Origin of the sequence: Algibacter sp. 2305UL17-15, assembly GCF_040720935.1 — a bacterium.
GTDB lineage: Bacteria > Bacteroidota > Bacteroidia > Flavobacteriales > Flavobacteriaceae > Jejuia.
In genome coordinates this window covers 241788-299458 of sequence record NZ_JBFDAE010000003.1, presented here as the reverse complement: position 1 = coordinate 299458, position 57671 = coordinate 241788, and the positions used below count along the sequence as shown (strand labels likewise).

Here is a 57671-nt window from a genome sequence, read left to right as displayed (position 1 = left end):
TCTATAAAATGGTTCTATATAGTTTAGAGACTTTTAATTATAATGATATTACACTGTTAAATTCGACATTGAAGAATTTATTAGGAGATATTCAGTCTACTAGTGTTGCATCTAAATTCAATTTTCCTGTTTTGAAATATTGGGATATATTAAATGTGTATTCAGATTTATGTAGTAAAATAACATTGAACAATGATAGTAATGATTTATCTAAAGTTGAATTATTGTTTATTACAATAGGTGGATTTAATAAGAATTTTAAGGAATATGAAAACAGCCCAAATACAGACAAAAAACTAACCAAGCTTTTAGGTTTTTGTGATATAGACCGTAAAATATTAGATATGAGTTACCAAGATATGGATGCTTATTTGCGAGAAAAGTTTGGTAATGGTATAAATTAGTGGACGTACAACTATTTAAGTTTAAAGTATTGTAAGTAATGAGGCTGTCTAAAAAGGCAGTCTTTTTTTTGTAATTTTTCTAGTAAATTCTTAACTTTAAGAATGAGCAGAAAAGTAGTTTTTAAGACCTATGACCAAGACCAGTTAAGTCCCAGCTAGTCCTCGTATCGGCTAGCGCTTCGTCTTTGACGAGTGCCGTACAGAGTAAGCAAGTGCCAAATATATGTAGAGCGTCTCCAAGCGGGACGTTTCTTCGTTTCAAGACACACTTTCCAAAACCAAAATAAAGCCCTATTTTTATATCATATTTTTACTGTTTTAGTGCTTATAATACATACCAAAAACGCAAAAAATGGTAAGTTTTTAATATATTAAAAAACACAAACGTTCTTATGCATAAAGCCTTTTGAGGTGTTTTGATTAGACTACCTTTGGTATGACCCTGCCCGACCGCAACGGTGCGGTGGAGCCTAGCCTTTATCGATATGGATTTAATGGAATGGAGAAAGATGATGCAATTAAAGGTGAAGGAAATAGCTATACAACATATTTTAGACAGTACGACCCTAGGATAGGAAGATGGCTTACTATTGACCCGGCTTCAGTTACTTGGGAAAGTCCATATGTTGCTCAAAGAAATAATCCAATATTGTTCAACGACCCATTTGGTGATTGTCCAGATGGGAATTGTGATGATGTTAAAAATCCGGGAGGAGGGAATACATCTATACCGGGAAATTCGACAAACCTTGGGTATAAAGATATAGTAGTAGGTTTTATGCATAATGGAGACCAATATTTTTGGTCTCATATTGAAAATGATTATGTTAGTACAGGGCATTTAAGAAATACTTGGAATAATGGTGATTTAGGTATGAGTGGTAGTACACCTAGGTATGTAAAAATTGCTGGAGAAGCGGTCCTTGATTACAGAGAAAGGTTTTCAAACCCTAGTCTTTATTTAGTTAAAACGTATAGCGAAGAAAAAGGTAATGGTGTTGAAGTAGCATTGCCATCAGGTACAGATAAAAATGGTGATTTGTATGCTGGTGTATTTGTTTTAAAAGGAGGCAAAACGGAATGGTTTGAATCTGAATTTCCTGAAGTGGGAGCTGGAGAATCTATGATTCCTGTTTATGGTAGTAGTATGATGGCTATGCAAAATTTTGAAGATGGTGAAATAGGTTGGGGTATTTTTAATTCAGCTATGGCTGTTTCTGATATATTTTTAGTTAAATCATTATTTACTGGTATTGCTAAAGGAGGTGTAGTTGGATTTGGTAAAAATTATAAAAACTGGAGTAGTTGGAGAAAGTTTTATGGAGAAAAAGGATTTGCCAAGAAAGGTCAAGATGTTCATCATTGGCTATTTGAAAAAGGAGCAAGTTCAGGTTCAGGCTCTTGGTGGAAAGCTAAAAATCAAATGTGGAATTTGAAACCAATGGCACCCAGCTAGTCCTCGTATCGGCTAGCGCTTCGTCTTTGACGAGTGCCGTACAGAGTAAGCAAGTGCCAAATATATGTAGAGCGTCTCCAAGCGGGACTTTTCTTCGTTTCAAGACACACTTTTCAAAATCAAAATAAAGCCCTATTTTTACTCTATGTTTTTGCCATTTTGGTTCTTATAAAACGTACCGAAAAAGCAAAAAATGGTAAGTTTTTAATATATTAAAAAACACGAACGTTCTTATACATAAAGCCTTTGCAGGTGTTTTGATTAGACTACCTTCGGAATGACCCTGCCAAACCGCCACGGGGCAACGGATTCCTACCGTTACGGCTTCCAGGGACAGGAGAAAGATGATGAGATTAAGGGAGAAGGGAATAGCTTGAATTACAAGTATAGGATGCATGACCCTAGGGTGGGTAGGTTTTTTGCTGTTGACCCGTTAGAAAAAAAATACCCTTGGAACTCTTCTTATGCTTTTAGTGAAAATAGAGTTATTGATGCTGTAGAATTAGAAGGATTAGAAGCATATATTAAAAATAGTACTACTGAACAATATACTTATGACTCTACTGCAACAGAAAGTAATGTTCCAGAAGGAAATAGTTATATTGGAAATTATAGAGATAATGTATATGACGATTTCGAAGCAAATAATCCTTTTAAATCCTTTTTTGGTTATAAGCCTGTATGGAAAGATGTTGTAGATAATGGACCTAGAGAATTTAATAATCCTAAAAGTGTAAATTGGGGAGTCTTTGCTAATTGGACTTATATGTCAAATAGTGAGTATCCATTAGAGCAGGCTGTTTATGGAATATTAAATGGTATAAATATTGTTGCAGAATGGGCATCAGGAGCATCAGTTGGTTGGAGTAGAGACCCTATAACCAATTTAGATGGTACATTAACCACTACTGATGAAGGTGTTTTAGGTTTTGTTAGTACTGGCTCTTTATTTTTACCTACTAGTGTAGCATCAAGTACAGTACCTAAACCTAACGCTAACATGTTTGTGTATAGGTCAATGACATCTTTGGATGCAGCATCTGTTAAAGCAGGAAATGGTTTATTTGCAAAAGCGCCTTATGGGGCATGGACCTTAGAAGAACATTTAATAATGGGGTCAAGTAAAAAAGCCCTTTTTAATAATCCGTGGATTGCCACTTCTGCTGATATAAATATAGCTAGGTCTTTTTCAAGTGGTAATGGATTGGTTAGAATAGATTTGTCAAAAGTTTCTATAGGAAGTGTTGAGAGAGGATGGATGCAATTACAGCGTAGCTCTCCGGGTTATCATTATTCAATATGGCAGCAAGAAGTTTCTATATCTCAAAAAATTGAACAAAGTGCAATTAAAATAATTGAATGAAAAAAATAAAATTTTATAGAACAGGAGATGAATATGGAGAGTTTTCAAATTTTTCAAAGCATCCTATAATGCTTAAAGGGTATATTTGGAAAACTGTAGAACATTATTTTCAATCTGAAAAATTTGACGATTATTTAGTAAAAGACAAAATTAGAGATTTGAAATCTCCCATGGAGGCAGCTATTGAAGGAAGAAACAAAAATAATTCTTTAAAAACAAATTGGGAGTCTTTAAAAGAAGATGTAATGTTTGAAGCATTAAAAGCCAAATTTACTCAGCATAATAGTCTTAAGAAACTCTTATTATCTACAGAAGATAGTATCATAGTTGAACATACTGTTAATGATAGTTATTGGGGAAATGGAGGAGATGGAAGTGGTCTTAACAGACTTGGGGAGTTATTAATGAAGACCAGAGAATATATTCATAAAATACATTCAGATAAGGATTTGATTTTTCCTCCTTGGATAGCTTTTCCTAATGTGGAAGAAAATGATTTATTTTGGAGAATGGGTCTAGGTGAAGATTACTTATTAGTTTGGGCTAATTATTATAATCAAATTAATAAAGAAGAATATCATAAGATATTTCCTGTTCCGGAGACTTGGAAAGATATTTTTGAGTAATGCTACTCCCCCTACTGGTGCTAGTTTATCAAAGTAACGGCTACCGCTAGTATTTACTAGTGGCTACAAAGGATTGGCAGTAAATATTAATAAATAAAAACATAAAACTTTTATAGCAATGTAAAGGCTTTTTTTAGTTTAAAATCTCAAAATAAAACCCTATTTTTAACTATATTTTTACTGTTTTAGTGCTTATAATACATGCCAAAAAAGCAAAAAATGGTAAGTTTTTAATGTATTTAAAAACACAAACGTTCTTATACATAAAGCCTTTACAGGTGTTTTGATTAGGCTAACTTCGGAATGACTTTGCCAAACCGCCACGGGGCAACGGATAGCTACCGTTATGGCTTCCAGGGACAGGAGAAAGATGATGAAGTTAAAGGCACTTCTGGTAGTTCTGTAAATTACACGTTTAGGATGCATGACCCTAGGGTGGGGAGATTTTTTGCTGTTGACCCGTTGGCTCATAGTTACCCTTGGAATTCTACATATGCATTTAGTGAAAACAGGGTTATAGATGGGATTGAATTAGAAGGTTTAGAAACTTCTCCATATGGTTTGCACCGTGCTCATGAGAAAATTAATAGTTGGAGACAAGAAGCCAAAGGCGACCCAGTAAAATTAGCTGAATTGAGGAATAATGAAATGATAGGTGCAGCTTTTGTGTTTACAGCTCTCTTTGCACCAGCAATTGCTGTTTATGGTCCAACTGCTCTTGCTGCTATTTCATCAACCACTACCACCACCTTGGGTAGTGGTATAAGCTGGCTTTCTAATCCTGCGAATTATGAAATGGCATATCAAGGAACAGCATTAGTGTCAGGGATTGTGATGGGAGATGCACTACCTGAAGGTGTCTTTTTGAATTCAGGAAATGATGAAGGAGGTCAAATGATTAATAGGCTATTTAGAGGCACCTATAAAGGAAACCTAGGAAGTATTAATTCCCAAGCAGCTAAAGCGACTCATGCTTCAACAAACCCATTAGTTTCTCTTCTATATGCAATAGAGGGGAAAACTAGAACAGCAATGGAGGGGGTTCTTGAAATATTATCACCTGAAAAAGTGAAAACATTAGAAACATATGTTGATTATTCGTCATTACCTCATGATTTTGAGGTTTTTGTGAAATTATCTGCTGAAGAATTTTCAAATCAAGCTAGTTTTAAAATTTCAATAGATAAAGCGAAGAATATTTTCAAAGAGCTTGGTATTGAAAATATACCTTCAAGTATTAATGGAACGACCAGTTTAAATAATTATATTAAAGAATTAGGACCTCAAATATCTGATGACCTAATTCAACAATTTTATGAAAAGGCAACTAAATAATAACTATGAAAAAAGTGAAGCTTTATGGTCGTATTAGGTTAAATGAAGGAAAGTTATTTTTCATTACAGCTCTTTTGGACAACACAATTTTTATAAATGATAAGGTGATTAAAATTATCATTAATGAGGAGATTATGGAAGTAAATTGTAGTATTAATCAAATATTAATTTCATTTGGAATAAAAAGATTAGATTCATTAGAAATTCAAAAAGGGTACAAAGGTTTAATATCTTTGGATTGTGAGTTTAAAGAACTAAATATATTGCCAGAAGCTATAAAAGGTTGGCAGATTGATGATGATAATGAGATTTATTTAATTATCGACTAGTGGGAAATGAGTAGTCAAAGTAAACCCTTTGCCGGTGCTAGTTTACCGTAACGGCTACAACTGCTGGTGCTAGTTTGTCCAAGTAACGGCTACCGTTAGTATCTACTAGTGGCGATAATGAGTATCCCGTCTTAAAAAAAGTTTATACTTTAATTTCCCTATTAACTTGCAATGTTAGGCTTTTCCATATATTTATTCTAAAACCTTATTTTTAATAAGGCAAAACCTTATAGAGGGTAGATCCAATACATGTAACTTCAGCCATATTAATCTATTTCCTGTCATAACAGGTAATTTTATTTATTAGGCTAAATGAATTTGAGGAAATCTATCATTTTTATATTTACCATTGGAGTGTGTTTTGCCTTTACAATCGATGTGCAAAAAAGAATGGTACGTGAAAACGGTTTTGATATTGAATGTTATATATCATTAAAAAAATCAAAAAATTTTGATAATAATAAAATCTATTATTGGTTTAAATCTGGTAGAATACATAGCTCTTTAGCTAATGCTGGAGGTTATGTTTTACATAATTCTTGTTCTAAATATTATCGCTCTAACCAGATAGCTGAACAGGGAGCTTTTAATTATGGGCTTAAAGATGGGGTTTGGAAAAGTTGGTATGAAAACGGCCAATTACAATTGCAAGAATTCTGGAAAGCTGGTTATAAGGATGGAAAATCTACAGTATATGATTCAGAAGGTAAAATTATTTCTGTTGGAGATTATAGAAACAATTTAAAAACTGGAAGATGGATTAATTATAAAACTAAAGATACTACATACCATAAAAATAATTCGACTTATACTGAAAGACCTTTAGGGTTAATAGAACGGGTTTTAAGAAAGCGGGATTCTTTAGAAAAAGTTCAAATAAAGCTTGATAAAATATTTAAAAGAAAAACAGATTCTCTTAAAAGATTAAAAATTAAATTTGATCGAAAAATTAAAAAACAAAACGATTCCATAAAAAAGCAAAAGAAAAAATTAAATAAAATCGCTCAAAAAAAATTGGACTCCATAAATAAGCATAAAAACACCGAAGACGGGTTTTTTAAGAAGTTGTTTCAAAAAAACAGCAAAGGCAAGAAGGATTAACTAAACTCAATATTTTGATTAATTATATTAAACCATTTAAGTTTTTATTATTGATACTAACCCTATTCTTTTTCTTCTCTTGTGGGGTTATTGTTAAATCTAAAGCGAATAGTTATATAACTGAAGAGAAGGGAGCGATTCCACCAGAATTTGGTAAACAAAATTCTACTGTATTATTTGTAACGCATCACAGAAGCTATAACAAATATTTAAAAAAGAATGTCGTAAAAATTTATAAAGGAAATTATGAATTTGTCTCGATAGATGAACTTAATAGCAACGATACATATAAAGACTTAAGTAAATATCGATATGTTTTTGATTACAATTATCAATCTGCTGGGGATCAAATTATTAGAAATAATGTTACTAATGGAGATTTTAGCACTACTTCTTTAAGCTTCCGGCCTGCTTTATATAATGTGAAAAAGTTTATGATTATAGATAGACAAGAGCAACAATTATATTATTGCAAACTAACTTCAAGCTATTGGAGTAAATTACAAAAGGTGTATCTAAAGAAAATGAATGAAAAATTAGTTGAATAGATACAATATAATTGCGATTCTCCCCAGCTAGTCCTCGTATCGGCTAGCGCTTCGTCTTTGACGAGTGCCGTACCGAGTAAGCGTACCAAATATGTTTTAAGTGTCTCCTAACGGGACGTTTCTTCGTTTCAAGACACACTTTCCAAAACCAAAATAAAGCCCTATTTTTATATCATATTTTTACTGTTTTAGTGCTTATAATACATACCAAAAACGCAAAAAATGGTAAGTTTTTAATATATTAAAAAACACAAACGTTCTTATACATAAAGCCTTTACAGGTGTTTTGATTAGGCTTCCCCCGGAATGACCTTGACTAATCGTAGTGGTGGTAGCCCTGGCTCATACCGATATGGGTTTCAGGGACAGGAGATGGATGATGAGATTAAGGGGGAAGGGAATTCTGTAAATTATAAGTATAGGATGCATGACCCTAGGGTGGGGAGATTTTTTGCGGTTGACCCGTTGGCATCAAGTTACCCATGGAACAGTACCTATGCGTATAGTGAAAACTCAGTAATTAACTCTATAGAATTAGAAGGGCTTGAATCTTTCAGAGTAATAACTCAACAAAAGACAGGTTGGGAAAACAGAACTAAATACCTAACGATAATTGAGTATGATGAAAAGATTAAATTTGGTGTAATAGAGTCAGTATTAAAAAAGTTAGGTTTTAAGAGAACCGGTAATGGTTCATTAAGACCTGCTAAATTCACTTCTGTTAAAGTTGGAAATGGTGGGCTTTTTATGGGAGTCATACTTGAATCTAACTCTAGTCCGAATGTCTTTGATTGAAATATTCATTCTAAGCTCGTTAATAACGAATCTTATATTAGTTTCAATAAGGAAGCCAACAATTTAATAGGAACTACAATTGAATCGGGTAGTCCGTTTACTGGAAGAAAGAAAATCGATGGAGTGACATTTTATGTAACTAAAGAGAAAATTTATAGTAAAACAGTTCAATCATATTCATTAGATGTTACAATAACCCTTTCAGCTGAAAATATAAGTACAGACTTTTTAAATGACACAAAAAAATTGTTAGAATCAAGAGGCTACAAGGTTGAATTAAAAAAAGCTACTGAATTAAATTCTGAAGCAAATTTAACTCAGATAAATGACCCACAAAATCCTAATGGAGTTTCAGTAGGAATAACATATACTGCAAATTTTGAAGGAACAGAATCATTAATAAGAGATGCTATTCAGATATCTAATGATGAATTAGATATCGAAATAGAAAAGAATAACATCGATGGCACGATAAGTGATAATATAACAAAAGACACAAAAAAAAGAGTGATAATTGATAATGATTAATAAAATAACTTTTATTTTCTGCTTTGTAAGTTTAAATCTTGTTTGTCAAAATACTGATAATTCTTTGTCAAATTTTAAATTAAGATTTAATCCAATATGCAAAGTATTCTCTTTTTATTCGTTAAATAATATAGAGGTTAATAGCAAAAAGGAAATACCCTATAATTTAATTAATGATGTTTTGCGAACTACCTATGATAAACCTTTTATTGTGGTTGGAGAAACGGGTATCAATAAATTTTATGCAATAGGCACCATAAAAATATCGAAATCATTTGATGGCTATTTTATATATCATAATTTTAATGATGGGAATTCAGCAAATAGTGATAGACAACTTTATCTTGCTGTTTTTTCAAAAGATAATTTATTAATTGATTTTATCGTTATGGGACAATTAATAGAAGGATTAGAAAAATATAATAGCAATACAATTATTCATCCCAATAATACAATAGTTAAAATTTCTAATATAGATAATAAACTATTATATGAAAAGTATTTTTTTAAGGAATTAAACACCGAAGAACTAGAATATTATACTATAGAGTTGAGCACAAAAGAATTAAAAGGTTTAGGTTTATGATGACTATGGATTAATAAAGTAAGAAGAAAATAATTTAGAAAAAGCCCCCCCTGATGGTGCTAGTTTGTCCAACTAACGGCTACAGCTAGTATTTACTAGTGGCGATAAAGATAGGCAGTAAAGTAAATAATAACATTAATGTTACGAAACGTGTATATCTTTTATGCTCGTTTTTTTTTGATTAAGAAGTTGGCGAAAAAAGGACTTTTTTAATAAATACTAAAGATTTTGAATACTTAAGTCCCAGAAGCCTTTAAAAAAACCATACTATTTTTAGTAATTGATAATGTTAGTCTTACAAAATCCCTTTATACATTTCCTAAATTAGCTATATCCATAGCATATTAAAAAAATCCACTAGATTTATCGTTCGTAATTATCCGATTCAAAACGAAAATCTATGAAAAAACCAACTCCACTAATCCCATTGTTTCAACAATTTATCCGCGAAAGCGAAACAGGAAAACGTCTTAAAAAAAACGGTGAACGCATAACAAAAGGCTCTATTGAAAACTATAAATCTTCATTAAAATTATTAATAAAATTTAATGTACAAACTGGTTTTGAACTGCGTATTTGCGATGCTTCAAAACTTAATAAAAGAGAACTACTTTCGGAAAAAAACTATTGGAAAAAATTTTACAAAAAATTTACTGAACATTGTTATAAGAACGGGTTATATGATAATTATGTTGGCCATAACATTAAGATAATTAGAACTTTTTTTAATTATTTAAAGAATGATAAAGATTTCCCGACAGGCGATTTTCAGAGATTATTCTATGTTCGTAAAGAAGATGTTGAAATTTTGGTGCTATCCCCTGAACAACTTAAATTTTTAATACATGACAAAGGTTTTGAAAACAGCCTCACTCCTGCCCTGAAACGGGCAAAAGATGTATTTGTTTTTGGTTGCACAACGGGTTTACGCTTTTCAGATATTTTTAAATTAACCAATAAAAATTTTGAAAAAGAAAATGATGATTGGTATCTAAAAATTAAATCTCAAAAAACTAAAACTTATAGTTTTATTAAGCTTCCACAATATGCTGTAAGTATCTACAAAAATTATCGCCACAAATCTGCTAAAACATATCTTTTTAGAACTATAACCCTATTTATTTTTAATAGAACTTTAAAGCAAATAGGAGAAAAAGCTGGTTTTACAAACCCAATTGAAATGACTCGGGAAAGACAAGGAAAAACTAAAGTTATAAATAAGACTTCTAATAAAAAACAACTTCTGTTTTGCGACAAAATGAGCTCTCACATGATGCGTAGAACAGCCATTACTACCCTACTCATTTTAGGTATGCCAGAACATTTAGTGCGCAAAATTAGTGGACATAGTTATGCTAGTAATTCTTTTAACAGATACGTACATTATGCTCAAGCTTACATTGATAAAGAAATTGATAAAGTGCATGAAAAGTTGGAAGTATATTGAGCACTTAACAATAAATGGTTTACTGAGAATATAAGCTTGACTTAATTGCTAAACAAAGAAATATTGTACCCTGAATAAAAAAAGCTATACAAGAAATCTTGTATAGGCTTAGTACTGAATACCGAGCTTGAAGCTAAACACGCGATGGACATTGAAATATTTCGTCCCATCTGTAACTAGTTCTAGAGCTTTCTACCTTTTCTTTTCTTTTTCCTTTTAAACCGATTTTTATCCCCAAATTCCAATTTAAAAGGAGTCCAATCAATCTCTTCATTATAATCCTGTATCAATCCATCTGTTTGAGCTTTTCCCAAATAACAATCTGGTTTTTGATCAGTTTCTCCTGCCCCTTTCTTAATGCTTCCTGTCGCTCCAACACTTCCAATTGCTGCGCCATTACTTTCAGCACCAATTCCTTCAGTTCCTCGTTTTGGCATATCATTTTGGAGAATAATTGCACGGTCTCTGTCTTGTTCATAATCTATTTGTTTAATAATATTGTTCCATGAATATTGCCTTCCCAAAGTACTGCCCTTGTATATCACATCTTGGTATTTAAAGGATATACCAGTAACTCTTCCAGTTGTCTTACTGGCATTGAATTTGGGTGAGATGTTTTTTTGCTTTATTGCAATGATAAACTCTGAAACATCATACGATTTTGATAGGGCATCATCTATTTTTATTTGTAATAGTAATTTGATTGGAGGTTTACCTGTACGAATGGCTTTTTCCAATTCTTTTTTATTAGGCGATGCCTTCTTGCCCAACTCAACATTCGTCAATTCGGTCAAGCCATATTTTCTTTCCAAGGTTCTTATCAGATGCTCACTACGTTTATAATCTTTACTGTCGCTGACCAAATCTCCAGAAAATTTTACCCTGTTCGCAATGATATGGATGTGCTGGTGTTCCTGATCGATATGCCTGTACATGATGTATTGATTGTCATCAAATCCCATGCCCTGTAGATAGTCCCATCCCATCGAGATGAATTCTTTATCCGTCATATTATCTTCATGTGGTAGGTTCAATGAAACATGATAGACAGCTTTACTTAGCCTAGGTCGCAATTGTCTTATAACGTTGAATTCCTTTGTCATGCTTACTGGTTTTCCATGCACGATATTGGCATCCAGAAAATACCCCTTTCCTTTCTTTGCTTTCTTTTCGTGGTAAGCGAGCAATCCATAAAAGTCCTTGCCCTTAATCTGATCGGCTATCATGGTTTACAATATTTGACTTTAGGAGATTTATGGTTTCTTTCAACTCTAGCAATTCCCTTTGCAATATTTTGGGAGTATGCATTCCTAAATGTGCCTTTTTGGTCAATTGGTTAATGTTATTACCTATGCGGCTCAACTCAATGAACAGTTTTCTGTTTTCAGGCATCACTCTTGTTCTTGGAAGCGGCCTGCCCGTTACTTTTCTTCTGATATAATCAGGGATTCCGATGCCCAAACAATTTGCACTATCCGATACAACCAAGAATTCATTGACCGTCATTCTAACGTTTACCCGAATTGCTTTTAATGATTGTATGTCTTTTTTAGGTCTTGCCATTTTTAGGAATTTTGAGATGATACTTTATACTTCATGCGAACGAAGTGAGCAGTTTTTGCTTGCAAAAACATGGCTTGCTTCGCGACTTCCGACTAGCTTTGGTTTTTTATCCGACTAACTTTCATGTTATCAATAAGCGTTCTTATGTCGCTAGGGTCAAAAAGAACCCTGCCTCCAATTGGGGTTCTTTTCAGTAGCCCTTTTTTGATCCAGAAATAAATGGCTGGTTTGGAAACCGAGAATTTTTTAGTAAGGTCTGAAATGGTCAACAATGAATCTCCCGATTTTGAATCTGTGGATGGTTCCGGACCGATTTTGGAAATTTGTTTTTCTTGACCGGTAATGGGAACGTACTCTTGAATTCGGTCACCGTCCATTACATATATTCTTTTCATTTTGTAGAATTGTAGTGTACATAAAGCAACCCTACCACCATTTGACATTATGCAATGGCTTTGGTGTACATGGTGTACTGTACGATAAAACAGTCAGTAGAGTTTTACATCCTCTAGCGTTATTTTAAGCGAAATTTCCGCTTCTGGCACTTGGAAGAATTTATAGGATTCATCTGCCAAAAATTGGAGCGCGGTTTTGTAACGTGCCTTTCCATGTGCGTTTTCCCCATGTATTACCCAATTCTGAACCAGTTAACTTTAAATAAAAGCCCTTAAACCATTTTGATAAAAGGTGTGTAAATAAATGGAGAGGGAGAAAAAGATAAGGCAAGTGGAATGCGACTGTTAGCATACCTTTTTTAAAGATGCAAAAAAACATCCATGATTACTTGTTATTCATTTATATATACATTTATATAAATGTATATATAGATCACCAAACAGAAGATAACAAAAACTAAACCAAAGGAATATCCACCTTTTCTTCTTTCTCCCTAGCCACAAAAAAAAGCACCCGTCAGGGTCTTTGAGAAGCGGACTAGCATTAATCTGAAACAAGAATGAATAACGGGATAATAATGGAAAAATCAAAATCCTTGCGTCATCACAAAGAATATGACATTGAATATATTGGAATACTCATGGAATTTAAAAATTAGGTTATCACAAAAGAAATGAAGATGCCCAAATTTCATAAAGAACCCTACACACGCTCTCAATAATATATGAATTCTCACCCGATAAATTGCTCATTACAAATTACATTCAATTTCAATAAACCAACCCATGTGTTGATTGGGGTTGGCGGCGGGAAAAATAAAGTCTAAGGGAACTTTTTTTCTAAGTTTCCTTAGTCTTTATGTGCAGTCTTGGGTGGGTCTGTGGAATGGAGGTGAAAAGTTCGGGATGGTTGAGCGGAGCGAGGTCATCCCGGGGCCTGAAACCGCAATGGAGCAGACTTACCAAAAGACTTGGCGAACCTCATGAGGAGACTAAAGTTTTCTCCAAAAAACCAAGCAACCCCATTGATTCTCGATAGGATCCACAAAAGGGATTACATACGATTGAATAAATGAACAGAAGAAAGGAGGGGATTTGCCCTCCATACAAGTTCGCCCTAAAAACCATGTCAATAATATGATGACAACGGATATGGAAAAGCACTCTACAAAACTTCACTCCAACTTCTGATAGATGAACCTTATAAATACTCCTAGACCCCAGAATAAACTTCATTTAGGATTGCGCTAGATGATTTGAAACTCTGTTAACTATTTTACCGTACAATACACCATGTACGGCAAAGCCATTGCTTGATATTAAATCTTATTAGGTTTGCTATATATCAAACAAACCACAATCCAACAATATGAATCGTATAATGACGGAATTTCAAGAACATTACCTTCAATAATCAAGAAAAACAAATTTTTTAAAATGGATACGGAACAATCTAAAAACTCAAAAATCTAGGGATTCATTATTGACGTTTTCAGATTTCACCAAAAAAAATCTCGGTTTCCACACCGACCATTTATTCATAAATTAAAAAAAAGACTGTTATTAAAGACAGAGTTCTTTTTGACCCTAACGACATAAGGTCGCCTATTGACAATAAGAAGTCGGTCGGATTAAAAGCCAAAGTTAGTCGGAAGCCACGAAGCAAGCCATTTTTAAACAAATAGATTATGAAAAAGACCGATAAGCTACAATCTTCAGGATTATCTTCCTCTGAAATCCAAGTATTGGAGATGATACGTAACAAAAGGTTTCTATCCATCAAATTAATAATCAAAAATGGGGAGGTTGATGTAATTGAAGGTTTGGAAAGAATAAATACGGGAGAGCGTATCATTGACGTTTTGAAACAGCACGATTTTCAAAATTTGGAAATCAAGCAAAGCAATGGTAAGGTCGTCTGTGTAAACAGGATATTCAAGAAAAAAATCAACCTAGCTACCAGTGCTTAAAGTTGTTAACAAGCAACTCATAAGTATGAAAAAAAATAGTAATCCCATGAGGGATTTAATCAAAAAAAAGGTAAATTAAAGCCTGCTTTTACAAATACGGTAGTGACCCATAAGACAAAGGAGCTGCCAATATTTACGGGAAATGTCAAACTCAACAATTGAGCTAAAGCAGAAAAATAAAATATTCAACAGCGCATGGCTCAAAACTTATAAAGGTTTTGAGGATTACTTGGAAGAAGATGCGGAAAAGATCGTAGGACAACTTCAAGAACTCGCCAATATAGTTTGTGGCCATGTCCAAAAAAGGAGCACATGGACTTAAATGTATTTCATCAATTTGCTAAAAAGGAAAAGGGAAGAATTATAGGGAAAAGCAATACGGCCGTTATTTACACCCGTGTTTCCAGTAAAGAGCAATTTGATAACAATGCCAGCCTAACAACCCAACTTAAGTATTGCCAAGAGTATGCACTTAGGAAAGAACTGGAAGTATTAGAATATTTTGGGGGAACTTATGAATCGGCAAAAAGCGATGAACGTAAGGAATTCCAAAAGATGCTGAACTATGTTAAACGGAGAAAGGACATTGGCTATATCATTGTCTATTCCTACGACAGATTTTCAAGAACAGGTGCGAACGGAGCGTATATCAGCGGGCAACTTAAAAAGCAGGGAGTAGCCGTGATTTCGGCCACTCAGGAAATTGATGTAACCACAAGTGCCGGTACGTTCCAGGAAAACCTGTACCACATGTTTTCCCACTTTGACAACCAAGTCCGAAGGGATAAATCCATTACGGGAATGCGGGAAAAATTACGAAGGGGATACTGGACGGGAGCGTATCCCTTTGGATATACCAATACAAATCCGGGAAAAGGGAAGATCCCGAATTTCGTAATTTCAGAAGAAGGAAGATTGCTCAAGCAAGCCTTTTTATGGAAAGCAAACGCCAATATGTCCCATGTTGAAATTGCCGCACGTCTGAAAGAAAAGGGCTTGAATATAAAAGCAAAAAAATTGACCGACCTTTTTAGAAATCCTTTCTATTGCGGACTTATGGTCAATGCCCTGATTCCCGGGGAGGTAATCCAGGGAAAACACGAAGCCCTGATATCTAAAAAAGTTTTTCTCAAGATACATAATTTGCTTCATGCGGGGGACCCACCTAAGAAATATTCGTTCGATGATGAAAATCTGCCATTAAAAACGTTCATCAGATCTTCGGTTTGCGGAACACCTTACACCGGATATGTCGTAAAGAAAAAAGGCCTGTATTATTACAAGAACAGACGTAAGGGCAGCAAAGAAAACAGAAGTGCCAAAAAGCTCCATGAAGAATTCTTGAATGTATTGGGCAGGTTTGCAATAGCCGATAAAAAATATATCGGCCCCTTGACCGATATCATGCACGACACCTTACTTGATAAAAATCAAGAAGCACTTGACGACCAAAAGCGATCGGCCAAAGAACTTGACCTGCTCAAAGAACGGATAGATACATTGGAAAGAAGGTTCGTTGTGCTGAACGAGATTACAAAATCTCAGTACGACCTTTTTATGCCGGAACTAAAAACCGAACAAAGAGAATTGGAGTTAAAATTGGGAAATGGGGGAATAAATAGTTCGAACCTTAAAAAATCCATAAAAATTGCACTTGACTTTGCCTGTAACTTGCCTTTATTGTGGGAGTTGGGCGATCTAAAAACCAAAAGGGCCATACAATATATGGTGTTCCCCGATGGAATTAGGTACGACTTCAAAAAGAAGGCGGTTCGAACTTTTCGGGTCAATGAAATTTTTGATGCAATCTGTTTGTTTTCAAGGGGTTCGGAGGATATAAAAAAGAGGACTTCCCACTCGATCTGCAGAAAATCCCCTTTAGTGACCATGGCAGGATTCAAACCTGCAACCTCTTGAGCCGTAATCAAGTGCGCTATTCAGTTGCGCCACATGGCCTTTTTAAGTGGGTGCAAATATACATTTTTTATTAAAACTCCACCAAACTTTTATTTCAAATTTATAAATGATTATTTTTGAATATGACTTCAAGCCTTTTACAAGAAAAATTCAATCATACATTAGATAATGCGCTCATAAACGAAATAGCAACTATCGGTAAAATCGCTCATTTCAAAGCCAACGATATCATTATAGACATCAATCAGCCCTTAAAATTCATTCCCTTATTATTAGAAGGTAACATTAAAATCCTTAGAGAAGACACAGAGGGCAACGAACTCCTCATATACTTCCTAGAAGCTGGCGAAACCTGCACCATGTCACTCACCTGCTGTATGGGTACTACAAAAAGTAAAATAAGAGCCGTAGCCGAAAAAGATTCCACACTCATCATGATTCCCGTTCAACACATGCAAAAATGGTTTCACAACAACCAAAGTTGGCGCAACTTCATCCTAGAAAGCTACCAAACCCGTTTTGACGAAATGCTCGAAACCATAGACAACCTCGCATTCATAAAAATGGACGAGCGCCTCCACAAATACCTCATCAACAAAGTAGCACTCCACAATTCCAAAACCATCCACATAAATCACCAAGACATCGCCGAAGATTTACACACCTCACGCGTCGTAATTTCCAGACTTTTAAAACAACTGGAAAACGAAAACAGAATAAAACTCAGCCGAAGTAAAATAGAAGTTCTATAGTTTTTAATAAAAATTATTTGGGCGCTACCTAAAGGTCGGGCTTTCACTACTCGCTCCCTCCTCCGTCGGGGAGCTCAAACATGCCGTTCAATCCCTAGCGCACTTATCCGCCAATGTCTTTTCTAATTTCATTATCTTTTACATCCTGTTAAGTAACATTTATTACAATAACTTATCAACCTTAAACATAAATTCGCATTAAATTAATAAACATGGAAACAATTTTAAACCCTTGGGCTTGGTATATTTCAGGCCCCTTAATAGCCTTAGTTATGGCACTCCTACTCTACTTTGGTAAAACATTTGGCATGTCATCCAATCTTAGAACTATGTGCACAATAGCAGGCGCAGGTAAATTTGTAGATTTTTTTAATTTCAAATGGAAAGACCAACTTTGGAATCTTACAGTAGTTTTAGGCGCAATAATTGGTGGATTTATCGCCGTAAACTATCTATCAAATAATAGTGGTACGGACTTAAACCCAACCACAATAACCGAACTCCAAAACATGGGTTTCAATAAGCCTGGAGCAACCTTAGTTCCAAATGAGATGTATGCACTTGATGCACTCTCTTCCCCAAAAGCATGGCTCCTATTAGTAATTGGTGGATTACTCGTTGGTTTTGGTACACGTTACGCGGGCGGTTGCACTTCAGGACATGCTATTACCGGATTAAGTAGTTTACAAAAACCCTCATTAATAGCCGTCATAGGCTTTTTTATTGGAGGCTTAATTATGACTAATTTTATTTTACCCTTAATTTTTTAATCATGAAGTTTCTTAAATTTTTATTGGTCGGGATTTTCTTTGGAATTGTTTTAGTAAAATCCGAAGCCGTTTCATGGTATCGTATTTATGAAATGTTCCGTTTTCAATCCTTTCATATGTATGGTATTATCGGAACTGCCATTGCATCTGGAATTCTCTTTTTACAGATTTCGAAAAAAGGATATATAAAAAGCGTTAAAGGCGCAGACATTTTTGTTCCGAAAAAAGAAAATGGATTTATAAGATACATCGTTGGGGGTACGGTATTTGGATTTGGCTGGGCACTTATTGGAGCTTGCCCTGGCCCCATGTATATCCTTTTAGGAACTGGAGTCTGGAGCATGTTAATAGTTATTGCAGCTGCGGTTTTAGGCACTTTTATATACGGACTCTTAAAAAATAAATTACCGCATTAAATGGATTCAACCCAAATCTTAGGATATATTGGTGCGCTTATAGTCGGTTTAGTTTTAGGACTTATTGGTGGAGGCGGTTCAATTTTAACTGTGCCACTTTTAGTATATCTTTTAGGATACAATCCAGTAGTTGCCACAGCATATTCTTTGTTTGTTGTTGGCACATCATCTATGGTTGGCACGTTTCAAAAATATAAAGAAGGACTAGTTGATTTCAAAACAGGTTTAGCTTTTTCATTCCCATCATTTGCAGCGGTGTATTTATCACGTCGCTATATGGTTCCTAATATTCCCGAAACACTTTTTACAATTAGTAACTTCAGCCTAACAAAAGGTATGGGCATCATGATTTTTTTTGCAATCATCATGATTATGGCATCCTATTCCATGATTAAAAAAGACAAACCAAATAAGTTACTTTCTATAAAACAACCTTACTACATAACTTTTATTCAAGGTTTAATAATAGGTTCCATTACAGGAATTATAGGTGCTGGCGGAGGATTTTTATATATTCCTGCCTTGGTGCTTTGGGCTAAAATCCCCATGAAAAAAGCGGTAGGCACTTCATTGGTTATCATAACCATAAACTCACTAATTGGTTTTATGGGTGATGTTCAAACATTGGATATAGAATGGGCATTTCTATTGACGTTTACATTAATTTCAATAGTGGGAATTATTTTAGGGGTATTACTATCAAAGTTTATAAGTGGAAAGCAACTTAAAAAGAGTTTTGGTTATTTTATTTTTATCATGGCTGCTTACATAATTTACAAAGAGTTAAAATAATTTTAAATGTGATATAAGTTGCAGATTGGGTTACCAATGTTTCGTAATTTTGAATAAGGATTAAAAAAGATTCCCTCCAGATAGCTATCGGGATTCGAGGGAATGACAAAAATAATATTATGAAAATAGAACAAATATATACGGGTTGTTTGGCTCAAGGCGCTTATTACATAGAATCTAATGGCGAAGTCGCTATCATAGACCCACTACGTGAAACACAACAATATGTTGATAAAGCTGAAAAGGAAAATGCCAAAATAAAATACATATTTGAAACCCATTTCCATGCAGATTTTGTTTCTGGTCATATAGATTTAGCAAAAAAAACTGGAGCTACAATAGTATTTGGTCCAGGAGCAGAAACTGAATACGATATTTATACCGCAAAGGATAACGAGACTTTTAAACTTGGAGATATTTCGATTAAAGTACTACATACTCCAGGGCACACATTAGAATCCTCCACCTATTTATTGTTAGATGAAAAAGGAAAGGAACATGCTATTTTTTCGGGTGACACATTATTTTTGGGAGACGTTGGCAGACCTGATTTGGCTATTAAATCAGATGTAACTAAAGAAGATTTGGCAGGCATGTTATTCGATTCCTTACGGACAAAAATAATGACACTTCCTGATGATGTTATTGTTTATCCTGCACATGGCGCAGGTTCTGCTTGTGGTAAAAATTTAAGCAAAGAAACCGTAGGTGTTTTAGGTGAACAAAAGAAAACCAATTATGCCTTAAGAGCAGATATGACTAAAGATGAATTTGTTAAAGAAGTCCTTGAAGGTATTGCTCCTCCTCCACAGTATTTTGAAAAAAATGCCATGATGAACAAAACGGGTTATGATACTTTTGAAGATGTCTTAAACCAAGGCAATACAGCTTTAAATCCAGACCAATTTGAAATTATTGGAAATCGAGAGGGTGCTTTAGTTCTTGATGTAAGAACAGAGCAAGAATTTGCACAAGGCCATATTCCATATTCAATATTTATTGGCTTAAATGGTAGTTTTGCCCCTTGGGTAGGTGCATTGATTACAGATTTAAAACAACCTATTTTGTTGGTAACTCCCGAAGGCAGGGCAAAAGAAACCGTAACCCGATTATCTCGTGTTGGTTATGACAATACTTTAGGCTATTTAAATGGTGGGATTGAAGCTTGGAAAAAATCCGGAAAAGACATTGAAACTATTACATCTATTCCTGTTGAAGAATTTGCAAAGGATTTTAAAAACAAAACCATAAATATTCTCGATGTTAGAAAAGATGGCGAATACAAGTCTGAACATTTAGAAGGCAACAACGTGCAACATTTTGCTTTAGATTATATTAATAGCAATATGAATTCTATTGATAAAAATCAAAAATACTACTTGCATTGTGCTGGTGGTTACCGTTCTATAATAGCAGCTTCCATTTTAAAGGCTAGAGGCTTTGATAATTTAGTGGATATTGCTGGTGGATTTGGTGCTATAAAAAATTCAGGTTTACCAACTACGGATTTTGTTTGCCCAAGCACACTTTAATGTTCTCGCAAACCTGCCAGCCGGCAGGCAATGGCGCAGAGACGTAAAGAAAAAAAAGAGACCTGACAGTCCACGATAACTATCGGGATTCAAAACCCGTCAGGTCTGAAAGTTTATTAATGCTATATTTTATACTATCTCCGCACTCAACCCCGCTTCCAAAAGCATGGAGCAACGCGGTTTTAAATCGTCATATAAGCCTGTTTTTACGGTGCATTTTCCTTTGTAATGCACCAGTAGAGAACATTGTTCAGCCTGTTCTGAAGTATGATCGCAGGCGTAAATAAGCGTTTCTATAACGTGGTCAAAAGTATTCACATCGTCGTTATATAAAACAATCTCATTTTGGGTCTTAATTTCTTCTTCAAGTAATAATTCTTCTGATATTTTTTCCTTTGTACTCATATCTCAATCTTTTTTTTGGGGTAATTCTTCTACTAATTTAAAAATTTTAACGATACCCAATTGTTTCTTTCCAATTTTTCTTCAAATTTTAACACATGTTTTTCACATGCTGCCTGAATCATTGGGACATCATCATCATAAAATCCACTTAAAAACAACGCGCCATTTTTATTTAAACAGGACACATAAGTCCCCATGTCCTGCATTAAAATATTCCGATTTATATTCGCAATAATGACATCGTATTTTTTATTTAAAACTGATGCATCTCCTTCAATAACCGTAATATGTTTGCACTTATTGCGTTCCACGTTTTCTAAACTGTTTAAATAGCACCAATTATCATAATCTACCGCATCAATTGGTTTTGCACCTTTAAGCTCTGCGAGAATAGCCAAAACGCCAGTACCGCAACCCATATCTAAAACCGATTTATCCTTAAAGTCATTTTTTAGAATATGCTGAATCATCATGTGCGTGGTTTCATGATGACCTGTTCCAAAACTCATTTTTGGTTCTATGATGATATCGTATTTTGTATCAAATTTTTTATGAAATGGGGCGCGAACCGCACACACGTCATCTACTACAATTGGGTTGAAATTCTTTTCCCACTCTTCGTTCCAGTTGGTTTGTTCTATATCTTCGAATGTATAGGTGATTTCAAATTCATCTGATTCCAAAATTTGAATATCTTCTAAAATATCTGAACGCCATTCTTCCTTTTGAATATAGGCCGTAACACCATCTTCGGTTTCTACAAAACTTTCAAAACCGGCGTAACCTAATTCGGCAATAAGAATTTCTACTCCCGGTTGTTGTGGTGTAACCTTAAAATAATAACCTATATAAATGGTGTTGGACATCTGATTTTATTAGACTGCAAAGATATGTCTAAATCCTAAAGTAGTTGTTTTTCTATTGCAATTTTTATGATGCCCACACTATTTTTTGCACCTAGTTTGCTCATGATGTTCATGCGGTGGGTTTCTACGGTTTTAGGGCTGATAAATAGTTTTTCAGAGATTTGTTGTGTGGTCAATTCCTCAGAAATGGCAACAAGAACATCGTGTTCCCGTCTGGTCAAATTGGGTTTTAATCCATTATCAATAGTTTTATTGACGGACTGATTTAGCAATCGCTTATGGATGTCCTTTTGTAGAAACAACTCGCCAGAGAGTACCGTTTTCATGGCGGTAATCAATTCCAATTTATCTGTGTTTTTAAGCAAATAGCCATGAACCCCATTTTTAAGCATGCGCTTTACAAAAGAGATATCCTCAAAATTTGTGAGTGCTATAATTTTTAATTCAGGGTGTTTTTTAAGGAGTTGTTTGCTTAAATCTATACCGTTTGTATCTGGTAAATTAATATCGAGTAGCAAAATATCAGGGTTATCCTTACCAATATGCTCTAAGGTTTGAGTAGCATTCTTATAGGCGCCTACAACTTTTAGTTCTGGTGTGCCCTCAAGCATCGCGGCAATGCCCCTTAACACCATAACATGATCGTCCGTTATTGCTATTTTAATCGTCATTATGTTGTGTTATATCAATATCTAAAGTATAAGATGTACCGCTTTCGTTTGAAATAAAATCTACCTCTGCATTCAAATAATCAATCCTAGATTGCACATTGCTCAAACCAATACCGTTTACTGTTGCTTCATCTTTATCAAACCCTTTTCCATCATCTTCAACAGTAATTTGAACGCTGTTATTTCTATTACTTATTTGTACGGTAATCTTTGATGCATCGGCATGTTTTAAACTGTTGGTCACCAATTCCTGTATGATTCTAAAGCTATTAATTTCTGCTTTTTTGGAAATTGTAATGTCTTCGCCTAAATGCTGAAACACAATTTCTACTGATGGGTTTATACTATTTAATTTGTTACAATAAGTTTCGGTAACCTCTACTAAATTAAAGTTTTTTAATGATGGCGGCACTAAATTATGCGAAATAGCACGCACTTGTTTACAAGAGTCATCAATCATCGCAATGGCCTCTTTTATCACTTTATTGTTCATTTCCAATAATGACGACAGCTTATATTTGATGGCAGACAAATCGCCATTTACACCATCGTGCAATTCTCTGGCTATTCTAAAACGCTCATTTTCCTCACCTTCAATCAAAGCTTCCAAGGTCTTTATTTGATGCTCGCGCTTTAAGGTTAATATTTCTTGGGTTTTTCTTTTTTGGCGTTGTTTAAACACCAAAAATATCAAAATGGAAACTATTAATAAAAATATAGCTATTCCCGTCATATAATTAAACTGCACCTTTTTCTTTTGAAACGCATTTTCATTTTGCCTCAAAAGGAGTTGTTGCTCGATAATGGCTCTGTCTTTTTTTTCTGTTTCAAACTGAATTTCGAGTGTATTGATCTGTTTTAAGTTTTCATCATTTAAAATACTGTCTTTATAAGTTGTATATTTTTTATAGTGATGTAGCGCATTTGTAACCCGACCTGTGGTATCATATAGTTTATAGGACTGTAAATGCATGTCCCTAAACACTTTTTTTGATGGCACGTGGTGCTTAAAACTTTGTTGAAGCAATGCCTCACTTTTTTGAAAATTTCCCATGAGCATGTTTACCGTACTTAATTGGGATAATGTTTCAGCTAAATCTGAAGTATAATCGTGCGATTTCTGGATGTTATAGGCACTTTCTAAAAAGGATAAGGCTTTTTGATACTGTTTCTTTTCAATATAAATCAAGGCTATATTTTTGCTCACTTTTGCTGTTCCCCAAGTGTTTTTTAGCTCTTTATCCATGGCCAAGGTTTTGTTGAAATAGTCTAATGCCTTGTCCAAATTTTGTTGTTCAACATATACAGTACCTAAACCGTTGTAAACGTTTGCCAAGTTATTAAGGTCGTTCTTTTTTTCATGGATGGCAACGGCTTGTTGGTAACTTTCAATGGCCTGTTCATACTTCTCCAAATTTTTATAGACGATACCTATACTGTTAAGCGTAAAGCCCATTCCTGTTGAATCGCCAATGGTTTCATATAGCGATAGTGTTTTATGGTATGCTTTTAGACTTGCTTCATAATTATTCTGCAAACTATGGATAACCCCTTTTTGAAATAAGCCATTTGCTATCTTAAAAGTATCTAGTTGCTCTGTTGCATATTGTTGGTATTCATCAATATAATCGAGGGCCAAATTATAATTGCCCAAAAACCGATTAAGAACAGCATATTTATAATTACATACCGAAATTCCTTTGTTGTCTTTTAGTTGCGTATATAAAACCGTGGCCGAATCTAGGTGTGCTTCGGCTGTTTTAATATCCTGATTGATATATAACCATGCCAACCTAGAATGTGCCGAAGCCTTTTCGGAAAGACTGGGTGTTATTCCAGTTACATGCAATAAACTATCCAGCTCCCTATTAGAATTTTGACCCCAACAACTCAATGACAAAAAGAAAACTAGGTATTTAAGTTGTGGTTTCAAAATAGTAGTGTTATACCTTAAAAATAATGAATTTAAACATTATACCATTTCTGTACAGACAGTTTTAATCTTTAATGATTTTTTTTGAAATGCTCCCGCTATCGGTTTTAAGATGAAAAAGATAGGTACCTGATTCCAAATAGCTTAAATCGATTTGATTTTTAATTGGAAGGTGGTCCAGCACAATTTTTCCGTTTAAATCTATGACTTTAAAATCTGTAATATTTTGATTGTTGGTGTCCAAAAACAAAATGGCTTTAACTGGGTTGGGATAAAACTTAAAATTATTCAGTACAACATCTTCATTTGATAAGGTGAATAATTGTTCTGACGGAGCATATAGGCTCCATGTGCCGTCTGTATTTAATACACGTATGTACAAAATGTGGTCGCCATCAGGAAGGTCTGAAGGCACTTGAACTACAAGATCCACATCAAAAGTTTCGGCGTCGCTCAAATCTATTGTTGTGGCATTGCCCACTCCAGGATCAATATCGAAAAAGTACTCCGCACTTGTAATTAGTGCCGTATTAGTGAGGTTTGGACTCACATAAAACACATTGTTATCATAGAGGCTCCAAGTGTCATCATCGTTTATCAATCTTAGGTATAGTTTATGCACCCCGTTTGAGAGCCCTGTTGTGGGAATATTAAAATCCTGATCTATAATGTTGCCTGAAACCGTTAACGGAGTACCGTTACCAACACCCGGATCGGTATCGACAAAATATTCTGCGGAAGTGATATTTGCTGTATTGGAGTTGTTCGGGTTGATGTAGAACACGTTCTTATCATAGAGGCTCCAAGTACCAACATCGTTTATCAATCTTAGGTATAGTTTATGCACCCCGCCTGAAACTCCCGTTGTGGGAATATTAAAATCCTGATCTATAATGTTGCCCGAAACCGTTAACGCTGTACCATTTCCAACACCTGGATCGGTATCCATAAAATATTCTGCGGAAGCGATATTTGCGGTATTGGAGTTGTTTGGGTTGATGTAAAACACGTTTTTATCATAAATGCTCCATGCTCCAGAATTATTTAAAATGCGAACATACAATTTATGGATCCCGTCTGAAAGCCCTGTGGTGGGGATGTTAAAATCTTGATCTATACTGTTTCCGGAAAGTGTCAATGAAGTTCCATTTCCAACTCCTGGATCTGTATCGATAAAATACTCTGCGGACGTTATTTGCCCATGACTTCCAAAGGAAAGAAGCAAACCTGCCAATATTAAAATGAGCCTTTTCATTTTTTAGAGTTTTTGAATTAGTTATTAATATTGGCGCTGGCCTTTATATTGATATTTAACTGTGTTCCAGCACTCAGAATGTTGTTGTATATCACAAAATCGGTCAAATACGGCAATTCGGTTGGGTAACCTCTTAGGCTAAAAGGAAACGTGCCGTTGAATACCCCCAAATCATTACCATCGGTTCCGGCATCTTCAGCTGGAGATCCTGTTTGGATGTGATAATCATTTGAAGTTGTATTTAAAGAGGCGTTTTGATTGAAATTTACAAATTGAGGGTCTGTGTCATCAATGTTGTTAGTTCCCGATAGATTGTCAAGAGTTGAATTGTAGCTATACGTTAAGTTATTTTGAAAGTTCAAAGCGCTGTTAGAGCCAAGATTCATATTCTCAACATCTGTACCCGTAAATAAAAATATATTATTGGTTATTTGGGTGCCGCTACAATTGTTAAATAATTGAATGGAATTACCAGCATTTCCATTTTGACGTGTTAAAACAATATTGTTGTTAAAAAGAACCGAACTGTTAAATCTACTGAGTGTACTCCATGTAGCAGCCGTATTGGGCTGCTCTATGAGATTATTTGAAATGATCCAATTTTGGGAATTATACGGGTCAATGGCATTGAAATTAGGGTTTCTAATATAATTACCAGAAATAATCACATTATTTGCCCTTGAAGTGGTGCTATTTCCTGCTATATAGCCAATTCTATTGTTTCTTATTACCACATTGTGATTGTTAAATGCAGTGTTATCCAGATAAATATTACTAATGTTTAATCCAGATATTTTTGAACCCGAGGCATCACCACTTCTAAAAAAAATACTGCCAACAGTTGCTACCTGACCTGAATTTAACTCCGGAATATGCCCAATGCCATAAATATTCAATGCTTTAGTCATATTAATATTACCATAGTTATTTGGCGAAGGCTGTAAATAAATAATATCACCAACCGCTGCAGAATCAATTGCCGTTTGGGCGTTTGTATATTGCGCTCCCGATCCTTGATTGTTGTCAACTACATAAACGTTTTGTGCTTGTATTGCCAAACCTATCATAAATAGCACGCTAAAGGTTAGCATTGTTTTTTTAAGCGCAACACCATGGTTGGTCTTAATTTCCTTTTGAATTTTCATTAATAGCTTCATGATTAAAATTGTATTGGTTATTAAACAGTTACAATGTAGAATGAAACTTGAAGAAAAAAGTAAGGGCATTCCTTGATTTATGAAAAATCAGGGAATACCCTTAGTGTATTAAGTTTATAAAAAGGCCCTTCGACTACGCTCAGGGCAACATTACTGGCTAAAATGCATTGACAATAGCAACGAAATCTTCAGCATTAAGTGCTGCTCCTCCAATTAACCCTCCATCTACATCTGGTTTAGAGAAAATCTCTACTGCATTTGCTGGCTTAACGCTTCCGCCGTAAAGGATAGAAACCTCATCAGCCACATTTGCGCCATACTTGTCTGATAACGTTTTTCTGATAAATGCATGCATGTCTTGTGCTTGCTCCGGACTAGCAGTTTCGCCTGTACCAATGGCCCAAACCGGTTCGTATGCCAATACTATATTTTTGAAAGCGGCAGCTTCTAAATGAAACAATGCATTTTTAATCTGAGATTCGACTACTTGTTCTTGCTTTCCAGACTTTCTATCTTCTAATACTTCACCAAAACAGAATATGACATCCATATTATGTTGTAAAGCTGTATCTACTTTTTTTGCTAATAGAGCGTCGTCTTCACCAAAGTATTCGCGACGTTCAGAATGTCCTAAAATAACCGTTTTAACGCCTATAGATTTCAACATTCCTGGAGCTATCTCTCCTGTAAACGCACCACTTTCGGCAAAATGCATATTTTGGGCAGCTACTTTTACTTTTGATTTTTTGGTTGCTTTAACTACACGCTCTAAATTCACAAATGTTGGCGCTATAATCACCTTAGTGCCTTTTACTTTGCTTTTCTTTACTAATTTCGCAACTTGTTTTGCCAGCTTTTTAGATGCCGATAAATCATTGTTCATTTTCCAGTTTCCTGCTACGATGTTTTTTCTCATGGTATTGATTTAATTTTCTCGAAAGAAAGTGTTTTTAGATTCCTTTAATTACTTGCAAAAATACTTAATTTTTCAGAGCTTTTAGCAACTTATTGTCATCAGCTTCAATAACATTAAATACAACGATTTCGCCAGCTTCATTTATGACCATATATCTAGGAATCCAGCTGATATTTACAAAATCTGCAAAAGCACTTTTTTTACCGGATTGCATGTAATAATGTTCACCTTCAACTTTATATCTTTTGATGCCTCTTTTCCAAGCTTCTTCGCCTCTATCTAAAGAGAAAAACAGATATACTACATCTTTGTACTCTTTCTGAAGCGCTTTTACTTTTGGCATGCCTTTGATGCAATCGCCACACCAAGAAGCCCAAATATCTATAACGATGGTTTTCCCTTTGTGTTTTTCTAAAATTGATTTTAAAGTGGCTTGATGTCCTTCTAAATCTGTAAACGTGTCGTTTAACGCCGCTGCTGTAAATTGGGTCGGTTCTTCTGTGTTACAGCTAAGAGCGCTAATTAATAGGATGATTATATATTTTATTTTATTCATGTTATACTTTAAATTTATGAAATTCCTGCCTTCATTAATGAGATCTCCGCCTTACTGAAACAAGTTCAGCACAGGTCGTGCAAATGAAAAAACTACTGTAACTTAACTTTTGGATCTAACCAAACATAAATTAAGTCGACTAAAATATTAATCATTACAAATAATGTTGCAATTACTAAAACTGCTCCCATAATAACTGGCAAATCGAGTGTGTTTAGAGAGTTTACAATTTCTTTCCCCAGTCCGTTCCAGCCAAAAATAAACTCAACAAAAACCGCACCTGCCAACATAGAGGCAAACCATCCTGAAATTGCTGTAACAACGGGATTTAAGGCGTTTTTAACAGCGTGCTTTTTTATAATTTGAAATTCGCTTAAGCCCTTTGCTCTTGCTGTTCTAATGTAATCTTGATTGAAAACTTCCAACAAGGAATTACGCATGAGTTGAATGACGACTGCCAGCGGGCGAATACCTAAAACAATGGCCGGTAGTATTAAGTTTTTCCATTTGATGTGCATATCTTCTCCAAAATCATCCAATTCGTATAAGCTTCCTGTCATTTCTAAATTGGTGTATTCGTGCAATATATAGCCAAAAAACCATGCGAATAAAATGGCACTAAAAAAAGAAGGTACGCTCATACCTAAGGTACTAAAAATCTGTATGGTTTTATCGAGCCATTTGTCTTTATAGAGTGCTGAAATAATTCCTAGAAAAACACCGATAATTATGGCTATAATAATTGCAGAAACTGCTAAAACAAAAGTGTTTGGCAATGTTTCTGCCAAAACCTGGGTTACTTTTTTACCTTGTTTGGTAAATGATTCTCGTAAGTAAGGAAATTTTAAAACAGCTGTTGTATTTCCTATTGAAAATAGTTTGGTAGCAGTATATTTATTCTGACTTAAAAAGGTGTAATCTTCTTCGCTTTTTGAATGAAACGAAAGAGGCAACAAATCGTTTATGTAATAAGCGTATTGCGTTCCTATTGGCTTATCAAATCCATATTTTGCCTTTACTTTGGCGAGTTGCTCGCTATCTTCATTTTGCCCCATCATCATTTGCGCAGGATCGCCTGGTAGAATATTGAACAAAAAGAAAATAATGGTAACCACTCCGAATAATGTGAGTATGGCGTAGAATATTTTATTTAGGAGGTAAGTTATCAGTTGTTATGTTGTTTGTTGTTAAGTGACACGGATTTCACAGATTTTCACGGATGAATTACGAGATGAATTATAAACTATTCGGCCTTCAATTTAACTTGAATTATTCCTGTGTACACCATTTCTTTTTCTAAATTAAACGCTTTAAGTTGAACAGCATCCTTGATGACATTAACACTTTCAATTTTATCTTTATCTAGAACCTCAACTTCTTCTTTAGTCGAAGGTTCGTCATTAATAAAATATGCGATTGTTTCTTCTAACACTTTTGGTTCCGTTGCTCTTTCGACCTTTGGCAATTCTAAATCCTCAATATCGTTCCAATGCACTTTTTGTTTTACGGTACCGCTATCTAATTCAATAATTCCAGGATTGGAGCGCACTACTGTTTTTAGTGCTTTTTCGTCACATAAATACCATTCAAAATCTATATTGTAGGCTTCGCTAATGCGTTGTTTCGCTTCTTCCCCAGATGCTGTTAAACCAATAATCTTGTAATTATTTTTTCTAGCTTCATTCTGTAAAGCCTTTAATTTAAATGCGCCATCTTGTTCAATTTTTTCTAAACTATAAGACACTACTACTATTAAATTTTCTTCATTTAAGAAATAATCTGTCAAATCTTCATCTTTTCCTTCAATTGAAAAATCTACAACGGGTGGTGTATAACCCTCTTGAATTACTTTGGTATCCACACTTATAAAATCGCCTTCAACTGATGGATAAGAACCATTTGTTGTAATCACTTTTTCTTCGCCATTTACATTGAATTTCCAAGCATATTCCTGTATTGGTTTTGGAGCATCTTCAGGAATGGTCATCCCTTCTTTTATATTCTTGCCAATAGCATAAGCTCTAAAATCTATAGCTGGTAAATGCATTAACACATGATACCCAAACCATAAACTCACGATAAAACCCAGCAAAGCCAAAACCGTAGTTTGGAGTTTGCTAAAAACTGGATTTATGTATTTTACACCTATAAAAAGAACTATAATTAAAGCTAAAAGCACCACATCTTTTCCAAAGGATTCCCAAGGTTTTAACTTTATAAAATCTCCGAAACAGCCACAGTCCTTAACTTTTTCAAAATAAGCTGCGTAAAAGGTTAAAAACGTAAAGAAAATTATCATCAACAATAAACTCCAAACCGTAAATTTTGGTTTATAACCAATAAGCAGAAACACGCCTAGAACGACTTCAAACACCACCACAAAAACCGAGATCAATAATGCGTAAGGTTCTAAAAACGGAATATTTAAAACATCCGGACTAAAATATTCTTGCAATTTATATGAAAACCCTATGGGGTCGTTCAATTTTATAAATCCTGAGAAGATGAATAATACGCCGACTAAAATTCTTGATATGCTTACTGCTATTTTCATGTTCAAAACTAAAATTACAATTACTAAATTTCGAAATAAATCACAACAGTTTCCCCTCTAAAAAGAGGGGATTAAGGGGTGTGTTTTATTAAGTGTGGGTTTTTAGATTGCAAATAAATAATTCTACACCTCCCTTACTCCCTCCTTATTAGGAGGGAAACTGTTCTCTTAAAAATCAACTACTTTGTCCATTCAAATGAATCATTGCAAAAACCGCATAATTTATCATATCTTGATAATTAGCATCAATCCCTTCGCTTACCAACGTTTTTCCTTGATTATCTTCAATTTGCTTTACTCTTAACAGTTTTTGTAAAATCAAATCTGTTAAACTACTCACTCTCATATCGCGCCATGCTTCTCCGTAATCATGGTTTTTATCTTCCATGAGTTTTTTGGTAATAGCTACTTGTTTTTCGTATAGACCTTTAGCGACTTCAACAGACATATCTGGCTGTTCTACAACTCCTTTTTCGAGTTGAATCAACGCCATAATACAGTAATTAATAATGCCAATAAATTCGCTTTCCTGTCCTTCATCAACTTTCTGAATAGCATTCTGCTGTAAACCTCTAATACGTTGCGCTTTTATAAAAATCTGATCGGTTAGCGACGGCAATCTCAAAATCCGCCATGCACTACCGTAGTCACTCATTTTTTTTACGAATAAATTTTTGCATGTATCTATTACGGCATCATATTGTTTTGAAGTATCTTGCATAAATAATTATTGATTTTGCGTAAATTTCGCTTAAATAGTTCAGAGTTCAAAGTTCATTGTTCTAAATTCAAAATTTTTATGATTTTTATGCAACTTTGAACCTTTAATTTTAAATTTTGAATCTTTTTTATGACCATAAATTGTAAAGGGCAACTCATAGATCTATCGACACCAAAAATCATGGGGATTTTAAATGTAACTCCAGATTCTTTTTACGACGGTGGCACCTATAAAGATGAAGCTTCCATTTTGAATAAAGTTGAAACTATGTTGACTGAAGGCTGCACCTTTATTGATGTTGGTGCCTATAGTTCTAAACCAAATGCAGACCACGTTAATGAAGTTGAAGAGTTAAGAAGAATTCTCCCGATAGTTGAATTGATTTTAAAACAATTTCCCGATGCTTTGTTATCCATTGATACCTTTAGAAGTGAAGTTGCAAAACAATGTATTAACGCCGGCGCAGCTTTAATAAATGATATTTCTGCGGGAAAGCTGGATGATAGGATGCTAAAAACCATTGCTGAATTGCAAGTGCCCTACATCATGATGCACATGAGAGGCACGCCAAAAACCATGCAGCAACAGACCAAGTATGATGATTTAGTAAAAGATATTTTATTTTACTTTTCAGAAAGAATTTCAGCCGCTAGAGACTTGGGAATTATTGATATCATTATCGATCCCGGTTTCGGGTTTGCAAAAACTTTAGAACAAAATTTTGAACTCCTAAATAAACTGGAATTATTCAAAATGATTGAAAAACCTTTGCTCGCAGGTGTTTCAAGAAAGTCTATGATTTATAAAACTTTAGAAACTTCTGCTAAAGATGCTTTAAATGGTACAACAGTTTTAAATACTATTGGCTTACAAAAAGGTGCTTCTATTTTACGGGTGCATGATGTTAAGGAAGCTATGGAATGTGTGAAATTGGTAAAGAAGTTAGAAGTTAGAAGTTAGAAGTTAGAAGTTATGAAACATACTTTATTTGCATTTGTCGCACTATTTTTATTGTCCTGTGAAAATAAAAAGGTTTTACAGTTACCAGAAATTAGTCATTCTGAAATTACTAACTTAACAGATGTTTCTCATGCCTATTTATTTTATAATGAAACACAACCTGATAGTGTTGAACTGAATAGAAAGAATTTAATTAGCACTACGAATTGGCTAATTAATGTGGATAAACGATTGACTTTAAAACAAGCTATTCCGCATATTAAATTTCTGCAAGACAAAAAGAAATCATCCAGTCATAAAAATGAAAATGCAAAAAACTATTTTACCTGTCATGATTTAAGCAGAAATAATTTAGGGTTTTTGGAGTTTTCGGATATAGCCTATGAAGATTACGGATTCAATCATATTTTAGAAAATACTAAGGAGCGCAATTGGACACCAATAATTGTTCACGTTGAAAGTGCAGACAAGATATTCTTCTTATTTATTGCAAAGGATGAAAGCCCTAAAACCAATACTTTAAACCTTAAAAATGATATTGAAAATATATTAAAACGTAGCACAGGAATGTTGAAAATCATCCTCAGCATTAATAAAAATATATCCTTTCAAGATTATATTAGCATTAAAACTCAGTTATCAGAATTAAAAATAGAAAACTTGGAAATTTTAGAACAGGAAAGAATTTATTAACTCTAATTTCATAAATTTACCAAAACCCACAACCTATTGAACATCTTTGAAGACATTTTAAACTTACGTCCTGTGGACTACATAGATGTAGTTCTTGTTGCATTACTCCTTTATTACGTTTACAAATTAGTAAAAGGCACAGTCGCTATCAATATTTTTATCGGAATTATCATTATTTATGGTGCTTGGAGACTGACTGAATTCTTGGACATGCAATTGCTCACAGGTATTTTTGGCGGTTTTATGAAAGTGGGGATTATTGCCTTGATAGTTGTGTTTCAACCCGAAATACGAAAGTTTCTACTCATGGTGGGCTCTACTAATTTTGGCAGACGTCGTAAATTTTTCCAGCAATTGAAATTCTTAAAAACCGAAGGCACCAATGAAACCGATGTGGATGCTATCATTTCGGCATGTAACAAAATGTCGATGTCCAAAACAGGTGCTTTAATTGTTTTTGAACGCAATAACAATCTTGATTTCTTATCAGAATCTGGGGATGAGATGAACATAAAAGTCACACAGCCTATTATAGAAAGTATCTTTTTTAAGAACAGTCCGCTTCATGATGGCGCCATTATCATCAGTAATAATATTGTAAAAGCTACACGTGTAATTTTGCCCGTAAATAACGAAAAAAATATTCCGCAGCGGTTTGGTTTACGCCATAGAGCAGCCATTGGCGTTACCGAAAAAACAGATGCTTTAGCCTTAGTTGTTAGTGAAGAAACTGGCCATATCTCTTACTTTAAGGATGGCGAATTTGTAGTGTTTGAAGACACTACCGAGCTCAATAAAATGATTAAGAAGGATTTAGCTTAACTCTTTATTAGCCATTGGTGTTAAAAGCGATTGGTAATTTTCTCAAATTTTATATTTGTTTTATAGGGTAATTGCGGCAAAAACAGTTTATAGGTTTTTATGGTACTATGATCAAAATTAATTGGTGGAATTCCCAAAAAATCTTTTTATTTTATCAGTATTAATCCTAAGAGAACATAAACCATGGGTAAGAGCAACTAGAGTTTTTACTTTGAGCTCCGTAGGAGCGTACTATCAATAGCAAAAATCAATAATTCATTATTTGAGCTCCGTAGGAGCGGCATTATACATCCTTAAAAATATATTCAGTTTTATAATCTATGTCATAGCCTTCAAGAAATGCAACATATTCTTCCTTAAATGATTTGGTTTTATGATGTTTTTCTTGATTTTTTATGTAGTCGATAACATGTTGTAACTGTGATTGACTAACGGTAAATGCACCAAAGCCAGTTTGCCATTCAAATTTTCCTGCAATAAATCTTTTCTCATTAATCCACTTGGATGCATTGGCTTTTATATCGCGTACCAAATCAGACAGGTTACAATTTGGTTTGGTGCCAAGTAAAATATGAACATGGTCTGGCATTCCGTTTATAGCCATCAATTTTTGGTTCTTGTTGGAAACTATTCCTGTAATATATTTGTATAGTTCATCTTTCCATTTTGATGAAATATGGTTTTCTCTGTGTTTAACAGCAAAAACAATATGAAAATAGAGTTGTGTGTAGGTGTTTGCCATTTTATGGTGTCGCTCCTAGGGAGCTAAATTTTTATTATTTATAGGCTATTGTTATTCTGCCACGCTGTGGCATTACAATATCTACTCTAATTTTTTTTAGAAGAGCTTAGTAATATATTAAAAATCACAACTAATTAAGCCACCGCCTCCTTTAAAAACTGAACTTCATACAAATTCCTGTAATACCCATTCTCTTTTTTAAGTAACTCATTGTGTGTGCCCTGTTCTACAATTTCGCCATCGTCCATAACCAATATTTTATCGGCTTTTTTAATGGTGGCTAATCGGTGTGCAATGACTATGGAAGTTCTACCTTTCGTAATTTTATCCGTAGCATTCTGAATCAATTGTTCCGAATAGGAATCAACGGAAGAAGTTGCTTCATCCAACACCAAAATACTAGGATTGGTAACATAAGCCCTTAAAAACGAAATCAATTGTCGCTGACCTGAAGAGAGCATCACACCTCGTTCCTTCACATTATATTGGTAACCGCCTGGGAGGCTACTAATAAATTCGTGTACCCCGATTGATTTTGCAGCATCTATAACATGTTGTTCTGTTACTTCAGGATTATGGAGTGTGATGTTATTCATAATCGTATCTGCGAATAAAAACACATCTTGTAACACCACAGCTATTTGCGTACGTAATGACGCTAATGTCACATCTTTAATATCAATACCATCTACGGCAATCACGCCACTTTGTATTTCGTAAAAACGATTTAATAAGTTGATAATCGTCGATTTACCTGCGCCTGTAGCACCGACAATTGCAATGGTTTGTCCAGCTTTTACATCAAAAGAAATGCCTTTTAAAACAGTTTCATCTGCCACATAATTAAAAAATACCTTTTCAAACTTAATATCGCCTTTAAAATGTGCCGCTTCATGTCTGCCATGATCGTCAATTTGCGATGTTGTATCCAACACTTTAAACACTCTGGTTGCAGCTACCATTCCCATTTGAAGTGTGTTAAACTTATCAGCAATTTGGCGTAATGGCCTAAACAGTTTAGGAATGAACATGATGAACGCAAACAGTACACCCTGAGATGCTGTACTTTCTAAAGCATAACTTAAACCACCATACCAAACCACTAATCCAATAGTAATGGACGAAGACAATTCTGCAATCGGGAAAAATATAGAGTTGTACCAAATGGTTTTTAACCAGCCTTTTTTATGGCGTTCATTAATGGTTCTGAATTTTTCGTTTTCTATCGCTTCACGAGCAAATAATTGTAAAATCTTCATGCCCGTCAATCGTTCTTGCACAAAGGAATTCAAATTAGAAACTTCGGTTCGCACTTCTTCAAAAGCCTTTTTCATATACTTTTGAAACAATCGTGTTGCATATAAAACTACTGGCAACATGGCGAATACAATCAAACTCAATCGCCAATTCATATAAAACATGGCACCAGAAACCACAACCATAGCCAATAAATCTTTAAAGATCTGGAATAAACCCTGACCAAAAATATCTGCAATACGTTCCATATCGGTTACAGAACGCGTAATTAAAACACCAACCGAAGAATTATCATAATACTTCATTTTAAAACGAAGCAAGTGATTGAATAATTTTACACGAACATCCTTAACCACATGCTGCCCTAACCAACCCGAATAATAAATAAAAACCAGCGTAAACAGAAACTCTAAAAACAGAAGCACAACCATAACAATAACAAACCACAAAAAGCCTTCAGCAACCTTATCGGTTAAGTTTTCATCAATGGCATGTTGCAATAAAATAGGCGTTGCAACACCTAAAGCCGCAATAATGAGTACAGCAATAAAAACAGTTATAAACACCGCTTTATAAGGCTTTATAAATTTAAACAGACGCTTAAATAGCGTCAAATCAAATATGTGTTCTTTTTGCTTCGTCATTTATAATTTAATAGTTTCAGGATAGCTTACCTTGGTTAAATACAGGCCGTGTGCAGGTACAGAATACCCTGCTTCACTCCTATCCTTAGATTCTATAATGTTGTGCAACTGGTTGACCTCTAGTTTTCCTAAACCAATATTTATGAGTGTTCCCACAATGGCACGCACCATATTACGTAAAAAACGGTCTGCCGTAATTACAAAATGCAATTCATCATCTTTTGCAAACCATTCTGCGTTCTTAATATCACAATTATACGTTTTTACATCGGTATTTGTCTTAGAAAAGCATTGAAAATCTTGATACTCCAATAAAATTTTTGCAGCTTCGTTCATTTTTTCCACATCCAAATTCTGCTTTAAATAATAGGCATTTTCGGAAGTAAAAACATTTTTCTTAGTACTTATGCGGTATAAATAACTGCGTTCAGTAGCATGAAATCGTGCATGCGCATCGGGTTTCACCCTAAAAATCGATGTTACGGCAATGTCCTTTGGCAAAAAAGAATTCAGTTTATACACCAAATCGTCCGTATCAAAATCAATTTCCGTATCAAAATGCGCAAACATTTGTGAGGCATGCACACCAGTATCCGTTCTTCCAGCACCCATAATTGCAATGTTCTCGTTGAGCAATCTAGACAATCCCTTTTCTAAAACCTCCTGAACTGAAATTGCCGTAGGCTGAATTTGCCACCCATGATACGCGCCGCCATTATAAGAAAGTTCTATAAAATATCGCACTATTTTTAATCCTTTTGTGGAACAACAAAGATAGATAGTTTTAATAGTCCTGCATAAAGCTTCATCTTAATTAATTATTAAAAGTCACTATTGTCCGGTTAAATTTCGCTCCTTTGGAGCTTTCTAATATTTTTTGCCTCGGTCTATAAAGATTACGCTCCTCTGGAGCTAAAAAAAATCCCATAGGGATGGAATCTTTGTAGCAAAAGGAAAAGAAGTAAAAAATCAAGAAAATTCTTCATCTTAAGTTTACCAACACATGCCTTTGAATAAAATGATACAATGGATACGAAAATGATACTAAAGTAAAGTTGCAATGAATTATATTGATTGTAACACATTAAACCAATAATCCATAACTTTACAAACTTAAGTTTAACATAGAGATACTGAAATAATTCCGATAGCTATCGGAACAGCACCAATGACCAAAATACTCCTCCTTTCAGACACCCACAGCTACATTGACGATGCCATTTTAAAACACGTAAAAAATGCAGATGAAGTTTGGCATGCTGGCGATATTGGCGCTCTAAAAGTAACCGACGCCATAAAAGCGTTAAAACCAATTAGGGCTGTTTACGGAAATATTGACGATGCCGAAATAAGAACAGAATTTCCAGAACACAACCGTTTTATGTGCGAAGGTGTTGATGTTTGGATGACGCACATTGGCGGTTATCCTGGAGCGTATAATATGCGCGTTCGGGAGGCTATAAAACTAAATCCGCCACGGTTGTTTATTTGTGGACATTCGCACATTCTTAAGGTCATGCCCGATAAAAAATTGAATTTAATACACATGAATCCGGGCGCTGTTGGAAAACATGGATTTCATAAAGTCAGAACCATGCTTCGCTTTACTATCGATGGCAAAAAAATTGATAATCTGGAGGTTATTGAGTTTAAAAGCCCCTCCTAAATCCTCCCCAAACAGGAGGACTTGCTTACTGTTGCGGCATATTATTTCCTCAAAAAATAAGTAGTTTAATAGGATTAAGTGCCTCCTTCCTTTTGGGAAGGTTGGGATGGGCTAGCTAGTTTCCCTCCTTCGGAGGGATTAAGGAAGGCGTTTTACTTAATTAATCGTAAATTTGCAACCTTATTTAAAAAAGTAAAATAATTATTTATGAGTCAAGTAAAAGAAAATGATACGGTAAAAGTACATTACACAGGAAAATTAAGCAACGGTCAAGTTTTTGATAGTTCGTTAGAGAGAGAACCTTTAGAGGTTACTTTAGGACAAGGGATGCTTATTCCAGGTTTTGAAAAAGGTATCGTTGACATGAAATTAAACGAGAAAAAAACAATTACTATTCCCGTGGCAGAAGCTTATGGTGATGTGCAAAAAGAATTGTTCTACGAAGTGAAAAAAGAACAATTGCCGCCAGATATGGCACCTGAGGTTGGTATGGGACTAGCTTCTAAGGGAGAAGATGGTAGAGAAGTACAATTTAGAATAGCCGAAGTTAACGAAGACCATATTATTGCAGATGCGAATCACCCGTTAGCTGGACATGATTTAACGTTCGATTTAGAACTTGTTGAGATAAAATAGAAAGCCCCTCCTAAATCCTCCCCAAATGGGGAGGACTTGCTAACTCTTACGGCATATTATTTTCAAAAAATAATATGCTTTTTTTATGGAGTTAGGTGTCTCTTTCATTTTGGATAAAATCAGTTTTTTTGATGAGCCCTTCATTCGGCAGATTGTTTATCTACTTCAAAGTGGTTAAAGGATAAAAAAACTAAAAACAAACCTAAGAGCCAGCAGACAGGCATTTAATTAATAGTTATCTTAAAATGTAAACTTTAAAAGAATTTCAGTTTATCTTTCGATATTTAAAAACCACTTAATTTCGTTCCTCAAGATCACCCGAACGAGACACATTAACCCTATTTAAATTCAAAGTGCACAATGGCTAATATTTAGTTTAAATAGCATATTGAGCATTAACGAGAAACAAAATGTTTTTTGTTTTGAAGGTGCAAAGCATAGCATTATAGAAATACCCTGATTTTCAAAACATAAAAACTTCGAGTTTAGCCTGTCTTGAGTTGAGCCGAAAGGCTCAGTTTGACAAAAAATTAACCACTTTTCAGACAGCCTCTTTATAATTCTATACGTTTCCTGAGCATCAATTTAATCAGAATTCGTTGTTTTTTCATTTTCTAGATTAGACATATAATACAAACGTTTCAAACTTTTTTTAAGCAGCGTAAATCGATACACGCCAATCACAAAAAATATAATACAGAATACTAATGATGTAATGGCTAAATATTTAAAATTAGGAAAATCCTTTAACTGAAAAAAAGCAATACTGCCCAAAAGCAGATATAAAGACGACCTAATATAAGATAATAAGGTGCGCTCATTTGCCAATCGTGTACGTTCTATGGCGAGGTAATCTCTTAAAATAACCTGTTCGTCTGGCTTAAAATCACGACCAAAACGCAGGAGTTTTATTTTTTTCAATTTTACAGGTGATTTCACAAGATGTTTTTATCTGGTTAAAACTCTAATTTACAAAATTCTATGAAGTTCGTTAAACTTCATCGGTTACAACACACAAGCACAATTCTTAAGTCCTAAGGAATATTTAAATACTTATGCGTTTGAAGTGAAATTTTCCACTTTGGATTTTTCATCACATAATCCACAATTTCCGGCACTACTTTATCGCGTTTGCTCCATTCCGGTTGTAAATATAAAATGCAATCCTTATTTACTTTGGCAGCTTGTTCTTCCGCGAAGCGAAAATCATCCTTATTATAAACAATCACTTTAAGTTCATGTGCTTTTTCGTAAATTTCTTTGGTAGGCAATTTCATTTTTTTTGGTGATAAGCAAATCCAATCCCAAATACCTGTTAATTTATAAGCCCCAGAAGTTTCAATATGTACCTGTAATCCTTCGGCTTTTAGTTGGGTCGTTAAAGGCGTCATGTCCCAAGTTAATGGTTCGCCTCCCGTTACTACAATGGTATCACTATATTTTTTAGCGTTTTCAACAATCTTTGCAGTTTCTGTTGGCGGATGCAGATCGGCATTCCAACTTTCCTTTACATCACACCAATGACAACCAACATCACAGCCACCAATACGCACAAAATAAGCCGCAGTTCCTTTATGGAATCCTTCGCCTTGAATGGTATAAAATTCCTCCATTAAAGGTAACATTTCGCCTTTATTTACTAATGTTTGGATCTCTTTTTTCATAGGTTGGCAAAGATACATAATTACTTTTCTTATCATTAAAAATTTTGATTTACAATTGATTTTTGGTAGATTTGTACTACCCCTAACTTAGAGTAAATTGCCTCAATTTCTCTAAAAAATGAAAAAAATAGCTTTCGTTATAATACTACTATGTGGTTATTTTAGCTTCTCTCAGGTAGGTGTTGGCACAACAAACCCTCACGCTTCGTCTGTCTTACATGTTGAATCTTCCAATAAAGGTGTTTTAACCCCTAGATTAACAACAACCCAACGAAATGGAATCTCAACGCCAGCTAACGGTTTGTTAATTTATAATATCTCTACGAACAGTTTTGAATATAATTCTGGGACACCTGCAGTTCCAAGTTGGAGCGCCCTAAATTCTGGTTCTTCAGTTTACATGGGTAAATTTATAATTACTTCTACTGGGAGCCAGTCAATTACCGGTTTACCTTTTAGTCCGTCCCAAATTAAATTTACTGCGTACGCCAATGTTGAAACTTATAATATCAATGCAGACAACGGTGTGGGCAACAATAATAATACATTCCAAAACGTATTTGGCTCTATGACCGGGTATGCTACCAATTATAGCGGTACTATTGCCCAACAAGTTATATTTAATGGAGGAAATGGAAATTCAATAAACGACATTTCCAGATATGCATCTAGCTCTGGAGCCATAGGTGTAAGATATGCTAACCAAAACGGAAATAGTTTAGGCTTAACAGCGGCTTCAGTTTCCAGCTTTAATAGCGATGGTTTTACAATAAATGTAACGGACCATACCGAGAACATTGTGGTAATCTATGAAGCTTATAGATAATTTTAAAGCATAACCTTATCCCATTTAAAAAGAATTAAGTCCTAAACTTCTTTTTATTCTATTTTCCTGTATTTTTATGCAAAATTGAAGCATATGAGCAACAAGGAAACTTTTTTCAAATACATTACCGATGGCAACACCACAAAAGGCGATTTCATTCCTGTTGGTGCAGCAATGTTAGATGGCGAAACCGTTACTGGCGCACATGTAAAGATACCTTTAAAAACCATGAACCGTCATGGTTTAATTGCTGGTGCAACTGGTACTGGAAAAACAAAATCGTTACAGGTTTTAGCCGAAAATTTAAGTGAAAAAGGTGTGCCGGTGCTGCTAATGGATATTAAAGGCGATTTAAGTGGTTTGGCAAAACCAAGTCCTGGACATGCAAAAATTGACGAACGTCACGAAAAAATTGGTTTGCCCTTTGAAGCCAAAGCATTTCCCGTAGAAGTTTTAACGCTTTCTGAACAAGATGGTGTGCGTTTAAGGGCTACGGTTAGTGAATTTGGCCCTGTTCTTTTATCCCGTATTTTAGATTTAAGTGAAACGCAATCTGGTGTGCTTGCTGTTCTTTTTCAATATTGTGACGATCATAAACTGCCTATTTTAGATCTTAAGGATTTTAAAAAGATTCTACATTACGCCACCAATGAAGGCAAAGCCGAATTTACCGAAGCTTATGGACGAATTTCTACTGCTTCAACTGGTGCTATTCTTCGTAAAATTATAGAATTGGAACAACAAGGTGCTGAATTGTTTTTTGGCGAAACATCTTTTGAAGTGGATGATTTATTAAGAATTGATGAAAACGGACGTGGGTATATCAACATTATCAGACTAACAGATATTCAAGATAGGCCGAAGCTCTTTTCAACTTTTATGCTGAGTTTATTGGCTGAAATTTATTCCACATTTCCTGAACAGGGCGATAGTGGCAGACCAGAACTCATCATATTTATAGACGAAGCACATTTGATATTCAATGAAGCATCAAAAGCACTTTTAAATCAAATTGAAAGCATTGTAAAACTGATTAGAAGTAAAGGTGTCGGTTTATATTTTGTAACCCAAAACCCGACGGATGTCCCCGAAGCTGTTTTGGGACAATTAGGCTTAAAAATACAACATGCCTTAAGAGCATTTACCGCTAAAGATAGAAAAGCTATAAAGCTGACCGCCCAAAACTATCCGGATTCTGAATATTATGACACTTCGGATGTTTTAACTTCCTTAGGAATTGGCGAGGCGTTAGTTTCTGCTTTAGATGAAAAAGGACGCCCTACGCCTCTTGCCGCAACTATGATGCGCGCGCCAATGAGTAGAATGGACGTTTTGAATGAAACGGAATTAGCAGCTTTACTTTCTAAATCGAAATTGGCTAAAAAATACAACGAAACGATAGATAGAGAAAGTGCTTACGAGTTACTCAATGAAAAAATAAAAAAGGCGGAAGCCGAAGAAGCTAAAGAAAAAGCACGACAAGAAAAGGAAGCGCTTAAAAAAGCGGAGTCTAAACAAAGAACAACGGCAACCAGACGCAAAAGCACCCGAATGAATCCTATTGTAAAAGTGTTGACGAGTGCCACTTTTATAAGAAGTGTATTTGGTATTCTTACTAAAGTGATGCGAAAATAATCCCTTTTACGATACATCAAGATTTCCTTAACGAAAGAAAATAAAACTTACAGAACTAATAATTTAATTTTTATGAATAAATCAATAACTTACATACTATTAATAGTGGTACTTTGCGTTGCTTGCAACAAAGCGCAAGACCCATTTCAAATATCTAAGCAACATGTTGGACTGTTAAATGATTCCACCCAAGTGAAAGATTTAGAAACCATTTTCAGTAATGATTCTATTGTAAAGCGTATTGGTGGCGATGAATTTATGGGCAATAAAAATGACATTGAAATCTATGAAAAAACCGGCAAACAGCTTTTGGTGCTAACACCTTCTCAATCCCTAGATTCAACATCCGTTATTGAAACGGTTAGAATTATGGATGAACGCTATAAAACTGATAAAAACATCTCTACCATAAGCACTTTCAAAGATATCTCTAATAGTTATAAAATTTCAAGAATTGATAATTTAATCAATTCTATCGTAATTACTGTAAATAGTATTAATGCAAGTTTTACAATAGATAAAAAAGAATTACCTTCAAACCTGAGGGTTGATATGGATTTAAATATTGAAGCAACACATATTCCCGATAATGCAAAAATCAAGTACTTTTTTATCAACTGGCACTAAAACCAAATTATGAATCCTTTTTTATCTAAAATACTGATTGATGTAGCTCGAAAACAACTCGAAAAAACGAAGATAGACAAACCTATAAGCAAAAAAGAGATTGAACCTTTGGTAAGACGGTTACATGTAGAATTATCACATGCCATCAAAGAATATATTTTTATAGCAATTGGTGTATTTTCAGCTGGTTTTGGTTTAAAGGGTTTTTTATTGCCAAATAGCTTTATTGATGGTGGCGCCACAGGTATTTCTTTACTTCTTGAGAATGTTACGGCGCTAGACCTTAGTGTCCTTTTAATCATTGTTAATGGGCCATTTATCTATTTAGCGTCCAAAACTATTGGGAATAAATTTGCCATAAAGAGCATCATAGCTATTGCATTTTTAGCCATAGTCGTACATTTTGTGGACTATCCTACCATCACAGAAGACAAGTTACTTATTGCTGTTTTTGGTGGATTCTTTTTAGGTTTAGGTATTGGGATGTCCATGAGAGGCGGTAGCGTTATTGATGGCACCGAAGTTTTGGCTATTTATTTAGGAAGAAAACTATCACTTACTATTGGTGATGTGCTCTTGCTTATTAATATTTTAATCTTCTCAGTTGGTGCTTATGTTCTATCTATGGAAACTGCACTTTATGCCATTTTAACATACTTATCTGCTGCAAAAACGGTCGATTTTGTTGTTGATGGTGTTGAAGAATATGTTGGCGTTACCATTATTTCAAACAAGCATAAAGAAATGAGAATAATGCTTACCCAAAAGCTAAGACGCGCTTGCACTATCTATGCAGGAAGAGGTGGTTACGGGTCAAGCGGAGAAAGCTATGACAAAGACATTATTTATACGATTGTAACCCGTTTAGAACTTGCTAAACTACAAACCGAAATTGATAAAATTGATAGGAATGCTTTTGTGGTTATGGGTGTCGTAAAAGATTTAAAAGGCGGCATGATTAAGAAAAAACCATTAAAAAACCAGCATTAAATAAATTATTAAGGATTCTGAGTTTTGGAATTTAAAACTTGGAATTTGGAATTTGAAGAATAATATATGTCTCAAAAAAAATATACCATTCAAAATAATCCTTTTGTTGTTCCAACATCAGATGGAAAGATAATTGAAGAACATTTTGGAAATGCTACAGACGGTAATTCTAAAATAAGTATCGCCCACATGAAAGCACCTGCTGGATGGAGCGAACCTTTTCAAACACCAGAATTTGACGAATACACTTTTGTCATTCGAGGCAAAAAACAATTTATTATTGAAGATGAAATTATTGTTTTAGAAGCTGGTCAATCTATTAAAATTGAAAAAAATACCAGAGTACAATATTCCAATCCGTTTACAGAAATGTGTGAATATTTGGCTATTTGCACACCAGCTTTTTCTATGGATTTAGTAAATAGGGAAGATTAAATGAATGACAATCTTACCAAATTCGTTGGGGCTTCCATAAATTTTATAAGCTACATCTCCCCTGCCTACGCAGCCAAATTAGCTGTTCGCTTATTCTCGACACCCCGTGATGCCAAACTGGATGAAGAAGCTATCTCCTATTTAAAAGATGCCAATCAAGAAGATATTACATACAATGGTTTTAAAATAAAGACATACCATTGGAAAGGTAGCAAAGAGACCATTTTATTGGTACATGGCTGGGACAGTAATTCTTTTAGATGGAAAGATTTAATAGAACTTTTAAAACAAAAAGACTACAACGTCATGTCTATCGATGGACCTGCACATGGTGCTTCGGGCAATAAAATATTTAATGCGCCTCTCTATTCTGAATGCCTTAAGGTGGTGATCTCAAAATTTAAGCCTAATATTATTATTGGTCACTCCGTAGGTGGCACAGCTTGTGCTATCGCACTAGAGAACCATGAGCTTCCTTCTGTAGAAAAAATAGTTTTGTTAGGAGCACCTTCAAATCTTGCCATATCCGTTGGGAATTACGTGAATATGATGAAGTATAACAGTAGGGTTGTAAAAGCTATAGATGCTTATTATTTGAAGCATTTCAACCATTTGCCGGAACACTATTGTGTTGAAAATTTTTATAGCAATATTCAAATCAAAGGCTTGATCATCCACGATAAAAAGGATAAAATTATTTCTTATAAAGAGGCTTTGGATATTCATCGTGCGTATAAAAATTCTACCTTAATTAAAACCATTGGTTCAGGACACAGGCTTAAATCTAATAAAGTTTACCAACATATTTTAGACTTTTTAAACGCATAACTTCGTATTTTTGAACCATGGCAGACGTAAAACTAAAACGTATCAATAAATTTTTAAGTGAAGTTGGGTATTGCTCAAGACGAGAAGCCGATAAACTTATAGAAGCTGGTAGAGTAACGATAAATGGCATTGTTCCAGAAATGGGAACAAAAATAGCTCCAGATGACAGCGTTGCCGTTGATGGCGAAACTATAAAAAACACCAACGATCCTTTTGTTTATTTAGCTTTCAATAAACCCGTTGGTATTGTTTGTACTACGGATACTTCAGTTGAAAAAGATAATATCATTGATTTTATAAAATATCCAAAACGTATTTTTCCTATCGGAAGATTGGATAAACCAAGTGAAGGTTTAATTTTATTGACCGATGATGGTGATATCGTCAATAAGATTCTGCGTGCCAGCAATAATCACGAAAAAGAATATATTGTAACGGTTGATAAACCAATTTCCCAAACTTTTATTCAACGTATGGAAGGCGGCATTCCTCTTGCAGATTTAAATAAAACCACTAAAAAATGTAAAGTCGAAAAACTGGGCACATACAAATTCAAAATTATTTTAACGCAAGGTCTGAACAGACAAATTCGACGTATGTGCGATTATTTGAATTATGAGGTACAAACCTTAAAACGTGTCAGGATTATGAACATTAAAATAGATATGCCAGTTGGGGAATATCGCGAACTCACAAAAGAAGAATTTAAGGAATTGAATACGCTTTTGGAAGACAGCACAAAAACATTTCTAAAAAACAACACTAAGAAAAGCACAAGGTAAATTAGAACACTTATACCAAAATAGCATCAAAATGTCGCATTTTACACCTTTTCACATAGCAATACCTGTTTCCAATTTAGAGAAGTGCAGATTATTTTATCGTGATATTTTGGGTTGTGAGGAAGGTAGAAGCAGCAACCATTGGGTAGATTTTAATTTCTTCGGACACCAACTAGTCATTCACTATAAACCAAAGGAAAACACATCGAGTTTGGCTACTAATCCTGTAGATGGGAAAGACGTTCCTATCCCTCATTTTGGGGTTGTTTTACCTTGGGATGTGTTTCACACTTTCGCTGAGGATTTAAAACATAAAAACATAAAATTTGTTATTGAGCCTTACATAAGATTTGAAGGCTTAGCGGGAGAACAAGCTACTATGTTTTTTTATGATCCTTCTGGAAATGCCTTGGAGTTTAAGGCTTTTAAGGACATGTCTCAATTATTTGCTAAATAATAAGAGCTACATCATATCTGCAAAAAACACAGCATTCATTAGCAATTTATTAGTGCCATACCAAAATCCCCTAAAATTTGTATTGTCTGTGAAAACAACCACTTTTCCACTACCTAACTTTTTTATTTGGAAAGGAACAGTTTCTTTAAGAACCTCTAAATTTGGCTTTGAAATATAACCACTTAAAAGTGGATTCTTAGTATATTTTATGGGATTATTATAGCTGGAACTATCTGGTTTAATAAAGATTTTCGTTTTTCTAAACATCGGTAATTTATCATTTGAAAAACCAAAATTTATAGGATGGGATCTATCTAATTCAGTTTCAAAAATAGCACCTCCAATATTTTGAGCACCCTTAAAATCTGCTTTCTCCTCAAAACTCACATGTTTAGCTTCAACCTTTGCTTCGACATACTCCAATTTTATAAACTCGTTTGACGATAACCATTTTACCGCATTTTTATAGCCTATAATTGTGCCTCCACTTTTTACCCATGCTTTTAGTTTATCTACCGTGTTTTTATCTAATTTCATTTTTGAGCTAGGGACAATAATGGTTGTATATTTTGAAAGATCCACCCTTCTTAATAAAATCACATCTAATTTTGTAAGATGCATTTGATAACGCTGATCAAATAAATGCCAAACTTCTCCTGCATCATAAGAAGTAATACCATTTCCAACCAATAATGCAACCTTGGGTCTTTCTATTTTTTTAAACTGTGAACTCCCTAAATCTATACCTTGAGTTAACCCTGTATTAACACCAACTATTTTTACATGACTCTCTTCTGCAACTTGATTTAAAAAGGTGAATAGTTCGTTCTCATTCAAATTTTGATTTTGAACTGAAATTAAAATAGTTCCGTAATCAAACGCATTATTGTTTAATGAAAACGGCTGCATACCAACTTTAACTCGTAATCCTTTTTCCAGCATTTTACTTAATGCCTTAGGCGTATAATATTCATGCCATTGCATCAAGTAGGCATAATTACTTTTAGCAGAAACAAATCCTTTTTTAAGCTTTAAATCTTGGACTAACTCGCCAACATTTGATGTAGATTTTAATTCAGCATAGTCTAAATTGAATGCTAATGGGTAAGTCCATGCAGAAATATCATAAAACAAACTATCAGAAAACGTCGTTCTTTTTTCAAACATTGCCTTGATTATCGTGCTTCTTGTTTGCTGTGTTGGAACAATAAAACTTGTTTCCCTTTTAAATGTCTTACGGTTTATAGTGATATCTGCATTTGGTTTGTGAAATTTAATATTATGACGCTTTAATATTTCAGCTAAATGATAGGTTTTGGCCGCATCACTTTCATCTCCAAATACAATAGCCTTTATGCTGTTTTTTGAATTTTCTTGTCGTTCATTTATAAAAAATTCCTTTTGATAGTTCAATAATTTTACGCGCATGTCTTTACCTGCTTGGAGGGTTGACAAAGCCGTTTTAAATTGATTTCTAATCGTAAACGGAAACGTTAATTTACCATTTATAGTTTCCTGAACATGACCTCTTGAACTTGCTTGCTCAAATAAAATCCCAATGGCTCCATTGATGTCCGGGAAAGTAGAGCCCTTTCCGTAATAGTAATCATCATAACGCTCTTCGGTAAAATATAAAGATCCTATCTCATTTAATGCTTTAGCATGGTAATTCCCAATTTCTTTGGTTAAAACCTGATTCGCTTTGGGTGTTAATGGATGCACTCTAGATTGAACTCCGGGTTGAAAAAAGTATGTAGAATTAGTGCTCATTTCATGATGGTCTGTTAAAATATTGGGCATCCATTTATTGTATGTTTCAATTCGGATTCTAGATTCTGGTAATTGCGCAGGTAACCAATCTCTATTTAAGTCAAACCAATAATGGTTCGTTCTTCCTTTTGGCCAACCTTCGTGATATTCCCTATCGTTAGCATCACCATTTTGGTTTTCACTTTTATTCATATTTACCCAAGACGCAAAGCGCTGTACACCATCGGGATTTAAAGCGGGGTCTAATAATATGACCGTATTTTTTAATAATTCGTCAATTTCAGAACCTTGTGCAGCTGCTAAATAATAGGCTAATAACAAACTTGCATTAACGCCACTAGCCTCATTGCCATGTACTGAAAACCCTTGATACACAACTAATGGCATCGTTTGAATATTTAATTTATCACTACTTGAATCCATTAATTTTAAATGTTTCAACCTGATGTTTTCAATGTTTTGGTGGTTTTCAGGTGACGTTATGGTAAGTAATATTAAAGGTCTGCCTTCAAATGTTTTACCAAGGTTTTCAATGGTAATTCTATCGGAAACGTTAGCTAAGGCTTTCATGTATTCGACCAACTTATCATGGGTTACATGCCATTCTCCAACAGGATGACCAAGAACACTTTCCGGTGTTGGAATAGCCGCATTATACTGAACATCTTGAGGTAAATGATATGCTAATTCAAATTGATTTTGAGCTTTTAGTAGCGCTACAACAAAAACGAGTAAAACGAACAAGTAATTTTTCATGAGGTTTTATTATAAAATATTACAAGTACACGACAAAAAATACAATGGAAGGCTAAATGTAGGTCTAAGCGCAGTCGAAGACATTAGGGATTCTAATTTTTATGGCATTTCGATTGCGCTACCATTGACAGATTTGTTAAATAATTTAAAATCAAGCATTTAATGAAATGTCATTTTTACCGCTTGAAAATTTTTTTTCTCGGGTCTCAATGAGATATTTTATTTTTTGTCATGTACTAAAAAAATATTATTAAAAATACAACTTTATTCTATCACAAAGTATTTAAAAACCTAGTACAAAATTTACGAAGTAACAACTTTACGCTATTTCTTCCTTCTTTCAACTACATAAAAAGGCAAATAAATCAATAAAAAATACGGAATCACTACTATTTGAGCAAGTATAACATACCATGGCCATGCTCCAAAATAATCTAAAAGTGATGCTGATTCAGGCTTTTCATTTAAATAAAAATAGTTCGCATCTAAAAGATAGTTTCCCAAAATCATTAGGATGACATAAAGCTGTAAGGCTAAAAAAGACTTAAAAACACTCTTTAGTTTTGGACGCATATTAAATACAAAAGTCGCATAAAAAATAACTGTCAATAATCCTAAATGCACAATCCAATATCTGAAAAAATCAAAACTAGGAAATCCTTCTGCAATATCTGGAGTGATCACCCCCTGAAAAGTTCCCGCTATAATCCAAAACAGCAAAATTTCATACATCCATAATTTTCTGTAATGTGTAAAGATCGGGATTAGCAATCCCAATAAACTACAGAGGTATAAGGGCAAATCTGTAGCAACATCATAATTTCCTTTTAATATATAGTAAATATGAAAAACTAAAACTGAGAGACTTATAAACCAAGCTACCAAATGAATGGCTAATTCTTGTTGTTTCTTATGTAATTTATACTTTGCAAAGTTTATAAAAACCACACAAAATAATAGTGCCACAACTATTGGAATCAAATGCTGCAAACTACCAACGGCAACTCTAGCGCATAAAAAAATTGCATCAAAACTAAAAAAGTCCATGATGCAATTTAATTAATTCTATTTGATATTTATTGATTGTGTCTTTCTCTGGCAAGTAAGGTGTTTTTTAATAACATCGCAATCGTCATTGGTCCTACACCACCTGGAACTGGTGTAATAAAACTTGCTTTTTGACTCACACTTTCAAAGTGTACATCTCCCGCTAATCGGTAACCGTTCTTTTTGGTAGCATCTGGAACACGAGTAATTCCAACATCAATAATCACTACATCTTCCTTAACCATATCTCCAGTTAAAAATTCTGAAATCCCAATGGCAGCAACAATAATATCTGCTTCTCTGGTAATGTCCTCTAGATTTTTAGAACGACTATGAACAACTGTTACCGTTGCATCTCCAGCTTTTCGTTTCTGGCTCATTAAAATACTCATAGGGCGACCAACAATATGGCTTCTTCCCATAACCACCACTTTTTTACCTGAGGTTTCAATTTGATAACGCTCCAATAACTCCATGATTCCATATGGTGTTGCCGGCAAAAATGTTGGTAAATCTAAAGCCATTCTCCCAACGTTTGTAGGATGGAAACCATCTACGTCCTTATCAGGGTCAACAGCCATTAACACCTTTTGCTCATCAATTTGTTCCGGCAAAGGTAACTGTACGATGAACCCATCTATATCATCGTTCGTGTTTAACTCGTGTATTTTTTCCAGTAATTCTTCGTCGGAAGTATATTCGGGCAGTTCAATTAAGGTAGATTTAAAACCGATACGCTCACAGGCTTTAACTTTGGCGTTTACGTAAGTCATACTTGCACCATCAGAACCAACAAGGATTGCAGCCAAATGCGGTACTTTTTCTCCTTTTGAAATCATTGAAGTTACATGTTCGGCGATTTCGTTTTTGATGTCGTTGCTTACTTTTTTACCATCTAGGATTGTCATTATAAATAGTTTTCAGTCGCAGTCGCGGTCGCAGTTCTTACTCTGCCGACTTACTCATGCGCTTTATTAGTTTTTAGTTTAAGTCGCAGTTCTTACTCTAGCGACTTACTGTTGTTCTTTTAGTTTTCAGTTTTCACTCCAAATTTACCTGGATTGTTAATCATGTAATTTATTAGCTTCCCAATTTCTTTTCCTTCTGCTAAACATTTTGAATAATCATCAGATGAAATGTATTTACAAGCTAGTGCAAAATCTAACCATGTACTTGTTTCAGAATTCTCGCCATCTGCATCCGTAAGCTTACTTATAAAATGTTTAGGATATCTTCTTTTTCTATATGCTTCTGATATATTTGCGCAAACAGAACGAGAACTTCTTCTTATTTGGTCTGTTAAAGAATAGGTTTCTTCTTTCGGAAAAGATTTTGATATATCAAAAATTGTCATTGATAAATCAAATGCTTTTTTGTAGGCCAATAAATCCTTAAAATCCATAAACTTCTGAAAACTGAGACTGAGACTGAGACTGAGACTGTAAACTAAACATTAACGCATATTCTTCATCATCTGCATCATCTTTTTACCGCCACCACCTTGCATCATTTTCATCATTTTGCTCATTTGGTTGAATTGCTTCAACAATTGATTGACTTCTTGTACCGTAGAACCAGATCCATTTGCAATTCGCTTTTTTCTACTGGCATTAAGTACTGATGGATTTGTACGTTCTTTTGGTGTCATAGAATGGATGATGGCCTCAATACCTTTAAAGGCATCGTCGTCGATATCAACATTTTTCATCATTTTTCCAGCTCCGGGAATCATGCCGACGAGGTCTTTCATGTTCCCCATTTTCTTGATTTGCTGAATTTGTTTCAAGAAATCATCAAACCCGAATTGGTTTTTAGCGATTTTCTTTTGAAGTTTACGAGCTTCTACTTCATCAAACTGTTCTTGGGCACGTTCAACAAGAGATACCACATCTCCCATTCCCAAAATACGGTCGGCCATACGAGATGGATAGAACACATCAATCGCTTCCATCTTCTCCCCTGTACCAATAAATTTAATAGGCTTATCAACTACGGATTTAATTGAAATAGCTGCACCGCCACGCGTATCTCCATCTAATTTTGTTAAGATGACCCCGTCAAAATTTAAGATATCGTTAAAGGCTTTTGCAGTATTAACAGCATCCTGACCTGTCATAGAATCTACAACAAATAGTGTTTCTTGCGGCTGAATGGCTTTATGGATGTTAGAAATCTCGGTCATCATCGCTTCATCTACCGCTAAACGACCGGCGGTATCTATAATAACCACATTATGTCCGTTTGCCTTTGCATGCGCAATCCCTGCTTGCGCTATAGCCACAGGATCGTTATTTCCCTTATCACTAAAAACCTCAACATTTATTTGATCTCCAACAATATGTAATTGATCGATTGCTGCTGGACGATACACATCACAGGCAACCAATAAAGGTTTTTTAGTCTTTTTATTTTTTAAATAATTGGCAAGCTTACCAGAAAATGTTGTTTTACCAGAACCTTGCAAACCAGACATTAAAATAACACTTGGTGTTCCAGACAAATCCAAACCTTCGGCATCGCCCCCCATTAATTCGGTAAGTTCGTCCTTAACAATTTTAACCATTAATTGCCCAGGCTGCAACGTAGTCAATACGTTTTGTCCAAGTGCTTTTTCCTTTACCCTTACAGTAAATTCTTTGGCTATTTTAAAGTTAACATCGGCATCCAGCAACGCACGTCTTACTTCTTTTAAGGTTTCGGCTACGTTTACTTCTGTAATACTGCCGTGTCCTTTAAGAACGTGTAAGGCTTTATCTAATTTTTCGCTTAAATTATTAAACATAGTTTTTCAAGTATTCAGTAAGCAGTCTGCTTATATGATTGATTTTAAAGGTGCAAAAATAACGAAATATTTTGTTTTTCATGGCTTGAATTTTGCTTTTACTTAAACTTGTTTCATTGCATGGCTAAGTAGATTTTAACGCCTTATTCTGAAAATTAATAGTTGTTGTAAATTGTATTGAGGGTTTACAGGGTTTAATTTTTTTTAATATTGATTGTTTTGGTTTGCTTCAAATTAATACATAGCTTTATTTTGTAAAATTTTTCAACTACCTTCGTTTAATATAAGATATAAAACGATTGTATATCCGCATATCCGCGAAACATTGTAAGTAATTTGAAAAACATCACGATTGAAATTTAAAATCCCATTTAATAAAGAAACTTACTTAAACCAAGTTAAGTTAATTATTCCTATCGTTTATTCCGATTTAAAAAGACGAATAAGCCACTATGGACTGCAAGTCCATAGAAAAGCCCACAGCGAGGTACGAGCCAGAAGAAAACAGTTCTGATTTTGATTCAAAAACCTCGTTTTCAACAAATCTATCACAGGCCTGAGAGTTTTATCTTTGTATTTATCAAAAAGTGTAACAGCGTCACACTAATTTAAAACAACACTTAATGCAAAGCTTACCCAAAAACAAAGAGCACAAAGAACTGTTAAACAAAATCGGCTCATCGTTCTTAAAAGCAAGGCAGAAGGCTATTAAAGCAATAAACGCAGAGCTTACTCTTTCTAATTGGAATACAGGTAAATATATTGTTGAATACGAACAAAAAGGCAATATAAAAGCTGAGTATGGAAAAGAATTGCTAGACCTACTTTCAAAGGACTTACCCCTAGTGCTCGTTTGTAACGAGTACCGTATTGAGTAAATTAAAATAATATACTATTTGAAATAAATGTACAATATGGCTATATTCAGAAACAATTTGCTTAAAACATAATTTATGATACTCGTTACAAACGAGCACCAGCAATCTTAAATTATATTAAAAAAAAGTAAACATTTATTATATAGAATTTTAAGATGAAAAAAACTCCTCAGGTAAAAAATAAATTTTCAGCTATAACAGAACTTAGCAAATACACTCGCGTTAGAGATTGAAACGGCATCCTTTTGCTTTTACATTAAATTGTCTAAGAACTTTTGTTGAAGCTAAACATTTGTTAGTGGGTTCCTGCCTTCGCAGTAATGACAAAAGCATAAGATATAGTGAAAAGCTCGACCCCTTTTCGGGATTAACCTGCCTGCCGGCAAAGGCAGGTTCAACCATCAAACTTGAGTACGTTTTTTCAAAACTTCTCAAATTTGGGTTTCACTAAAAAAAAGGCTGCTAAATTAAATTTAGCAGCCTTAACAAAGCCCATCTTATTTTTATCAACCTACAAACCGAAACGTTAAGATGACCTTTTATTAACCAAAAGCAATAAGTTATTTCTATAAAATTATTTATTTAGATTCCCGTTTGCACCGGAATGACAATTTCAATAGAAACCTCGAGACAGAGCCTCGAGGAGTTTCCTTTTAATTATTCTTTCTTTTCCAATACTAATATGCGTTCTATACCTCCGTTAGCGTTTAAATCTTTCAATTCAATTCTATTGGGCTTAATCTCCTTGATTCTCCATCTGTGGTTTAACTCACTAAAGGGTTGTGAATCTCTTCCAAAATATAACCCTAGGTGCAGGCCATCGTTTCTATAAGCCAACCAAGAACCGGCACTAGTACCATTATTTGGATCTGTCACTTTTACTCTTCCAGTTTCTATGAAGTTAAGTGAGTACCCTTTAAAGTTTTCGGTAGGGTCTATGACATGTATTAACCCGTCATCATATTTAGCTACTTCCCATTCTCCAGAGACAAGTATCTTTTCAACATAATTCAAATCATCATCAATATCAGGGCAATGTCTCTCTAAAATCATCTTATTGTTAGCGTTAGACAGTTTGATCACATCTTCTTCCAAGAATGTAATTAACCACTCTAACTTTAAATCTGGTCTTCCTTCAAGGTTTATTCTTAAACCAATCCCGATGTTTTTGACTAGAATTTCATATGTACCTTCAACCAATTCACCGTTTACTCTGATTTTTACTTTATTTCCTCCATAGAATTTTAAAGGTGTGCCAATATAATCTTTCTCGTTATCGGCACCGTTAACACTCAATCGTGCAACTCTCCATAAACATTCCTGTAGATATTTTTGAACACGTTCCTTGGTATGGTCAACAATCACATCACAGTTTCGTTTTAAGATAATTTTATTACCACCAGCTTCATAAATCTTTATTTTTCCTTCTTCAATTTCGTAAACAAACCACTCTAAAGTAAAGTCTGTTAATGATTCAAATTTCATCTTAATTAAAGCACCTCTATCTCCAACTCTAGTACTCCAAGTACCTGTTAAGATATCGCCATTTCTAGCACGCATGGTAACAACACCTTCTTCTTTAAAGTTAAGTGCATACTCTCCGTATTTATCTGTTAAACTGTTATTTTGTCTTTTGAATTCATACACTACCCAAGGACATTTCTTTAAATATTCGTCTAAACGTTCTTTGGTAAAATCGTCGTCGTTATGATCGTTATCATCATCTTCATCACAAGCGTCTTTAGCGTCCTTAATTGTTCTTGCCAATTCTATATTATTGTTTACCTCAACAGTAGTACCATCGGCCAACACCATAGTTACAGGGAAGTTAAGGCTTGCAAAAACTTCAGAATTTTTTACACGTTTAATGAATTTGTGTAATTGTCTATCGTTTTCAATTTCAACAACATTGATGATTTGAAACTCTCCATTGTAAACCGAAAAAGAAATTGGGTATTGAAAATCGATACATTCTATATCGTCATCCTCTTCATTTTCGCCTTTACATTCGGCAACAAAAGCAGCTAATTCTTCAGCATTGCTTATGACGATTTCATCATGTTCTGAATTAATAATAGTGATCGGGAAAATAATATCCAGTCGATCGTCGTCGTCATCAAATTCATCATAAATCTTTTCGATCAATTTGTAATCGGCTTTAGAATTGATTCTAATTTCAAGTCCGCGAACTTTAACAACAACAGGTAATTTAATTGACAAACAACTCGCTCTATCGATAATGTTGTCATCAGATCCGTCCATTTTAGAGGCGGAACTAATAAAAGCAGTTAGTTCGGAATCTGCTACAAGAGCTTCAGCCTCATTAGGAGGAGTAATGTCAACTCTCTCCTCCTGACACGAGGTGAACAGTAATAAGGCAAAAAAAGGTACTAATAAAAATTTAAGATAAGTTTTCATGGTATTATGTTTTTGGGTTAAACAAAGCATTTTATTATAAAACAGCTAAACTTTAAAAACTCCTACCCCCGATTTAAAAAAAATCAAAAAATAAAAATTCCAAATTCTAAAAAATAAATTCCAAAAACGCTATTTTAGAGGCATCAACTGCCAATACATATGAGCAAACCGCTACATGAAAATATTTGTGAGGAACGTTTATTTTCTTCAATATTTAATAAACACTCTAAAGATTTACACAATTTTCTATATTATAAGTATGGGGATTTATTAAACCCGAAGGATAAAGTACAGGAAGCTTTTGTGAAATTATGGCAAAACTGTGCAAAGATTTCTCCAGATAAAGCAAAGAGTTTTGTGTTTACCACTGCCAATAATTTAATGCTGAATGAAGTGGCGCATCAAAAAGTAGTGTTGAAGCACCAACAGACCAAACCGAAACATTACACCAATGAAAGTCCTGAATTTTTAATGCAGGAAAGCGAGTATAATGATAAATTACAAAAAGCACTCGCAAATTTAACCGAAGCACAACGGGTTGCTTTTATGATGAACCGCGTTGAAGGGAAACGTTTTAAGGAAATTGCTGCATTGTTGGATATTTCTACCAAAGCGGTTGAAAAACGTATTTATGGGGCTTTAGCGAAGTTGCGGAAAGATATTGAGGAACTTTAGAAAAAAAGGACGGAAGACTGAA

At 34.5% G+C, this 57671-nt stretch carries 59 protein-coding genes and 1 tRNA gene (1 of these 60 only partly in view); 34 read left to right on the top strand and 26 right to left on the bottom strand.

All coding sequences use genetic code 11. The features are described from left to right. The 12 genes from ABXQ82_RS05015 to ABXQ82_RS04960 all read left to right on the top strand — a co-directional run. On the top strand, positions 1–404 hold the 3' portion of the coding sequence (locus tag ABXQ82_RS05015; RefSeq protein ID WP_367055789.1) for a hypothetical protein. 394 nt of this gene lie to the left of the window's left edge; 404 of the gene's 798 nt are visible here — the last part of the coding sequence; its start codon lies beyond the left edge, outside the window; it ends in the stop codon at positions 402–404. A 436-nt stretch (positions 405–840) separates the two neighbouring features. Further along, the gene (locus ABXQ82_RS05010; RefSeq protein WP_367055786.1) at positions 841–1860 is read left to right on the top strand and encodes an RHS repeat-associated core domain-containing protein; all 1020 of its coding nucleotides are present in this window, start codon (positions 841–843) and stop codon (positions 1858–1860) included. A gap of 277 nt (positions 1861–2137) precedes the next feature. Then, positions 2138–3223: an RHS repeat-associated core domain-containing protein gene (locus ABXQ82_RS05005; RefSeq protein ID WP_367055783.1), complete on the top strand. Its 1086-nt coding sequence runs from the start codon at positions 2138–2140 to the stop codon at positions 3221–3223. Then, a complete protein-coding gene (locus ABXQ82_RS05000) occupies positions 3220–3849 on the top strand; it encodes an NADAR family protein (RefSeq protein ID WP_367055780.1) in 630 nt (209 codons plus the stop codon). The genes ABXQ82_RS05005 and ABXQ82_RS05000 overlap by 4 nt, the downstream gene beginning before the upstream one ends. Positions 3850–4152: 303 nt before the next feature. Next, on the top strand, positions 4153–5184 hold the full coding sequence (locus tag ABXQ82_RS04995) for a hypothetical protein (RefSeq protein ID WP_367055777.1): 1032 nt from the start codon (positions 4153–4155) through the stop codon (positions 5182–5184). Between the two features lie 5 nt (positions 5185–5189). Continuing rightward, the gene (locus ABXQ82_RS04990) at positions 5190–5513 is read left to right on the top strand and encodes a hypothetical protein (protein ID WP_367055774.1); all 324 of its coding nucleotides are present in this window, start codon (positions 5190–5192) and stop codon (positions 5511–5513) included. Between the two features lie 312 nt (positions 5514–5825). Then, complete coding sequence (locus tag ABXQ82_RS04985; protein ID WP_367055771.1) at positions 5826–6614, top strand: hypothetical protein; 789 nt, start codon at positions 5826–5828, stop codon at positions 6612–6614. Positions 6615–6628: 14 nt separating this feature from the next. Continuing rightward, a complete protein-coding gene (locus ABXQ82_RS04980) occupies positions 6629–7162 on the top strand; it encodes a hypothetical protein (protein WP_367055768.1) in 534 nt (177 codons plus the stop codon). Between the two features lie 306 nt (positions 7163–7468). Further along, the gene (locus ABXQ82_RS04975; protein ID WP_367055765.1) at positions 7469–7957 is read left to right on the top strand and encodes an RHS repeat-associated core domain-containing protein; all 489 of its coding nucleotides are present in this window, start codon (positions 7469–7471) and stop codon (positions 7955–7957) included. Positions 7958–8080: 123 nt separating this feature from the next. After that, complete coding sequence (locus tag ABXQ82_RS04970; RefSeq protein WP_367055762.1) at positions 8081–8485, top strand: hypothetical protein; 405 nt, start codon at positions 8081–8083, stop codon at positions 8483–8485. A gap of 181 nt (positions 8486–8666) precedes the next feature. Beyond that, positions 8667–9071, top strand: coding sequence for a hypothetical protein (locus ABXQ82_RS04965; RefSeq protein ID WP_367055759.1), 405 nt, complete (start codon positions 8667–8669; stop codon positions 9069–9071). Positions 9072–9471: 400 nt separating this feature from the next. After that, positions 9472–10518, top strand: coding sequence for a tyrosine-type recombinase/integrase (locus ABXQ82_RS04960; protein WP_367055756.1), 1047 nt, complete (start codon positions 9472–9474; stop codon positions 10516–10518). Between the two features lie 182 nt (positions 10519–10700). Here ABXQ82_RS04960 and ABXQ82_RS04955 read toward each other — a convergent pair whose 3' ends face one another. From ABXQ82_RS04955 to ABXQ82_RS04945, 3 genes are all read right to left on the bottom strand, one after another. Continuing rightward, a complete protein-coding gene (locus ABXQ82_RS04955) occupies positions 10701–11744 on the bottom strand; it encodes a relaxase/mobilization nuclease domain-containing protein (RefSeq protein ID WP_367055752.1) in 1044 nt (347 codons plus the stop codon). Next, the gene (gene mobC, locus ABXQ82_RS04950; RefSeq protein WP_367055749.1) at positions 11725–12081 is read right to left on the bottom strand and encodes a plasmid mobilization relaxosome protein MobC; all 357 of its coding nucleotides are present in this window, start codon (positions 12079–12081) and stop codon (positions 11725–11727) included. The genes ABXQ82_RS04955 and mobC overlap by 20 nt, the downstream gene beginning before the upstream one ends. Positions 12082–12173: 92 nt before the next feature. Next, on the bottom strand, positions 12174–12476 hold the full coding sequence (locus ABXQ82_RS04945) for a helix-turn-helix domain-containing protein (protein WP_367055746.1): 303 nt from the start codon (positions 12474–12476) through the stop codon (positions 12174–12176). A 1688-nt stretch (positions 12477–14164) separates the two neighbouring features. Between ABXQ82_RS04945 and ABXQ82_RS04940 the strand changes: the two genes are divergently transcribed. Together ABXQ82_RS04940 and ABXQ82_RS04935 are read left to right on the top strand one after the other, a co-directional pair. After that, on the top strand, positions 14165–14446 hold the full coding sequence (locus ABXQ82_RS04940) for a hypothetical protein (RefSeq protein ID WP_367055743.1): 282 nt from the start codon (positions 14165–14167) through the stop codon (positions 14444–14446). A 312-nt stretch (positions 14447–14758) separates the two neighbouring features. Next, on the top strand, positions 14759–16363 hold the full coding sequence (locus ABXQ82_RS04935) for a recombinase family protein (protein WP_367055740.1): 1605 nt from the start codon (positions 14759–14761) through the stop codon (positions 16361–16363). Here the strand turns inward: ABXQ82_RS04935 and ABXQ82_RS04930 are convergent. After that, a tRNA-Arg gene (locus tag ABXQ82_RS04930) sits at positions 16329–16402 on the bottom strand. The genes ABXQ82_RS04935 and ABXQ82_RS04930 overlap by 35 nt on opposite strands. An 83-nt stretch (positions 16403–16485) precedes the next feature. Here ABXQ82_RS04930 and ABXQ82_RS04925 point away from each other — a divergent pair. The 5 genes from ABXQ82_RS04925 (at position 16486) to ABXQ82_RS04905 (ending at position 20625) form a co-directional block, all read left to right on the top strand. Continuing rightward, positions 16486–17115, top strand: coding sequence for a Crp/Fnr family transcriptional regulator (locus ABXQ82_RS04925; protein WP_367055737.1), 630 nt, complete (start codon positions 16486–16488; stop codon positions 17113–17115). Between the two features lie 212 nt (positions 17116–17327). After that, a complete protein-coding gene (locus ABXQ82_RS04920) occupies positions 17328–17885 on the top strand; it encodes a YeeE/YedE thiosulfate transporter family protein (protein ID WP_367055734.1) in 558 nt (185 codons plus the stop codon). 2 nt (positions 17886–17887) lie between these two features. Next, positions 17888–18301 (top strand): DUF6691 family protein, encoded by a 414-nt coding sequence (locus tag ABXQ82_RS04915; protein ID WP_367055731.1) that lies wholly within the window; start codon positions 17888–17890, stop codon positions 18299–18301. Continuing rightward, a complete protein-coding gene (locus ABXQ82_RS04910; RefSeq protein WP_367055728.1) occupies positions 18302–19093 on the top strand; it encodes a sulfite exporter TauE/SafE family protein in 792 nt (263 codons plus the stop codon). A gap of 119 nt (positions 19094–19212) precedes the next feature. Then, complete coding sequence (locus ABXQ82_RS04905) at positions 19213–20625, top strand: MBL fold metallo-hydrolase (RefSeq protein WP_367055725.1); 1413 nt, start codon at positions 19213–19215, stop codon at positions 20623–20625. A 129-nt stretch (positions 20626–20754) separates the two neighbouring features. Here ABXQ82_RS04905 and ABXQ82_RS04900 read toward each other — a convergent pair whose 3' ends face one another. From ABXQ82_RS04900 to ABXQ82_RS04850, 11 genes are all read right to left on the bottom strand, one after another. Beyond that, positions 20755–21030: an ATP-dependent Clp protease adaptor ClpS gene (locus ABXQ82_RS04900; protein ID WP_367055722.1), complete on the bottom strand. Its 276-nt coding sequence runs from the start codon at positions 21028–21030 to the stop codon at positions 20755–20757. 32 nt (positions 21031–21062) lie between these two features. Continuing rightward, positions 21063–21896: a 50S ribosomal protein L11 methyltransferase gene (gene prmA, locus ABXQ82_RS04895; protein ID WP_367055719.1), complete on the bottom strand. Its 834-nt coding sequence runs from the start codon at positions 21894–21896 to the stop codon at positions 21063–21065. A gap of 35 nt (positions 21897–21931) precedes the next feature. Then, entirely contained in the window at positions 21932–22567 is a 636-nt protein-coding gene (locus ABXQ82_RS04890) for a response regulator transcription factor (protein WP_367055716.1), read from the bottom strand. Beyond that, positions 22557–24500, bottom strand: a complete 1944-nt coding sequence (locus tag ABXQ82_RS04885; protein WP_367055713.1) for a sensor histidine kinase — start codon at positions 24498–24500, stop codon at positions 22557–22559. The genes ABXQ82_RS04890 and ABXQ82_RS04885 overlap by 11 nt, the downstream gene beginning before the upstream one ends. A gap of 64 nt (positions 24501–24564) precedes the next feature. Next, positions 24565–25755 (bottom strand): T9SS type A sorting domain-containing protein, encoded by a 1191-nt coding sequence (locus ABXQ82_RS04880; protein ID WP_367055711.1) that lies wholly within the window; start codon positions 25753–25755, stop codon positions 24565–24567. Between the two features lie 17 nt (positions 25756–25772). Then, the gene (locus tag ABXQ82_RS04875; protein ID WP_367055708.1) at positions 25773–26912 is read right to left on the bottom strand and encodes a hypothetical protein; all 1140 of its coding nucleotides are present in this window, start codon (positions 26910–26912) and stop codon (positions 25773–25775) included. Between the two features lie 157 nt (positions 26913–27069). Further along, positions 27070–27828, bottom strand: a complete 759-nt coding sequence (tpiA, locus tag ABXQ82_RS04870; protein ID WP_367055705.1) for a triose-phosphate isomerase — start codon at positions 27826–27828, stop codon at positions 27070–27072. Positions 27829–27892: 64 nt separating this feature from the next. Beyond that, the gene (locus ABXQ82_RS04865) at positions 27893–28384 is read right to left on the bottom strand and encodes a TlpA disulfide reductase family protein (RefSeq protein ID WP_367055702.1); all 492 of its coding nucleotides are present in this window, start codon (positions 28382–28384) and stop codon (positions 27893–27895) included. Between the two features lie 92 nt (positions 28385–28476). Beyond that, positions 28477–29553, bottom strand: a complete 1077-nt coding sequence (locus tag ABXQ82_RS04860; RefSeq protein WP_367055887.1) for an ABC transporter permease — start codon at positions 29551–29553, stop codon at positions 28477–28479. 74 nt (positions 29554–29627) lie between these two features. Then, positions 29628–30938, bottom strand: a complete 1311-nt coding sequence (locus ABXQ82_RS04855) for a BT_3928 family protein (protein WP_367055699.1) — start codon at positions 30936–30938, stop codon at positions 29628–29630. 175 nt (positions 30939–31113) lie between these two features. After that, positions 31114–31659 carry a DUF1599 domain-containing protein gene (locus ABXQ82_RS04850; protein WP_367055697.1) on the bottom strand — a complete coding sequence of 182 codons (546 nt, stop codon included), beginning with the start codon at positions 31657–31659 and terminating at the stop codon, positions 31114–31116. Between the two features lie 129 nt (positions 31660–31788). Here ABXQ82_RS04850 and folP point away from each other — a divergent pair, with 129 nt between their 5' ends. Genes folP through ABXQ82_RS04835 form a run of 3 tightly spaced genes read left to right on the top strand, consistent with a single transcriptional unit; the run spans position 31789 to position 34134 of the window. Then, complete coding sequence (folP, locus tag ABXQ82_RS04845) at positions 31789–32619, top strand: dihydropteroate synthase (protein ID WP_367055694.1); 831 nt, start codon at positions 31789–31791, stop codon at positions 32617–32619. Positions 32620–32631: 12 nt separating this feature from the next. Continuing rightward, a complete protein-coding gene (locus ABXQ82_RS04840) occupies positions 32632–33312 on the top strand; it encodes a hypothetical protein (RefSeq protein ID WP_367055691.1) in 681 nt (226 codons plus the stop codon). A gap of 36 nt (positions 33313–33348) precedes the next feature. Next, positions 33349–34134 (top strand): diadenylate cyclase, encoded by a 786-nt coding sequence (locus ABXQ82_RS04835; RefSeq protein WP_367055688.1) that lies wholly within the window; start codon positions 33349–33351, stop codon positions 34132–34134. A 283-nt stretch (positions 34135–34417) separates the two neighbouring features. Here ABXQ82_RS04835 and tnpA read toward each other — a convergent pair whose 3' ends face one another. The 3 genes from tnpA to truA form a co-directional block, all read right to left on the bottom strand. Beyond that, entirely contained in the window at positions 34418–34876 is a 459-nt protein-coding gene (gene tnpA, locus ABXQ82_RS04830; protein ID WP_367055685.1) for an IS200/IS605 family transposase, read from the bottom strand. A gap of 134 nt (positions 34877–35010) precedes the next feature. Beyond that, the gene (locus tag ABXQ82_RS04825; RefSeq protein WP_367055682.1) at positions 35011–36777 is read right to left on the bottom strand and encodes an ABC transporter ATP-binding protein; all 1767 of its coding nucleotides are present in this window, start codon (positions 36775–36777) and stop codon (positions 35011–35013) included. Continuing rightward, complete coding sequence (gene truA, locus ABXQ82_RS04820) at positions 36778–37521, bottom strand: tRNA pseudouridine(38-40) synthase TruA (protein WP_367055679.1); 744 nt, start codon at positions 37519–37521, stop codon at positions 36778–36780. A 424-nt stretch (positions 37522–37945) separates the two neighbouring features. Here truA and ABXQ82_RS04815 point away from each other — a divergent pair, with 424 nt between their 5' ends. Both ABXQ82_RS04815 and ABXQ82_RS04810 read left to right on the top strand, forming a co-directional pair. Continuing rightward, positions 37946–38443, top strand: a complete 498-nt coding sequence (locus ABXQ82_RS04815; RefSeq protein WP_367055676.1) for a metallophosphoesterase family protein — start codon at positions 37946–37948, stop codon at positions 38441–38443. 207 nt (positions 38444–38650) lie between these two features. Then, positions 38651–39079, top strand: coding sequence for a peptidylprolyl isomerase (locus ABXQ82_RS04810; protein WP_367055673.1), 429 nt, complete (start codon positions 38651–38653; stop codon positions 39077–39079). Positions 39080–39664: 585 nt separating this feature from the next. Here ABXQ82_RS04810 and ABXQ82_RS04805 read toward each other — a convergent pair. Beyond that, positions 39665–40000, bottom strand: a complete 336-nt coding sequence (locus ABXQ82_RS04805; RefSeq protein ID WP_367055670.1) for a DUF202 domain-containing protein — start codon at positions 39998–40000, stop codon at positions 39665–39667. Between the two features lie 113 nt (positions 40001–40113). Next, a complete protein-coding gene (locus ABXQ82_RS04800) occupies positions 40114–40743 on the bottom strand; it encodes a 7-carboxy-7-deazaguanine synthase QueE (RefSeq protein WP_367055667.1) in 630 nt (209 codons plus the stop codon). A gap of 118 nt (positions 40744–40861) precedes the next feature. On the opposite strand from ABXQ82_RS04800, the gene ABXQ82_RS04795 reads away from it, so the two are divergent. The 8 genes from ABXQ82_RS04795 to ABXQ82_RS04760 all read left to right on the top strand — a co-directional run bounded on the left by ABXQ82_RS04795 (position 40862) and on the right by ABXQ82_RS04760 (position 47323). Further along, positions 40862–41569, top strand: coding sequence for a hypothetical protein (locus ABXQ82_RS04795; RefSeq protein WP_367055664.1), 708 nt, complete (start codon positions 40862–40864; stop codon positions 41567–41569). 93 nt (positions 41570–41662) lie between these two features. Beyond that, on the top strand, positions 41663–43204 hold the full coding sequence (locus tag ABXQ82_RS04790) for a helicase HerA-like domain-containing protein (protein WP_367055661.1): 1542 nt from the start codon (positions 41663–41665) through the stop codon (positions 43202–43204). Positions 43205–43276: 72 nt separating this feature from the next. Beyond that, the gene (locus ABXQ82_RS04785) at positions 43277–43831 is read left to right on the top strand and encodes a hypothetical protein (RefSeq protein ID WP_367055658.1); all 555 of its coding nucleotides are present in this window, start codon (positions 43277–43279) and stop codon (positions 43829–43831) included. 9 nt (positions 43832–43840) lie between these two features. Continuing rightward, a complete protein-coding gene (locus ABXQ82_RS04780) occupies positions 43841–44821 on the top strand; it encodes a YitT family protein (RefSeq protein ID WP_367055655.1) in 981 nt (326 codons plus the stop codon). A 66-nt stretch (positions 44822–44887) separates the two neighbouring features. Continuing rightward, on the top strand, positions 44888–45256 hold the full coding sequence (locus ABXQ82_RS04775) for a cupin domain-containing protein (protein ID WP_367055652.1): 369 nt from the start codon (positions 44888–44890) through the stop codon (positions 45254–45256). Further along, a complete protein-coding gene (locus ABXQ82_RS04770) occupies positions 45257–46084 on the top strand; it encodes an alpha/beta hydrolase (protein WP_367055649.1) in 828 nt (275 codons plus the stop codon). It begins immediately after the preceding gene. A gap of 17 nt (positions 46085–46101) precedes the next feature. Next, entirely contained in the window at positions 46102–46866 is a 765-nt protein-coding gene (locus ABXQ82_RS04765; RefSeq protein ID WP_367055646.1) for a pseudouridine synthase, read from the top strand. 31 nt (positions 46867–46897) lie between these two features. Then, on the top strand, positions 46898–47323 hold the full coding sequence (locus tag ABXQ82_RS04760; RefSeq protein ID WP_367055643.1) for a VOC family protein: 426 nt from the start codon (positions 46898–46900) through the stop codon (positions 47321–47323). 6 nt (positions 47324–47329) lie between these two features. On the opposite strand, the gene ABXQ82_RS04755 is transcribed toward ABXQ82_RS04760, so the two are convergent. From ABXQ82_RS04755 to ffh, 5 genes are all read right to left on the bottom strand, one after another. Further along, a complete protein-coding gene (locus ABXQ82_RS04755) occupies positions 47330–49849 on the bottom strand; it encodes a M14 family metallopeptidase (RefSeq protein WP_367055640.1) in 2520 nt (839 codons plus the stop codon). Positions 49850–50173: 324 nt separating this feature from the next. After that, entirely contained in the window at positions 50174–50896 is a 723-nt protein-coding gene (locus ABXQ82_RS04750; protein ID WP_367055637.1) for a TIGR02206 family membrane protein, read from the bottom strand. Positions 50897–50925: 29 nt separating this feature from the next. Beyond that, a complete protein-coding gene (gene folD, locus ABXQ82_RS04745) occupies positions 50926–51804 on the bottom strand; it encodes a bifunctional methylenetetrahydrofolate dehydrogenase/methenyltetrahydrofolate cyclohydrolase FolD (protein ID WP_367055634.1) in 879 nt (292 codons plus the stop codon). A gap of 119 nt (positions 51805–51923) precedes the next feature. Further along, complete coding sequence (locus tag ABXQ82_RS04740) at positions 51924–52298, bottom strand: four helix bundle protein (RefSeq protein ID WP_367055631.1); 375 nt, start codon at positions 52296–52298, stop codon at positions 51924–51926. A 51-nt stretch (positions 52299–52349) separates the two neighbouring features. After that, entirely contained in the window at positions 52350–53678 is a 1329-nt protein-coding gene (gene ffh, locus ABXQ82_RS04735) for a signal recognition particle protein (RefSeq protein ID WP_367055628.1), read from the bottom strand. A gap of 623 nt (positions 53679–54301) precedes the next feature. Here ffh and ABXQ82_RS04730 point away from each other — a divergent pair. Beyond that, positions 54302–54556: a DUF1016 N-terminal domain-containing protein gene (locus ABXQ82_RS04730; RefSeq protein ID WP_367055625.1), complete on the top strand. Its 255-nt coding sequence runs from the start codon at positions 54302–54304 to the stop codon at positions 54554–54556. A gap of 657 nt (positions 54557–55213) precedes the next feature. On the opposite strand, the gene ABXQ82_RS04725 is transcribed toward ABXQ82_RS04730, so the two are convergent. After that, on the bottom strand, positions 55214–56974 hold the full coding sequence (locus tag ABXQ82_RS04725) for a hypothetical protein (RefSeq protein ID WP_367055622.1): 1761 nt from the start codon (positions 56972–56974) through the stop codon (positions 55214–55216). Between the two features lie 159 nt (positions 56975–57133). On the opposite strand from ABXQ82_RS04725, the gene ABXQ82_RS04720 reads away from it, so the two are divergent. Next, entirely contained in the window at positions 57134–57649 is a 516-nt protein-coding gene (locus tag ABXQ82_RS04720; protein ID WP_367055619.1) for an RNA polymerase sigma factor, read from the top strand. The last annotated feature ends 22 nt before the right edge of the window (positions 57650–57671 follow it).

Excerpts from the sequence above, each read along its gene's own strand:
- mobC (WP_367055749.1), bottom strand. The coding sequence starts at position 12,081 with ATGGCAAGACCTAAAAAAGACATACAATCATTAAAAGCAATTCGGGTA.
- ABXQ82_RS04880 (WP_367055711.1), bottom strand. The coding sequence starts at position 25,755 with ATGAAAAGGCTCATTTTAATATTGGCAGGTTTGCTTCTTTCCTTTGGA.
- ABXQ82_RS04985 (WP_367055771.1), top strand. The coding sequence starts at position 5,826 with ATGAATTTGAGGAAATCTATCATTTTTATATTTACCATTGGAGTGTGT.
- ABXQ82_RS04810 (WP_367055673.1), top strand. The coding sequence starts at position 38,651 with ATGAGTCAAGTAAAAGAAAATGATACGGTAAAAGTACATTACACAGGA.
- ABXQ82_RS04940 (WP_367055743.1), top strand. The coding sequence starts at position 14,165 with ATGAAAAAGACCGATAAGCTACAATCTTCAGGATTATCTTCCTCTGAA.
- ABXQ82_RS04945 (WP_367055746.1), bottom strand. The coding sequence starts at position 12,476 with ATGAAAAGAATATATGTAATGGACGGTGACCGAATTCAAGAGTACGTT.
- ABXQ82_RS04780 (WP_367055655.1), top strand. The coding sequence starts at position 43,841 with ATGAATCCTTTTTTATCTAAAATACTGATTGATGTAGCTCGAAAACAA.
- ABXQ82_RS04905 (WP_367055725.1), top strand. The coding sequence starts at position 19,213 with ATGAAAATAGAACAAATATATACGGGTTGTTTGGCTCAAGGCGCTTAT.
- ABXQ82_RS04910 (WP_367055728.1), top strand. The coding sequence starts at position 18,302 with ATGGATTCAACCCAAATCTTAGGATATATTGGTGCGCTTATAGTCGGT.
- ABXQ82_RS05010 (WP_367055786.1), top strand. The coding sequence starts at position 841 with ATGACCCTGCCCGACCGCAACGGTGCGGTGGAGCCTAGCCTTTATCGA.
- tpiA (WP_367055705.1), bottom strand. The coding sequence starts at position 27,828 with ATGAGAAAAAACATCGTAGCAGGAAACTGGAAAATGAACAATGATTTA.
- ABXQ82_RS04760 (WP_367055643.1), top strand. The coding sequence starts at position 46,898 with ATGTCGCATTTTACACCTTTTCACATAGCAATACCTGTTTCCAATTTA.
- ABXQ82_RS04775 (WP_367055652.1), top strand. The coding sequence starts at position 44,888 with ATGTCTCAAAAAAAATATACCATTCAAAATAATCCTTTTGTTGTTCCA.
- ABXQ82_RS04900 (WP_367055722.1), bottom strand. The coding sequence starts at position 21,030 with ATGAGTACAAAGGAAAAAATATCAGAAGAATTATTACTTGAAGAAGAA.
- ABXQ82_RS04720 (WP_367055619.1), top strand. The coding sequence starts at position 57,134 with ATGAGCAAACCGCTACATGAAAATATTTGTGAGGAACGTTTATTTTCT.
- ABXQ82_RS04740 (WP_367055631.1), bottom strand. The coding sequence starts at position 52,298 with ATGGATTTTAAGGATTTATTGGCCTACAAAAAAGCATTTGATTTATCA.
- ffh (WP_367055628.1), bottom strand. The coding sequence starts at position 53,678 with ATGTTTAATAATTTAAGCGAAAAATTAGATAAAGCCTTACACGTTCTT.
- ABXQ82_RS04725 (WP_367055622.1), bottom strand. The coding sequence starts at position 56,974 with ATGAAAACTTATCTTAAATTTTTATTAGTACCTTTTTTTGCCTTATTA.
- ABXQ82_RS04915 (WP_367055731.1), top strand. The coding sequence starts at position 17,888 with ATGAAGTTTCTTAAATTTTTATTGGTCGGGATTTTCTTTGGAATTGTT.
- ABXQ82_RS04750 (WP_367055637.1), bottom strand. The coding sequence starts at position 50,896 with ATGGACTTTTTTAGTTTTGATGCAATTTTTTTATGCGCTAGAGTTGCC.
- ABXQ82_RS04785 (WP_367055658.1), top strand. The coding sequence starts at position 43,277 with ATGAATAAATCAATAACTTACATACTATTAATAGTGGTACTTTGCGTT.
- ABXQ82_RS04825 (WP_367055682.1), bottom strand. The coding sequence starts at position 36,777 with ATGACGAAGCAAAAAGAACACATATTTGATTTGACGCTATTTAAGCGT.
- ABXQ82_RS04925 (WP_367055737.1), top strand. The coding sequence starts at position 16,486 with ATGACTTCAAGCCTTTTACAAGAAAAATTCAATCATACATTAGATAAT.
- ABXQ82_RS04790 (WP_367055661.1), top strand. The coding sequence starts at position 41,663 with ATGAGCAACAAGGAAACTTTTTTCAAATACATTACCGATGGCAACACC.
- ABXQ82_RS04920 (WP_367055734.1), top strand. The coding sequence starts at position 17,328 with ATGGAAACAATTTTAAACCCTTGGGCTTGGTATATTTCAGGCCCCTTA.
- ABXQ82_RS04730 (WP_367055625.1), top strand. The coding sequence starts at position 54,302 with ATGCAAAGCTTACCCAAAAACAAAGAGCACAAAGAACTGTTAAACAAA.
- ABXQ82_RS04815 (WP_367055676.1), top strand. The coding sequence starts at position 37,946 with ATGACCAAAATACTCCTCCTTTCAGACACCCACAGCTACATTGACGAT.
- ABXQ82_RS04960 (WP_367055756.1), top strand. The coding sequence starts at position 9,472 with ATGAAAAAACCAACTCCACTAATCCCATTGTTTCAACAATTTATCCGC.
- folD (WP_367055634.1), bottom strand. The coding sequence starts at position 51,804 with ATGACAATCCTAGATGGTAAAAAAGTAAGCAACGACATCAAAAACGAA.
- ABXQ82_RS04955 (WP_367055752.1), bottom strand. The coding sequence starts at position 11,744 with ATGATAGCCGATCAGATTAAGGGCAAGGACTTTTATGGATTGCTCGCT.
- ABXQ82_RS04995 (WP_367055777.1), top strand. The coding sequence starts at position 4,153 with ATGACTTTGCCAAACCGCCACGGGGCAACGGATAGCTACCGTTATGGC.
- ABXQ82_RS04875 (WP_367055708.1), bottom strand. The coding sequence starts at position 26,912 with ATGAAGCTATTAATGAAAATTCAAAAGGAAATTAAGACCAACCATGGT.
- tnpA (WP_367055685.1), bottom strand. The coding sequence starts at position 34,876 with ATGGCAAACACCTACACACAACTCTATTTTCATATTGTTTTTGCTGTT.
- ABXQ82_RS04990 (WP_367055774.1), top strand. The coding sequence starts at position 5,190 with ATGAAAAAAGTGAAGCTTTATGGTCGTATTAGGTTAAATGAAGGAAAG.
- prmA (WP_367055719.1), bottom strand. The coding sequence starts at position 21,896 with ATGTCCAACACCATTTATATAGGTTATTATTTTAAGGTTACACCACAA.
- ABXQ82_RS04755 (WP_367055640.1), bottom strand. The coding sequence starts at position 49,849 with ATGAAAAATTACTTGTTCGTTTTACTCGTTTTTGTTGTAGCGCTACTA.
- ABXQ82_RS04975 (WP_367055765.1), top strand. The coding sequence starts at position 7,469 with ATGACCTTGACTAATCGTAGTGGTGGTAGCCCTGGCTCATACCGATAT.
- ABXQ82_RS04770 (WP_367055649.1), top strand. The coding sequence starts at position 45,257 with ATGAATGACAATCTTACCAAATTCGTTGGGGCTTCCATAAATTTTATA.
- ABXQ82_RS04795 (WP_367055664.1), top strand. The coding sequence starts at position 40,862 with ATGAAAAAAATAGCTTTCGTTATAATACTACTATGTGGTTATTTTAGC.
- ABXQ82_RS04765 (WP_367055646.1), top strand. The coding sequence starts at position 46,102 with ATGGCAGACGTAAAACTAAAACGTATCAATAAATTTTTAAGTGAAGTT.
- ABXQ82_RS04890 (WP_367055716.1), bottom strand. The coding sequence starts at position 22,567 with ATGACGATTAAAATAGCAATAACGGACGATCATGTTATGGTGTTAAGG.
- ABXQ82_RS04865 (WP_367055702.1), bottom strand. The coding sequence starts at position 28,384 with ATGAATAAAATAAAATATATAATCATCCTATTAATTAGCGCTCTTAGC.
- ABXQ82_RS05005 (WP_367055783.1), top strand. The coding sequence starts at position 2,138 with ATGACCCTGCCAAACCGCCACGGGGCAACGGATTCCTACCGTTACGGC.
- ABXQ82_RS04800 (WP_367055667.1), bottom strand. The coding sequence starts at position 40,743 with ATGAAAAAAGAGATCCAAACATTAGTAAATAAAGGCGAAATGTTACCT.
- folP (WP_367055694.1), top strand. The coding sequence starts at position 31,789 with ATGACCATAAATTGTAAAGGGCAACTCATAGATCTATCGACACCAAAA.
- ABXQ82_RS04840 (WP_367055691.1), top strand. The coding sequence starts at position 32,632 with ATGAAACATACTTTATTTGCATTTGTCGCACTATTTTTATTGTCCTGT.
- ABXQ82_RS05000 (WP_367055780.1), top strand. The coding sequence starts at position 3,220 with ATGAAAAAAATAAAATTTTATAGAACAGGAGATGAATATGGAGAGTTT.
- ABXQ82_RS04935 (WP_367055740.1), top strand. The coding sequence starts at position 14,759 with ATGGACTTAAATGTATTTCATCAATTTGCTAAAAAGGAAAAGGGAAGA.
- ABXQ82_RS04855 (WP_367055699.1), bottom strand. The coding sequence starts at position 30,938 with ATGAAAATAGCAGTAAGCATATCAAGAATTTTAGTCGGCGTATTATTC.
- ABXQ82_RS04850 (WP_367055697.1), bottom strand. The coding sequence starts at position 31,659 with ATGCAAGATACTTCAAAACAATATGATGCCGTAATAGATACATGCAAA.